Origin of the sequence: Colwellia sp. BRX10-1, from assembly GCF_014077545.1 — a bacterium.
In the GTDB taxonomy this organism is placed as follows: domain Bacteria; phylum Pseudomonadota; class Gammaproteobacteria; order Enterobacterales; family Alteromonadaceae; genus Colwellia_A.
This window is the reverse complement of the sequence record NZ_JACGWC010000002.1, coordinates 173015-230685: the sequence shown is the minus strand read 5'-3', so window position 1 is coordinate 230685 and position 57671 is coordinate 173015. Positions and strand designations below refer to the sequence as shown.

At 38.8% G+C, this 57671-nt stretch carries 46 protein-coding genes, 1 pseudogene and 1 riboswitch (1 of these 48 cut by a window edge); of the genes and pseudogenes, 23 read left to right on the top strand and 24 right to left on the bottom strand.

Features of this window, described 5'->3' with window-relative positions:
- Positions 1-65: 65 nt before the first annotated feature.
- Positions 66-3503, bottom strand: coding sequence for a PAS-domain containing protein (locus H4J75_RS03450; RefSeq protein WP_182214542.1), 3438 nt, complete (start codon positions 3501-3503; stop codon positions 66-68).
- A 184-nt stretch (positions 3504-3687) separates the two neighbouring features.
- Here H4J75_RS03450 and H4J75_RS03445 point away from each other — a divergent pair, with 184 nt between their 5' ends.
- Genes H4J75_RS03445 through H4J75_RS03435 form a run of 3 tightly spaced genes read left to right on the top strand, consistent with a single transcriptional unit; the run spans position 3688 to position 8650 of the window.
- Positions 3688-4410 carry a TetR/AcrR family transcriptional regulator gene (locus H4J75_RS03445; RefSeq protein ID WP_182221348.1) on the top strand — a complete coding sequence of 241 codons (723 nt, stop codon included), beginning with the start codon at positions 3688-3690 and terminating at the stop codon, positions 4408-4410.
- A 28-nt stretch (positions 4411-4438) separates the two neighbouring features.
- Positions 4439-5536 (top strand): efflux RND transporter periplasmic adaptor subunit, encoded by a 1098-nt coding sequence (locus H4J75_RS03440; protein WP_182214539.1) that lies wholly within the window; start codon positions 4439-4441, stop codon positions 5534-5536.
- A 6-nt stretch (positions 5537-5542) separates the two neighbouring features.
- Positions 5543-8650, top strand: coding sequence for an efflux RND transporter permease subunit (locus H4J75_RS03435; protein WP_259369262.1), 3108 nt, complete (start codon positions 5543-5545; stop codon positions 8648-8650).
- 92 nt (positions 8651-8742) lie between these two features.
- On the opposite strand, the gene H4J75_RS03430 is transcribed toward H4J75_RS03435, so the two are convergent.
- The 4 genes from H4J75_RS03430 to H4J75_RS03415 all read right to left on the bottom strand — a co-directional run bounded on the left by H4J75_RS03430 (position 8743) and on the right by H4J75_RS03415 (position 12295).
- A complete protein-coding gene (locus H4J75_RS03430) occupies positions 8743-9165 on the bottom strand; it encodes a VOC family protein (RefSeq protein ID WP_182221347.1) in 423 nt (140 codons plus the stop codon).
- 399 nt (positions 9166-9564) lie between these two features.
- Positions 9565-10005: a hypothetical protein gene (locus H4J75_RS03425; protein ID WP_182221346.1), complete on the bottom strand. Its 441-nt coding sequence runs from the start codon at positions 10003-10005 to the stop codon at positions 9565-9567.
- A 299-nt stretch (positions 10006-10304) separates the two neighbouring features.
- Positions 10305-12044, bottom strand: coding sequence for a sodium:solute symporter family protein (locus H4J75_RS03420; protein ID WP_070375431.1), 1740 nt, complete (start codon positions 12042-12044; stop codon positions 10305-10307).
- Positions 12044-12295, bottom strand: coding sequence for a DUF4212 domain-containing protein (locus H4J75_RS03415; protein WP_070375432.1), 252 nt, complete (start codon positions 12293-12295; stop codon positions 12044-12046). Before H4J75_RS03415 ends, H4J75_RS03420 begins: the two co-directional genes overlap by 1 nt.
- 314 nt (positions 12296-12609) lie before the next feature.
- Here H4J75_RS03415 and H4J75_RS03410 point away from each other — a divergent pair, with 314 nt between their 5' ends.
- A complete protein-coding gene (locus H4J75_RS03410) occupies positions 12610-14487 on the top strand; it encodes a putative nucleotidyltransferase substrate binding domain-containing protein (RefSeq protein ID WP_182221345.1) in 1878 nt (625 codons plus the stop codon).
- A gap of 8 nt (positions 14488-14495) precedes the next feature.
- Complete coding sequence (locus H4J75_RS03405) at positions 14496-15200, top strand: exonuclease domain-containing protein (protein WP_182214529.1); 705 nt, start codon at positions 14496-14498, stop codon at positions 15198-15200.
- A 143-nt stretch (positions 15201-15343) separates the two neighbouring features.
- Here the strand turns inward: H4J75_RS03405 and H4J75_RS03400 are convergent, their stop codons facing one another.
- From H4J75_RS03400 to H4J75_RS03385, 4 genes are all read right to left on the bottom strand, one after another.
- Positions 15344-15643, bottom strand: a complete 300-nt coding sequence (locus H4J75_RS03400; RefSeq protein ID WP_070375435.1) for a hypothetical protein — start codon at positions 15641-15643, stop codon at positions 15344-15346.
- A gap of 209 nt (positions 15644-15852) precedes the next feature.
- The gene (locus H4J75_RS03395) at positions 15853-16104 is read right to left on the bottom strand and encodes a YdcH family protein (RefSeq protein ID WP_070375436.1); all 252 of its coding nucleotides are present in this window, start codon (positions 16102-16104) and stop codon (positions 15853-15855) included.
- A 10-nt stretch (positions 16105-16114) separates the two neighbouring features.
- A complete protein-coding gene (locus H4J75_RS03390) occupies positions 16115-16429 on the bottom strand; it encodes a TraR/DksA C4-type zinc finger protein (protein ID WP_182214528.1) in 315 nt (104 codons plus the stop codon).
- A gap of 175 nt (positions 16430-16604) precedes the next feature.
- Complete coding sequence (locus H4J75_RS03385; RefSeq protein ID WP_182221344.1) at positions 16605-18893, bottom strand: DPP IV N-terminal domain-containing protein; 2289 nt, start codon at positions 18891-18893, stop codon at positions 16605-16607.
- A gap of 300 nt (positions 18894-19193) precedes the next feature.
- Here H4J75_RS03385 and H4J75_RS03380 point away from each other — a divergent pair, with 300 nt between their 5' ends.
- The gene (locus H4J75_RS03380; protein ID WP_070375439.1) at positions 19194-20240 is read left to right on the top strand and encodes a DcaP family trimeric outer membrane transporter; all 1047 of its coding nucleotides are present in this window, start codon (positions 19194-19196) and stop codon (positions 20238-20240) included.
- Positions 20241-21173: 933 nt separating this feature from the next.
- On the opposite strand, the gene H4J75_RS03375 is transcribed toward H4J75_RS03380, so the two are convergent.
- Together H4J75_RS03375 and yihA are read right to left on the bottom strand one after the other, a co-directional pair.
- Complete coding sequence (locus tag H4J75_RS03375; protein WP_182221343.1) at positions 21174-23522, bottom strand: Tex family protein; 2349 nt, start codon at positions 23520-23522, stop codon at positions 21174-21176.
- A gap of 198 nt (positions 23523-23720) precedes the next feature.
- Entirely contained in the window at positions 23721-24362 is a 642-nt protein-coding gene (gene yihA, locus H4J75_RS03370) for a ribosome biogenesis GTP-binding protein YihA/YsxC (protein WP_220465222.1), read from the bottom strand.
- A gap of 203 nt (positions 24363-24565) precedes the next feature.
- On the opposite strand from yihA, the pseudogene H4J75_RS20470 reads away from it, so the two are divergent.
- The 3 genes and pseudogenes from H4J75_RS20470 to H4J75_RS03360 form a co-directional block, all read left to right on the top strand.
- Positions 24566-25192 (top strand): annotated as a pseudogene (locus tag H4J75_RS20470) (c-type cytochrome); the annotation flags it as partial.
- A complete protein-coding gene (locus H4J75_RS20465) occupies positions 25187-25798 on the top strand; it encodes a c-type cytochrome (protein ID WP_197517696.1) in 612 nt (203 codons plus the stop codon). The pseudogene H4J75_RS20470 and the gene H4J75_RS20465, both read left to right, overlap by 6 nt.
- A gap of 197 nt (positions 25799-25995) precedes the next feature.
- A complete protein-coding gene (locus H4J75_RS03360; protein ID WP_070375442.1) occupies positions 25996-26619 on the top strand; it encodes a cytochrome c in 624 nt (207 codons plus the stop codon).
- A 4-nt stretch (positions 26620-26623) separates the two neighbouring features.
- Here the strand turns inward: H4J75_RS03360 and H4J75_RS03355 are convergent, their stop codons facing one another.
- Complete coding sequence (locus tag H4J75_RS03355; protein WP_182221342.1) at positions 26624-26773, bottom strand: hypothetical protein; 150 nt, start codon at positions 26771-26773, stop codon at positions 26624-26626.
- Between the two features lie 154 nt (positions 26774-26927).
- Here H4J75_RS03355 and H4J75_RS03350 point away from each other — a divergent pair, with 154 nt between their 5' ends.
- From H4J75_RS03350 to H4J75_RS03335, 4 genes are all read left to right on the top strand, one after another.
- On the top strand, positions 26928-27554 hold the full coding sequence (locus tag H4J75_RS03350; protein ID WP_182221341.1) for a paraquat-inducible protein A: 627 nt from the start codon (positions 26928-26930) through the stop codon (positions 27552-27554).
- Complete coding sequence (locus H4J75_RS03345; protein ID WP_182214519.1) at positions 27544-28215, top strand: paraquat-inducible protein A; 672 nt, start codon at positions 27544-27546, stop codon at positions 28213-28215. Before H4J75_RS03350 ends, H4J75_RS03345 begins: the two co-directional genes overlap by 11 nt.
- Entirely contained in the window at positions 28205-31225 is a 3021-nt protein-coding gene (locus H4J75_RS03340) for a PqiB family protein (RefSeq protein WP_182221340.1), read from the top strand. The genes H4J75_RS03345 and H4J75_RS03340 overlap by 11 nt, the downstream gene beginning before the upstream one ends.
- Positions 31226-31451: 226 nt before the next feature.
- Positions 31452-32999, top strand: coding sequence for a DUF418 domain-containing protein (locus H4J75_RS03335; protein ID WP_182214516.1), 1548 nt, complete (start codon positions 31452-31454; stop codon positions 32997-32999).
- A 16-nt stretch (positions 33000-33015) separates the two neighbouring features.
- Here H4J75_RS03335 and thiE read toward each other — a convergent pair whose 3' ends face one another.
- The 5 genes from thiE to thiC are packed head-to-tail and all read right to left on the bottom strand — an operon-like array spanning position 33016 to position 38805.
- A complete protein-coding gene (gene thiE, locus H4J75_RS03330) occupies positions 33016-34539 on the bottom strand; it encodes a thiamine phosphate synthase (RefSeq protein WP_182221339.1) in 1524 nt (507 codons plus the stop codon).
- Between the two features lie 56 nt (positions 34540-34595).
- Complete coding sequence (locus H4J75_RS03325; RefSeq protein ID WP_182214620.1) at positions 34596-35399, bottom strand: thiazole synthase; 804 nt, start codon at positions 35397-35399, stop codon at positions 34596-34598.
- A 2-nt stretch (positions 35400-35401) separates the two neighbouring features.
- Entirely contained in the window at positions 35402-35635 is a 234-nt protein-coding gene (thiS, locus tag H4J75_RS03320; RefSeq protein WP_182214512.1) for a sulfur carrier protein ThiS, read from the bottom strand.
- Positions 35625-36836 carry an FAD-dependent oxidoreductase gene (locus H4J75_RS03315; protein WP_220465221.1) on the bottom strand — a complete coding sequence of 404 codons (1212 nt, stop codon included), beginning with the start codon at positions 36834-36836 and terminating at the stop codon, positions 35625-35627. The genes thiS and H4J75_RS03315 overlap by 11 nt, the downstream gene beginning before the upstream one ends.
- Before the next feature lie 7 nt (positions 36837-36843).
- A complete protein-coding gene (gene thiC / locus H4J75_RS03310) occupies positions 36844-38805 on the bottom strand; it encodes a phosphomethylpyrimidine synthase ThiC (RefSeq protein WP_182221338.1) in 1962 nt (653 codons plus the stop codon).
- Positions 38806-38910: 105 nt separating this feature from the next.
- A riboswitch (TPP riboswitch) is annotated at positions 38911-39032 on the bottom strand.
- A 174-nt stretch (positions 39033-39206) separates the two neighbouring features.
- Here thiC and H4J75_RS03305 point away from each other — a divergent pair.
- Positions 39207-40883, top strand: coding sequence for a M1 family metallopeptidase (locus H4J75_RS03305; RefSeq protein ID WP_220465220.1), 1677 nt, complete (start codon positions 39207-39209; stop codon positions 40881-40883).
- A gap of 80 nt (positions 40884-40963) precedes the next feature.
- Here the strand turns inward: H4J75_RS03305 and H4J75_RS03300 are convergent, their stop codons facing one another.
- The gene (locus tag H4J75_RS03300; protein ID WP_182214509.1) at positions 40964-41473 is read right to left on the bottom strand and encodes an outer membrane beta-barrel protein; all 510 of its coding nucleotides are present in this window, start codon (positions 41471-41473) and stop codon (positions 40964-40966) included.
- A 154-nt stretch (positions 41474-41627) separates the two neighbouring features.
- On the opposite strand from H4J75_RS03300, the gene H4J75_RS03295 reads away from it, so the two are divergent.
- The 5 genes from H4J75_RS03295 to H4J75_RS03275 all read left to right on the top strand — a co-directional run bounded on the left by H4J75_RS03295 (position 41628) and on the right by H4J75_RS03275 (position 47020).
- Positions 41628-42569 carry a tetratricopeptide repeat protein gene (locus H4J75_RS03295; protein ID WP_182214507.1) on the top strand — a complete coding sequence of 314 codons (942 nt, stop codon included), beginning with the start codon at positions 41628-41630 and terminating at the stop codon, positions 42567-42569.
- Between the two features lie 194 nt (positions 42570-42763).
- Positions 42764-43912 (top strand): S-(hydroxymethyl)glutathione dehydrogenase/class III alcohol dehydrogenase, encoded by a 1149-nt coding sequence (locus H4J75_RS03290; protein ID WP_220465219.1) that lies wholly within the window; start codon positions 42764-42766, stop codon positions 43910-43912.
- A gap of 21 nt (positions 43913-43933) precedes the next feature.
- Positions 43934-44779: an S-formylglutathione hydrolase gene (gene fghA, locus H4J75_RS03285; RefSeq protein WP_182221337.1), complete on the top strand. Its 846-nt coding sequence runs from the start codon at positions 43934-43936 to the stop codon at positions 44777-44779.
- Complete coding sequence (locus tag H4J75_RS03280; RefSeq protein ID WP_182221336.1) at positions 44779-45351, top strand: HutD family protein; 573 nt, start codon at positions 44779-44781, stop codon at positions 45349-45351. Before fghA ends, H4J75_RS03280 begins: the two co-directional genes overlap by 1 nt.
- A 127-nt stretch (positions 45352-45478) precedes the next feature.
- Positions 45479-47020 carry a S10 family peptidase gene (locus H4J75_RS03275; protein WP_182221335.1) on the top strand — a complete coding sequence of 514 codons (1542 nt, stop codon included), beginning with the start codon at positions 45479-45481 and terminating at the stop codon, positions 47018-47020.
- A 63-nt stretch (positions 47021-47083) separates the two neighbouring features.
- Here H4J75_RS03275 and H4J75_RS03270 read toward each other — a convergent pair whose 3' ends face one another.
- Genes H4J75_RS03270 through H4J75_RS03255 form a run of 4 tightly spaced genes read right to left on the bottom strand, consistent with a single transcriptional unit; the run spans position 47084 to position 49262 of the window.
- Positions 47084-47671 carry a DUF4252 domain-containing protein gene (locus H4J75_RS03270; protein ID WP_182214501.1) on the bottom strand — a complete coding sequence of 196 codons (588 nt, stop codon included), beginning with the start codon at positions 47669-47671 and terminating at the stop codon, positions 47084-47086.
- A gap of 10 nt (positions 47672-47681) precedes the next feature.
- Positions 47682-48224 (bottom strand): DUF4252 domain-containing protein, encoded by a 543-nt coding sequence (locus H4J75_RS03265; RefSeq protein WP_182221334.1) that lies wholly within the window; start codon positions 48222-48224, stop codon positions 47682-47684.
- Positions 48221-48772: a hypothetical protein gene (locus H4J75_RS03260; RefSeq protein WP_182221333.1), complete on the bottom strand. Its 552-nt coding sequence runs from the start codon at positions 48770-48772 to the stop codon at positions 48221-48223. Before H4J75_RS03260 ends, H4J75_RS03265 begins: the two co-directional genes overlap by 4 nt.
- Positions 48765-49262, bottom strand: a complete 498-nt coding sequence (locus H4J75_RS03255) for an RNA polymerase sigma factor (RefSeq protein WP_182221332.1) — start codon at positions 49260-49262, stop codon at positions 48765-48767. The genes H4J75_RS03260 and H4J75_RS03255 overlap by 8 nt, the downstream gene beginning before the upstream one ends.
- Before the next feature lie 822 nt (positions 49263-50084).
- Between H4J75_RS03255 and H4J75_RS20370 the strand changes: the two genes are divergently transcribed.
- Positions 50085-50555, top strand: a complete 471-nt coding sequence (locus tag H4J75_RS20370) for a prepilin-type cleavage/methylation domain-containing protein (RefSeq protein ID WP_220465218.1) — start codon at positions 50085-50087, stop codon at positions 50553-50555.
- Between the two features lie 1296 nt (positions 50556-51851).
- Here the strand turns inward: H4J75_RS20370 and H4J75_RS03245 are convergent.
- Complete coding sequence (locus tag H4J75_RS03245; protein ID WP_259366365.1) at positions 51852-52619, bottom strand: haloacid dehalogenase type II; 768 nt, start codon at positions 52617-52619, stop codon at positions 51852-51854.
- 482 nt (positions 52620-53101) lie between these two features.
- On the opposite strand from H4J75_RS03245, the gene H4J75_RS03240 reads away from it, so the two are divergent.
- The gene (locus H4J75_RS03240) at positions 53102-54076 is read left to right on the top strand and encodes a transposase (RefSeq protein WP_182221331.1); all 975 of its coding nucleotides are present in this window, start codon (positions 53102-53104) and stop codon (positions 54074-54076) included.
- A gap of 274 nt (positions 54077-54350) precedes the next feature.
- Here H4J75_RS03240 and H4J75_RS03235 read toward each other — a convergent pair whose 3' ends face one another.
- Positions 54351-55277, bottom strand: a complete 927-nt coding sequence (locus tag H4J75_RS03235; protein ID WP_182221330.1) for a LysR family transcriptional regulator — start codon at positions 55275-55277, stop codon at positions 54351-54353.
- A gap of 115 nt (positions 55278-55392) precedes the next feature.
- On the opposite strand from H4J75_RS03235, the gene H4J75_RS03230 reads away from it, so the two are divergent.
- Together H4J75_RS03230 and H4J75_RS03225 are read left to right on the top strand one after the other, a co-directional pair.
- Positions 55393-56034 carry a LysE family translocator gene (locus tag H4J75_RS03230; protein ID WP_182221329.1) on the top strand — a complete coding sequence of 214 codons (642 nt, stop codon included), beginning with the start codon at positions 55393-55395 and terminating at the stop codon, positions 56032-56034.
- A 307-nt stretch (positions 56035-56341) separates the two neighbouring features.
- Positions 56342-57671 carry the 5' portion of a hypothetical protein gene (locus tag H4J75_RS03225; protein WP_182221328.1) on the top strand. It continues 923 nt past the right edge of the window, so 1330 of the gene's 2253 nt are visible here — the first part of the coding sequence; its start codon is at positions 56342-56344; its stop codon lies off the right edge, out of view.

The window sequence follows — 57671 nt, the reverse complement described above, 5'->3', positions numbered from 1 at the left end:
ACCCTCTAATTAATCACTCACAGCGGTTTGTAAAATCAATCATCAACAACCGTTGGTGATAACGATTACTCAGAATAATTATCTTGTAACTTCTTCGCTAGCAGTGCACTCATCATTGCGCGCAGCGCTGCTGGCTTAACCAGTTTTCTCATAAAGCCAACATCGGCTTTATGGGTTTTTTCTTCAATGTCACTATCGGTAGTCGCTGTAATTAATATTGCCGGAATATAATGATTACTGCTTGCACGTAGCGCTTTGATAAGGGTTAAGCCGTCTTGATTGTTATTAAGCTGGTAGTCGACTAATAAAATTTCAACTTCATTTTGATGCTGTGCAAATATTGCCATTGCCTGCTCAAAAGACTCAGCCGATAACACGTTACACTGCCAAGCACTGAGCAGTTCTGTCATGCCATTAAGTACATCAGGGTCGTTATCAATACACATTACCGTGACGTCTTTTAGACCTATTTTAGTGACTGGCTGCTCAATTTTAATATTAAATTGTCGATGTGCTTTGGTGATAGCGAGTGAGAACTTACACCCTTGCTGCTCTTTTGATGTTAACGACAGCGGGTGTCCTAATAATTGTGCAAAGCTTTGGGTAATATTCAGACCCAATCCTAAACCTCTGCTGGCATGACTTGGATTGTTTTCTAGTTGAGTAAATTGCTCGAAAACAATTTTTTGTTTTTCAAGCGGAATGCCTGGACCGTTGTCCAATACTTGCAGAATAACTTGCTGACCAACAGTTCGCGATCCTAATAAAATTTTCCCCGGACTGGCGTAGCGAAAGGCATTGCCAATTAAGTTCTGTAAAATACGGCGTAATAAATTACGGTCTGAAGTAATCCAAGCTTTACAAGAGACCACTTTAAATTCAACTTGATATTCAGCCGCCGTCGCTGAGAATTCTTGCGCCAAATCTTTAAATAAATCATTCACTGAAAATGTGGTGAGGTGGGTGGTGATATTACCGCTTTCAATACGTGCTATTTCAGCTAAGTCGGCCAGTAAGTCGTTAGCAACTTTTAAAGAATGATCGATGTTTTTGACTTGTCTTAATTGGCTTTCGCTTAAACTGCCTTGGCTACTCAAGGCTGAGGTAAATAATCTTGCAGCTTCCAATGGCTGCATTAAATCATGGCTGCAGGCTTTCAGATAGAGGCTTTTTTTAATATGTGCTTGTTCAGCCTTCTCACGAGCAGCATCTAAATCTTCATTGGTTTTTTCTAATTTTTTAGTACGTTCGGTAATAATGGCTTCTAAATCAACATTGGTATCTTTTAATACTCTTTCAGCATTTTTATAGGCGGTAACGTCAGAAAACAACATGACAAAGCCACCACCGGGTAAAGGGTTACCTTGAATTCTGATCACTTGGCCGTCAGGGTTTTCACGTTCAGAGCTGTGAGGGCTTCCGTTTCGTAAATACTCTAAACGTTTTTCAACTTGCCGACTAATTTCACCTTCGCCGCAAAGACCTCGCGTGGCGTTGTAACGAATAAGGTGCTTTATCGGGCAGCCTTTGTAAATTAACTCTTTAGGGTAAGAAAATAAATCAATATATTTATTGTTCCAAGCGACTAGTTTTAGCTCATTATCGACAATAGAAATACCATCACTGGCGTTTTCTATAGCGCTTTGTAATAAATTTTGACTGAATTTACGCTGCTGGCTCGAAGCATCTTCAACTAATACTGCAATTTCGTCTAGGGCAATATCGCGTCCATCTAAAGCCGAAGATAAGACTAAACGTGCTGAAGATGCCCCCATAACACTTGCCAGTGTGTTTTCAGTATGCAGTAATAACTGTTGATTATAATCTTGATGACTGACCTCTTTTTTCACGACACCTTGCTTAAAGTGTTTAAAACTAATTTTTGCTTTTCCCTCGCCAACAAAGCGCGAGACAAGCACTTCTAAATCACGTTCATCAATATGACGTTTTTTCTGTGAATTGAGTAGTTTAGGTGCTTGCCACTCTAAAAATAGCGATGCCTGTACCCGCTCTTGCACACTTTGGCGACTGACTTGTGATAATGCCCACATTACAAACATATTAACCGTTAAGCTAAGTAGGCTAACGGTGGTATTAGCCGATAATAAACCGCCGGTAAAAGGCTGCTCGTATAAGCCAAATTGTGGAATAAAATTAAGTAATAACCACATTGAAAAACCAATTAAAATACCCGCATATACTCCAGTTAAGCTTGCTCTTCGCCAGTAAAATGCCGCAACAAGTGCTGGGGTCAATTGCGCAAAAGCTCCAAAAGCAATTTCACCTAACGAGCTTAGCGTATCGGGTGAAGTCATCAAAAACACCCCGTAGCCCAGTAAAATAACTAAAAAAACGAGTGCTTTACGAATGTTAAGCAAGCGAATTCTAAATTCATCAAAATCGGTGTTTTTAGCTTTGCTAGCACGAAAAATATAAGGGAAAACTATTTCATTGCTCAACATCGTACTCAGTGCAATCGAAGAAATAATCACCATAGAGCTGGCAGCAGAAATAGCACCTAGAAAAGCAAACAGTGTTAACCAGGTTTGTTGTTGATGCCAAGGTAAAAATAAAACATAAGCATCTGAAGGGACACTATCACCCAAGAGCATTTGGCCCGCGATACCCAGTGGCGCAGCGAAAACCGCAAAAACTAATAAATAAAGCGGAAATATTTTTCGACTGAGTTTAGTATCTTTTGGGTCTTTAAGTTCAACGACCATGACTTGAAATTGTCGAGGTAAGGATAAAAATGCCGCCATAACAATAACTAACATCGCTAACATCGACATCATATTAGGAAAGTTAAGTTGCTGCTCTAACTGTAAACTTGCTCCTGACTTGTACCAAATGTCCATGGGCGAGTCGAAGACAAAAAAAGTCACAAAAATACCGACAGCAAGAAAGGCAAAAAGTTTGACTAACGATTCAAAAGCAATGGCAAGCATTACACCTGGGTGGCGCTCGGTAACATCGATGTGACGAATACCAAATATTACGGTGAAGCCAGCAAGTACTACGCTTGAAATAAGTCCAAAGCGCCAAGTCACTAACGTTTGTTCAGCTTGAAGTTGTTGAAAAGAATAGACAATAGCTTTTAATTGTAGAGCGATATAGGGCATGGTGCCGATTAAAGCGACGATGGTCACCATAATCGCTAGCTTGTGTGACTTGCCATAACGTGAGGCGAGTAAATCAGCGAGAGAAGTTAAGTTTAACTTTAAGCTAACACGCACAATACGTTGGATAAAAGGCCAAGCAAAAACAAATAATAAAATGGGTCCTAGATAGATAGGAATATGAGAAAGAAAGTTCGTTGAGGCCTGGCCCGTAGTGCCTAAAAAGCTCCACGACGTACAGTAAACGCCTAGTGTTAGCGCATAAATAATCCCCTGACTCTTACGAACAATTTTATGGCGGTATTTGTTTCCTAAATAGGCAATAAGAAAAAGCAGGCCAATATAACCAATACTCAATACCGACAATTGCCAATTAGGAAACATAATAAATCTCAATTTTTATTTTTATACTTCTACAATACCAAGCCTTTAAGCTAATTTATACAAAACTTGGTGGGTAATTAAGCGAAGTTTTTTAAGCCATTAACTTCAGGACATTGCATTTCAACAATATTGCGATATAATCGCGTTCGAATATCATTCGAACGAATAAGTTAAAGAGGTTGCTATGGCACCCGCACCAAAATTTAGCCTTGAAGAACAAGAGAAGTTAATTCTGTTTGCCGCGGTTACCGCAATAGAAAAAAGTAACTTATTAGATTTTTCAATGTCATCAATCGCCAAGTCTGCTGGCCTATCTATGGGGTCGGTCTATAAATTTGTGCAATGTAAAGAAGACTTGCTGATTGTCTTAGCAACAAAAATGTATCAAGAAAGGTATCGGGTTGTAAGTCAAGTGCTTGCACTGCCACTAACTACGCCAGAACGAATTATTGCTTTAAGCTTACTCGATTTCTCTAAAGTACAAATGTTTAGTTTTGATGATCAACTAGAAAGTATTGTTAATACACGCTCTATTATAAAGCGATGCTCACAACGCTGGCTTGATTATATGATTAATTGTAGTCGTGTCTGCGAGGATTCATTTAAAGTATTGTTGCAAACGGCAGTCGATACTAATGAACTACAGTCAGGCGTTAATGACATGGAGCAGATAAGTATTGGCGCATGGTCTTTAAATGTCGGTTATTTTCAAACGGTAAGATTACATCACAATAGAAACAGCAAACAAGATAGTGAAGCTCAAGAGGGTATCACTTCTTTATCAACAGACAATGTGCACATTCTTAATTTACAACGCTTTATCAATACCTTTGATTGGCGACAAAAAGTCAGTAAAGACGATATTGAAAAAGTAGCTCTACAGCTAACTACGTCAGAGCTTAGATAACAACATGAGAAATAATAAAGGAAATACTATGAAAATCCGTCAATGGATTCTGATTATTCTAATTTTAGTTGCAGTGGTCAGTAGCTTGTATTTTTATAAGTCATCATTACAAGCCCAAGCATCGCAGGGAGTCAATATGCCTGAGCCTTCAGCAACGGTTAATGCGACTGAAGCGGTTCGTGTCGATTATCAAGAAATGCTGAAAGTCAGTGGTGAAGTACAAGCCTTTAAATCATTATCATTAAATAATGAATTCGCTGGGCAAATTACCTTGTTAAATGCACAGTCAGGACGCCTGGTGAAAAAAGATCAGGTACTTATTGAAATTGACCATCGAGATGAAGACTCGAAGTTAATTGCCGCTCAAGCACAGCTTACCTTAGCGAAAAAGACCTACAGTCGCTATCTTGTCTTAAAGAAAAACAATGAAATTAGTGCAGAACTTGTTGATCAAGCTGAAGCTGAAGTTGCATTGGCTAAGTCTGATGTAGCCTTATTAGAAACGATGATCGCCAAGAAAAAACTGAGCGCACCTTTTGATGCAAAAGTGGCCATTCACAATCTTGAAATAGGACAATATTTAGATAAAAACAGTCAAGTATTGACCTTGATTGGTATTAACGAATTTACCTGGATTGATTTCTACTTACCACAAGTTTATCAAGAGCTCGGGGTGGGATCTGTTGTTAACGTTCAACCGATGAATCAGCTTAAGTCATATCAAGCGATGATTATTGCCATTGATCCACAATTAAAACGGACTTCACGTAGCTTGAAGTATCGCGCACAAATAAAGTCTTCATTATTAGCATTGAAGCCTAATACCTTAGTCAGTGTTTATTCACCCATTGCCGCCGAGGCTTCGCTAATATCAGTACCTGATATCGCCATAACACGAGATCCACTAGGAAGTTATGTTTTTATACTTGAAGCTGAGGGTGAAGGTGCTTATCGGGCTAAAAAAGTTAAAGTGACTTTGGGTGATCGCAATGATGACCGGGTAATGGTGTTGTCAGGCCTCAATGAAGGACAATTAATTGCTACAAAAGGTGCATTTAAATTGTTCCCACAAATGAAAGTTTACCTCGCTGAGTCTTTGTCAGCGAGCACTGCTGATAAGAAATAGCGAGTTATGATGAAAAAAACTTCAAATCCAATTTCACACAGTAAAGCATCGGTAATGGATATTTTTGTTCGCCGTCCTGTTGTCGCGTTAGTTTTGTCTATTATTATTTGTTTAGCGGGACTTTGGTCAATCAGTAAGATCCCCGTGTTGCAGTTTCCAAAGATAGAGAGTGCTTCGTTAGTTATTGATACCTATTACATTGGCGCTTCAGCTGAAGTGGTGCAAGGTTTTGTTACTGAACCGATAGAGCGAGCTGCCGCAACGGTGCCTGGTGTTGAGTATGTTGAGTCTAAAACGACTTCAGGCAGCAGTAAAGTTACCGCGTGGCTCAACTTAAATGAAAATAGTACCTTAGCATTAGCGGAGTTAACCGCACGTTTAAGCCAAATTCGCTATGAATTACCCACAGGTGCGCAAGACCCCATAGTCTCAGTGAGTCGTGCAGACCGTCCTTTTGCTGTCTTCTATCTGAATGTTAATGCTAATGGTAATGACTTATCAAAAGTCACTGATTACTTAACCCGACAAGTTAATCCGGTTTTAAACGCCATAGAAGGTGTGCAACGTGTTGGTATTGAAGGGGCAAGAACGCCAGCAATGCGCATCTGGTTGAATACCGAAGCGCTTGCAGTGTTTAACTTAAGTTCGACAGAGGTTTACCAAGCATTAGCAACCAATAACAGTATTGCAACTATGGGCTATGCTGAAAATAGCCGACAGCGCATTGATATTGTTGCTAACAGTCAATTAACGTCAGTGACTGAGTTTGAGCAATTAGTGGTGGCAAATATCGACGGTGCTACCATTCATTTAATTGATATTGCTCGTGTTGAAATAGCGGCAGAAGATTCCAGCGTTACGGCAAGGCTAAATGATAGTGACACGGTTTATATCTCAATTTGGCCCTTACCTGGCGCTAATGAAATTGATATTGGCGATAGTCTTTATAGTAAAATTGCCGAATTGAATAAAACATTACCTTTAGGTATGTCGATAGATTTTGCCTTCGACGGTACACTTTATATGCGTGATGCGTTAAGTGAAATTTTCATTACTTTAATGGAAACTGTTATTTTAGTCGGCTTGGTCGTTGTCTTATTAATGGGGTCATTTAGAAGTGCGATGGTACCACTTATTACTATACCTATATCTATACTTGGCGCGGTAGCAGCGATGTTATTTATGGGTTTCTCGCTTAACTTATTAACCGTGTTAGCGATTGTATTATCGGTAGGTTTGGTGGTTGATGATGCGATTGTGGTGGTGGAAAACGTTGCCCGTTTAATGCGTAAAGGTTATTCAAAATTTGACGCTGCTTTAGAAAGTTCACGTCAACTACTTGTTCCCATTATTTCGATGACCTTAACGTTAGCTGCGGTCTATGCTCCTATTGGATTTTTATCAGGGTTAACCGGGGTTTTATTTAAAGAATTTGCTTTTACCTTGGCTATTGCGGTCATTATTTCAGGGATTGTCGCGATTACTTTATCATCGGTGATGAGCGCACATATCTTGCCTAAAGGGGGTGAAGAGGGGTGGTTAACACGAAAAGTGAATAAACTCTTTGATAATATTCAACAGGCTTATGGCAAATTACTGCAACGTATTTTTAAGTGGCAAGGGCAGGTTTTTTTAATTGCGGCTGTGGTTTCTTTGCTTTCAGTGCCTTTTTATTTGCAATCAAAGAAAGAGCTAGCGCCTGTTGAAGATCAAGCGAGTGTTATGTTTGTCGTTATGTCACCACCTGACTCTTCATTAGCGTACAACGTTGCTCAAATGGGACCTGTGGTGGAGACCTTACAAGAGATTGAAGGTGGTTTAAAAGTTTGGCAATTACTCTTTACTTCTGGTGGATTTGGCGGCTTAGAGTTGGTCGGTGCTGACGATCGTAATTACTCTACACAAGAACTTATTCCAGAAATGTATGGCAAATTGGCGCAAATACCCGGTTTGAATATGTTACCTATATTACCCGGTTCATTGCCAACCGCGGGACAATTTGAAATTGAAATGGTAGTTAAATCTTCGGCATCCTACGCTGAAATGAAAAACTATGCTGATCAATTAGTGGGAGCAGCGTTTGCCAGCGGTGATTTTCTTTTTGCAGACAGTGATTTAAAAATAGATTTACCCCAAGTTGAGTTACAACTAGATCGCGAAAAAATTGCTGATATGGGGCTTAATGTTGCTGATATTAGTCAACAAATGGGCATTCTATTGTCGAGTAACTTCGTTAACCGTTTCGATGCTAACGGTAAGGCATATCGTGTTATTCCAATGGTTGATAATAATATTCGGGGTAAAACTGAAGAGATCTTAGCGTTAAATATTAAGATACCTTCGGGAGAATTAATCCCCGTTTCGGCTGTTGCTGATTTAACATGGAAAACCGTACCGCGTGAATTATCAACTTTTGCTCAGCAGGCTTCATTTAAAGTTTATGGTGGCGTTGCGCCAGGCGTTAATAAAGAACAAGCGCTGTCAACACTAGAAAATGCGGCGAGAAATATGCTACCTACAGGTTACAGTATTGACTATGCCGGAGAATCACGTCAGCTTCGCAAAGAAGGCAGTACCCTAGTGATGGTATTAGGTGTTTCATTATTGATTGTATTTTTAGTTTTAGCGGTACAATTTAATAGCTTTAGAGACCCGCTTGTGGTGCTTTTAGGTTGTGTACCCTTAGCGTTGTCGGGAGCATTACTTTTACCTTATATTGAGTTAACCACCATTAATATTTATTCACAAATTGGTTTGATCACCTTAATTGGTTTAATCGCTAAAAATGGTATTCTTATTGTCGAATTTGCGAATCATGCTCAAATAGCTGGCGCCGATAAATTAGCGGCGGTTACAGAGGCGGCAACGACACGTTTGCGACCGATATTAATGACGACCGCGGCAACTATTTTAGGACATTTTCCTTTAGTATTGGTGACGGGAGCTGGAGCAGAAGCGCGAAACAGTATCGGTATTATTTTAGTGGCGGGTATGTTTATTGGCACACTATTCACGCTGTTTGTTTTACCGAGTTTCTATTTGTTATTCGCCGAGCGTCGACAGGCTTCAGTCGAAAATAGACCCGAGATGGCTATCGCTAAAAGCGAAGCTTAGTCACGGCTGTTGTTGCTTAGTAAAAAAGGGCGTTACTTTATCAAGTAACGCCCTTTTTTTAGGCAACAAACGCAGTTAATACTTTAAGGGGATCACTCGTCGCCACTGTTTCGTTGTTGAGGAATATCACTAAAGTACTGGACAAACTCTACTTCAAAGCCATTGGGGTCAAGAAAATATAAATTAGCTCGGTGTGTATGCTCAACGCCTTCTTTATGCACATCAAAGCCCGCCTTTACTAGTCTATTTTTTATTGCTGTTAAATTATCAGTCACAAAAGCAAAATGGGCTAAACCTACTTGATGTCCCAATAAATCTCGATTTTCTCCAATACCGTTATCGTTGAAAGTAAGGTATTGATAGTCGTCACCAAAGTGTACCCAATTGCGATCTACGCCAGACCATTGTGAAATGCCCTCAGCTCTTATTTTCCAATGAGGAAAGGCTGCTTGGTAAAATGTCAATGTTTGTGGAATGTCGTTAACGACTAAATTTAAGTGTTCAATGTGCAGCATAAGTATCCTTGTTTACTAACAGTGAAGAAACGATGAAAACTCAGCTTAAGCTGAAGTAAAAGGTTATTTCTAATAAGCTTGAAATTATATTATGCCAATTAAGTCCTAATGGACAGGGTGAACACTGAAGAAGTGAATTTAATCATAGACAATCTTGCTAAGCGCTGGAGTGTAAAAGTATCGAGGTTACTTTTTTTATCAACAAATAATCTTCCTATAGTGGCTTAGCGTGATTAATTTGGGGGTGTAATAAGATGTCGTGGCGAATGATTGTTCAGATAATGAGTTGGCTTGGTGTTAGTCATGTTATCAGTGGTTGTTTTTATCAATGAATCGTTGTCATAAATACCATGACAACGATAAATTAACGACCTGCTACTTGTGGGGTTATCGGTGGTCTTAGTTAAGTGTTTGCGTATAAAACTCAGAAAAATATTTACCGCCCTTAATTTCAAGGATTAAACGTAATTTGTAGCTTTGGCCTTTATCTGCAACCAAACGACCAAGTGGTGTTTCGCGCTTCCAGTAATAAGGCGAGTCTTTCATGCCGAGTCGAAAGGACGTTGCTTGGTTTTCTTTATCGACGAGAAATAAAGTCGCGGTGTCGATAGGAAAAGTAGAATTAACGGTCGTTATACCCTTATCATCCATAACATTTACTTCAAATTCTCCTGATTTTAAAATACATTTTTGCTGACTAACGTCACAATGTCCAAAGGGAACTAATTCAAAAGCGCGCGCTTGACTAGCACTATTCTCTTCCCATAAATCAGCTAAGGCAAAGCCTAAAATGGTCAGGATAGGGGCAACGATAATAGCTGTTTTAGTGTGTTTGTTCATAAAGCTTCCTATGAGTATATGTTACTTCGTCATGCTGAATTTATTTCAGTTGTTTAACTTGAGATCTTGAAATGAATTTAGGATGACGCCGACTTAGCTAGTTAGGTTTTAGTTCTGCAGCCCACTGAGTCAGTTTAGTTTTAATCATAACGGCCATTTAGCCCGTTCGGTGTTAAGTATTATGTCTGCTTAAGCAGAAGAATTTACTCATTATATCGTAATAAGTAAATATAAAGCCCTATTTATACAAGTTAAATAGGGCTTTAGTATTATTAATCAAAAAGTTGTCGTAAGACTAATTAGTGATCATGTGCTGCTGAAACACCACCGTGCGGTGTACGGAAGTTTTCAACCATTTGTTGGATATGAGCGGGTGCTGGACCTGTTACTCTTAATACAGCGAAAGCAACTGCAAAGTTAACAGCAGCGCCGACTGCACCAAAGGCATTAGGAGAAATACCAAAGAACCAGTTAGGACCCATGTCACCTAGGAAAGAAGTGCCTGGGATAAACATAAAACCTTTGTGTTGGAACACGTATAACATAGTTACACCGATACCCGAACACATGCCCCAAACTGCTGCTGGACCACTCATCTTCTTAGCAAATATACCCATCATTAGTGCAGGGAATATTGACGATGCGGCTAAACCAAAGGCTAGCGCCACCGTTCCTGCGGCAAAGCCAGGCGGATTTAAACCAAGCCAACCAGCAACCATCACTGATATTGTCATAACAATTCGACCTGCGAGTAACTCATCTTTCTCTGACATGTCAGGTGTTAAAATACCTTTCAATAAATCGTGGGAGATAGAGGAGGATATCGCTAATAACAAACCAGCGGCAGTAGATAACGCAGCAGCTAAACCACCGGCGGCAACTAAAGCAATAACCCAGTTTGGTAAGTTTGCGATTGCTGGGTTAGCAAGTACCATAATGTCACGGTCAACTTTAACCATTTCATTCGTCGCTTTATCAGCAGTATATTGTATTTTGCCATCGCCATTCTTGTCTTCGTATTGTAAAAGACCAGTTTTTTCCCAATCTTTAAACCATTGTGGACGTTCAGCATACTCAAGGTTCTGACCGGCTACGGGTTCAATAGTGTTCATTAGGTTTAAACGAGCCATTGCGCCAACTGCCGGAGCAACTGTGTATAACAAGGCGATAAAGACTAATGCGTAACCTGCAGATTGACGTGCAGCTTTAACTGAAGGAACGGTAAAGAAGCGCATAATAACGTGAGGTAAACCGGCAGTACCTATCATCAGAGATAGAGTATATGCGAACATATTTACTGAGCCGCCCATGTTGTCAGTGGTGTACTCTTTAAAGCCTAATTCAGTAACAACTAAGTCTAATTTATCAAGTAAATAAACACCGCTACCGTCAGCCAACGTTGAGCCTAAGCCTAACTGTGGAATAGGGTTACCCGTTAACTGTAGTGAAATAAAGACTGCAGGAATGGTATAAGCAAAAATCAATACTATGTACTGAGCAATTTGCGTGTAAGTAATACCTTTCATACCACCCAATACGGCATAAACCCAAACAACGAACATACCGATGTAAAGACCTAAATCGTAATCAACTTCTAGGAAGCGAGAGAAAGCAACACCCACACCTTTCATTTGACCAATGATGTAAGTTAATGACGCTATGATTAAACAAACAACGGCAACAACACGTGCTGTTTTTGAGTAATAACGGTCAAAAATAAATTCAGGTACAGTGAACTTGCCGTGCTTACGTAAGTAAGGAGCAAGTAGCATGGCCAGTAGTACATAACCACCAGTCCAACCCATTAAGAAAACTGAGCCACCATAGCCAAGGAAAGAAATCATCCCTGCCATTGAAATAAATGACGCGGCACTCATCCAATCGGCACCAATTGCCATACCATTTTGTAATGGGGTAACACCACCACCAGCAACGTAAAAGTCACTAGTTGAACCGGCACGAGCCCACCAAGCAATACCAAAGTAAACGGCGAAAGAACCGAACACAGCAATGTATGTATAGAGTTTTAACTCATCCATTATGATTCCTCGACGTTATATTTTTTATCAAGATCGTTCATTTTTTTGGTGTACCAAAAAACTAAACCGACAAAAGTGTAAATTGAACCTTGCTGTGCAAACCAGAAACCTAGTTTGTAGCCACCGATACGTATTTCATTTAAAGGTTCTACTAATAGCAAACCGAACCCAAATGAAACGACGAACCAGATAACAAGACTTATAAATATTAGGCGCAGATTTTCTGACCAATATGTCTGTTTCTCTTCCATTATCCTCTCCTAGCAACTTAACTTATCTGGGTTTTAGCCCAGTTATTATGTGAAGCGTTTATTATTTTTTTACGCTTGATTTATCACCTGTTTTACCAATTAAGGCAGTAGTTACGTTTACTATTAATTCGGATCGCGATAAAACCAAAATCAAAATTCATAGTGAAATTTAACTATTATTGACACTAACAAGGTTTTTCGAATTGAGGTATTACACTTTAGTCTAGATTTTATACTTTAGGGTTGACGTAAGCGGGCTAAATACACTAAAAATAGCTATCTACTAAGTATGTTTTGTTAAAGGCTGAAAGAATATGGATCATGAACTCGCCGAGATTAGTGCTTTCCTTCAAGCGATTCCGCCATTCGACACCCTACCCGAATCGGTGACGTTACAATTAGTCAAAGAAATAAATATTTGCTACGTAAGGGCCAAGCAACCGTTACCACCTAATGGTATCGAGGAGGCGCGTCTTTATATCTTACGCAAAGGTGCTTTGGTTTATACCGACCATAATGGCCAGTTAGTGGGAAAATATACCGAAGGTGAAATTTGCAGTGTTTTTTGTCGACCCGCACAACGCAATGAAGTGGAGGTAAATACTGAAGAAGACACTTTACTGTACAGTCTTGATTATCAAACTTTGCTGTCTTTAGTTGCAGACTACCCACAAATAGACGCTTTTTTCATGCAAACAGCTGCAGAGCGTTTAAAAGGGAAAATGAGCAAGGTTAATGAAGACGCGATTATTAATTCTTCACTGATTAATAACCCCATTAGTCAATTTTATCATCAACCAGTATTAACCATTAAAAGTCATCAAAGCATACAAGAAGCGGCGCTAAAAATGACTGAAAAAGATATTTCTTGCCTAGTCGTCATCGATGATAAAGAAAGTGGTGTCGGTGCACCGGTTGGTATAGTAACCGATAAAGATATTCGTCGACGTTGTGTCGCTGAAGGGTTAAGTTTTACCCTGCCAGTCAGCGAGATTATGACCACAGATATGGCAACGTTACCCGAGCAAAGTAGCGCTTATGATGCGCTTATGTTGATGACTAGCAAGCGTATTCACCACCTTCCTATTACTGGCTTTAGTGATTCTGGAGAGTATGGCGAACTAGTGGCGATGGTAACTATCACGGACTTAATGAATAATGAAGGCCACAATGCCGTCAATATCACCAGTATTATTCGTAAAGCGGCGACCATTAACGATTTGATCCGTATCAGTAAATTAATACCAAAATTACAAATTCGTATGGCTAAACTCGGCACCAGCGCTGATCATATTGGTAAAAGTATTAGCGCGATAACGATGGCATTTACGATTCGAATTATTGAAATGTCAGAAAAAATCAATGGTAAAGCGCCAGTTCCCTATGCATGGGTAGCTTGTGGTTCTCAAGCAAGACAAGAGCAGCTTGCTCATTCTGACCAAGACAATGCTTTAATTATTTCTGATCAGGTACAACCTGAGCATGAAGCTTGGTTTGAAAACCTCGCCTCGTTTGTTTGTGATGGTCTTGCTGCCTGCGGTTTTATCTTGTGTCCTGGCGATATCATGGCTTCAAACCCTAAATGGCGACAACCACAAAAAATGTGGCATCAATATTTTGAGCAATGGGTGAATACTCCAAGCCCACAGGCGTTACTCAATGGTAGTGTCTTCTTTGATTTTGCTACAGTACATGGCGACGATTCTTTACTTAACGAAGTACGTAGCAAGCTGCTGGCAAAAACCAAAGGTAATAGCTTATTTCTCGCACACTTGTCTAGAAATGCTTTGATGCTGAGGCCACCACTGGGGTTTTTTCGGGATTTTGTGTTAATTTCTGATGGCGAGCATAAATCGAGTCTAGATATTAAGCACAATGGTATAGCGCCGATTGTTGATCTGGCAAGAATTTATGCGCTAGCCGAAGGGATCGCATCAGTGAACACTATAGAGCGCCTTAGAAAAGCAGCCGGAAGCCCTTCTATTTCTAAAGAGTCGGCGGCTAACTTAATTGATGCTTATGAATTTTTAGGCATATTGCGTTTAGAGCACCAAGCCAATTTACTACAAGCAGGTAAAGAGCCAAATAATTACTTGTCACCGAAAAAATTGTCTAAGCTCGAACGTGAACATTTAAAGGATGCTTTTAAAGTCATTAAAGCATTACAAGATAGCAGACAGTCAACGTACTAAGGTTAAATATGCTCAGCAATCAACCCTTGTTTTATTGGTTACTCGGTTATGAAGCTCAACGAAAACGTGCTTGGGCACGAGCGCCAGAAGGAGCCTTAAAAGACTTTCTTGCTGTTAGTTTTCCTGAACCTGATACGCCATTAAATGATATTGAAATTTTGTCGGTTGATTTTGAAACCACTGGCCTTCATGCCATTAACGATAAGTTACTAAGTGTTGGCTTTATTGGCATAAAACAGCAGCAAATATCATTAAAAGACAGCTACCATCAAATCATCAAAACGAAGGATGATCTTAGCGCAGATAACGTTATTATTCATCAAATAACTGATCAGCAAAAAGAACAAGGCGCGCCATTAAAAGAGGTGGTTGAAGCCTTACTCAAAGCTTTGGCTGGAAAAGTAATGTTGGTACATTTTGCTCGTATTGAAAGACAATTCTTGCAACAAGCTTGTTTGGAACTTTATGGCGTAGCGCCACCTTTTCCGATGATAGATACCCTAATGATAGCAAAGCGTCAACTTGATAAAAAGGATGTCGCTTACGACCCCTCAGAATTAAGATTGTCAACTTTGCGCCACGCTCATGGCTTGCCAAATCATTTTGCCCATAACGCTTTAAATGACGCTATAGCTACGGCAGAACTGTTAATGGTACAAGTCAGTGAAATGTCTGATAACAACTCACTTAAATTGCACGATTTATTATTGTAATTTCGGCTCAATGAACCCATAAAAACTAATGGCAAGTAAATCTGTTGAAGGCAAGCGTAATATTTTCAAGTTGAATATTACTTTTGAACAATACCCCTGACAACTTACTACCGCTCTTATTTGAAATGGCTTATGGTGACCGTTTAGGCTTTATCAACGGAGGTTGATGTAGACTTAGCATTGGCCTTGATTATTTCAATATCTACTTTATCAATTAGTAATAAAACGTCTGCTAATTTTTTTCTTAAATCAGCAGAGAGCTTGTTAGGGAAGCTACATTTTTTGGCGACAGAAAGTGATTCTCTGCGGATAACGATGTTAAGTAAATTCTGAATAGAGTCGGTATTTGATAGTGCTAATGCGGGGAGTGGTTTTTCAACTGCTTGATTAAAGGTATCGTACGCTTCTTGTAATGCTACTTTTGCTTGTTTTAGTCTAGCCATGTAACCACCTATTTTATTGTTATTAAGGGCCTATTGGTGTTTATCACGATTAATCAAAACACCTATGGCCCCTTCTACAATAAATAGATTTGAAACTTTGTCTAGTGTTATTCGTTAGTAATTAAACGATTGCAGTAGTGTTAACGTTATCATCTTGCCTTGAACCTATAGCTAACCTTAGTTTCATGCTCTTACTTGACGATAAAATTTTAGGTGGTTAATTTCGCTTTTTTGATGATGGTAAATAATTCATCTTTTAAATGTAAACGCTGCTTTTTTTGTTGATCGAGATATTCATCCGAAGTATTTTCAGCCCCTTGTTCAATGTGATGTACTTCTTGATCGAGCTCGTGATATTTTTTGAATAAGCGAGCAAAATGAGCATCATTCATTTTTAGGCTGCGTATTTCATCAGCAAATTCTGGAAACTCGTGGTGTAAATCATGTTTTTCTATTATCATTTTTTATCCCTTATGTTGCGCAATTAATACAAGTTGTTGTGTAAGGTAAAGCGTGTAATCTTTCGATGTTTATTAGGGTGTTACAGCTTGAACAAAAGCCATATTTTTTATTTTTTAGACGATTTAATGCGGCAATAACATACTTTAGTTCAGCTTTTGCTTGGTGATGAATTTCATCTAGCACTTCATCATTTTCGGTTTCGGTCGCTTGTTCAGCAAAGTCCTGTGAGCGACCTTGATGTAAATCAGCTTCAATAGCACTTATGCGATGCTCTAGCTGAGCTTTTTTCTCTGTTAAGGAGGTTAATATTTCTTGATGAGTCATGTCATTTTCCTTTAAATGATAAGGGCTATGACTTTATTTTATGGCAACGTTGGCTAATTGTTTTGATCTAGCGCAAGTGTAAGCGAATAATTGGCAAGCTAGGGCTGATAAAAATAATGTAATGCCAATAAAAAAGACGCAGTAAGCGTCTTTTTTATTGGGTTATAAAGCTGTTTTATTTAGAAAACTGAAACTCTTTGGGTGGCGTTGCTCCCATTAAATGTTCAACAAAATAATCCCAACGTTTGCGCATCATGTAAGGTTCACGCGCAAAACCGTGGCCGCGATTAGGTAACATCAACATATCAAAATCTTTGTTAGCCTTAATCAAAGCTTCAACGACAATCAAAGTATTGTAAGGTGGTACATTGGTATCGGTTGTACCGTGAGCGATCAATAATTTACCTTGCAAACTGTCAACCGATAACTGGTTTGCTTGGCTGTCGTAATTGCTAATGCCTTCTTCATCTATAACTTCAAGACCATGGTATTTTTCGCCCCATTCATCAGCATAGTTACGGTTATCATGATTACCTGCCTGTGATACAGCTACTTTGTAGAAATTTGGAAAAGTTAATAACGCGCGAGTTGATGCGAAACCACCGCCAGAATGACCCCAAATACCAACGCGTGTTACATCAATCCAATTATGACGCTTAGCTAACTGTTCAATGGCAGAAACTTGATCAGGAATACCACTGTCGCCCATGTTGCCATAATAAAATTCATGGAAAGCTTTTGAGCGACCCGGTGTACCCAAAGCATCAATTTCTATAACAATAAAACCTAACTCAGCAATTGCTTGGTTATCGCCACGAGAGCTACGAAAATGACGGCCACGAATACTACCTACTTGTGGACCTGGATATAAATAATTAACTACAGGGTAAGATTGGCTGGCGTCAAAATTTGTTGGCTTGTACATTAAACCATAAATATCATTTTCACCGTTTCTGTCTTTAACAATAAATTCAACCGGTGCTTGCCAGCCAGACGCTTTTAATTGGCTAATATCCATGGTTTCTATGGTCAATTCTTTGTTATTACTAACGGCACGTACTCGGCTTATTTCAGCGGTTGTTGGTGTTGCCGCGCGGTCTAAAAAGTGTGTGCCGGCTTTGTTTAACGTAATGCGATGGTGCTTTTTTTCGGGTGTTAATAAGGTTAACTCAGAGCCATCTTTGTTAACGCTGTAAAGATAATGGTAATAAGGGTCACTGCCTTCTTTGCCTGCGCCAGTGAAAATAAGCTTACCCGTTTGTTGATCAACATGGAGTAATTCGATAACCGTCCAGTCACCTTGGGTAATTTGTTGTTTAACTTTCCCCGTTGCTAAATCTATTAGGTATAAATGTCCCCAGTTACTGCGCTGAGAAAACCAAATAGCCTCATTACTTTTTTCTAAATACTGCCAACTAATGCCATCGACACCTGATTCAAAAAAGCTTTTTTGTGTTTCTGACATAACAAGCTTAACTTTACCGGTTTTAGCATCAGCAATTTTCAACGTGGCAGTTTTGTGATCGCGCGTAGAAGAAACAAAGGCAAATGTTTTACTATCGTCAGCCCAATCTATGTCTAATAGTTCGCCGTTACGTCCAGCGACATGGTCAGTGATTGTTGAACGGTGAGCATCGGGTGCCATATCAAGTGGCGTGACCTTTTTACTTTCAACGTCGATAACGACACGATGAATAGCAAATATATGTTCATCACCCGGTAAAGGATACTTCCAAACGTCAATTGTTGGATGGCCAACTGCGGTTGACACTATGCCCATGTCACCTACGTTGCGGCCATCATGCTTAAAGGTGGTTAATTTTTTTGAGTCAGGCGCCCAAGTCACTACGGGAGAATCACGACGAACCCAGCCAGCATTATTGGTTGCATAGCCAAAGTCTTTAATACCGTCAGTGGTGAGTTGGCTTTCTTTATCTGTTATTAAATCACGTAACCATAGATTATGATCGCGAATAAATACGGCACGTTTACCATCAGGTGATAAGTTTTCCGCACTTTTTTGGCTTAGTTCATCAAGCTGGCATAAATAATGAGTTAAATCACATTGGTAACTCTTTGCCTTTACTGAAAATTTGATGTTGTTTGCAGATATAAACTCTACTTGAGTGAAAGGGAACTTATCGTGATTTACTTCGCTATCAGTAATGCGAGCAAGTGATTCTGCTAATTTTTTATGATCGAATGCGAGAGATTTTTTTTGGCTATTAATATCAACTTTAAAAAATTTATCGCCGTCTTCAGTATGGCTGCGGTATACCAAAGTGTCATTGCTTGACCATAACGGGTAGTCAACAGTACCTGTTACTAACTTACTGGTATAGCTTGATAATTGTTGTTCAGCTTTTTTATAGTCGTCAACACTTAGTTGTTTTGCCGACAACAGGGTTGGTGTCAGTGCAGAAATAATTGCAACGCCACTGGCAAGAATAAGAGATTTTCTCATCTAAATTTACCTTTTTTCATTATTAGTTATTCACTCGAGGATAATACAAGCAAAGCTATGACCAGCCTAACATTTCCTAACCGCTTCAAGTGTAATTATCGTTAAATATACAATTTTATAAGATGAAAGAATCGTTATTAACAGGCAAAAAACATCCCCTTTAGACTTATGTCTAATTTCTAAATAGCGATTAACGTTTTAAGTTATATCCATAAAATAAAAATAAAACGATAAAAAGTAGCCAAAAGATCGTATCTGCAGTTTTTCTGAGGCTAATACACAACAAACGGGGATAGCAAAATGTTTAACAAGAAAAAGCTTCTATTAGCAACAGGATTATTCGCACTGGCTGGCACAGCAAATGCGGCTTACGAAATTAAATTAGACAACGACGATAGTATTACTTTCGGTGGTTACATCAAAGCCGACGCACGTTACATCGATGGTACTGTTGCAGCAACTGATTATTGGTATGGTAGTGGCACGGCACTAGACAATAGTATTTCTAATTTTGGTATTGCGGTAAATGAATCACGCATTAATACTAAATATAAACATGGTGATTTAACCGGTTTTATTGAAATGGATTTCTATGGAGACGCTGTTAGAGGAGGGGGTAATGAAATTATCTCAAATTCGTCAAACCCACGTATTCGTCATGCATTTATTAAATATAAAGATCTATTAATTGGTGACACTTGGTCAACTTTTGTTAACACCAGTGCACTTGCAGAAGCCGCTGATTTTGGTGGTCCATTGTTATCGGCAGCTTTTATTCGTCAAGGACAAGTTCGTTACACTATGGGTAACTTTCAGGTCTCTGTTGAAAATCCAGAATCATATGGTGGTGTCAGTGGCAATGATTCTATGCCTGATGTTATTGCTCGTTATAATTTTAAAGGCGATTGGGGTAATGTCGCTATTGCCGCGGTAGCCAAACGATTACAAACCGTTGGTGGTAATGAAGAATCAGCACTAGGTTATGGTATTTCAGGTCGCATTAATACTTTTGGCAAAGATGACTTTCGTTTTCAATTTCATGGTGGTGAAGTAGGTCGCTATATTGGCGTAACCGCATCAAAAGATTTAATTGGCGAAGAAGTTGAAGAAACAACCTCAATCAGCGTTGCATACCGCCATTTCTGGACCGAAGATTTACGAAGCACGGCCTTTTATGGTAACACCACTACAGAAGTTGCAGATTATGACCGTACACATTGGGGCGTAAATTTATTTAAAAATGTTACTCAGCAATTATCCTTTGGTGTTGAAGTGGGTAATTTTGAAATGGCAGATAAAAATGTTGATTCTGACTACTTACAATTTTCAGCAAAATACGTTTTATAAGTGTACCGTTACATAAAAGCAAAGAATTCACACGTTTTGCGTTAGTTGACCTCCTATTCTGAGGTTTTTTGGGGAAGCTTTTGCTTCCCCTTTTTTATGTACAGGATGTACGGTATAGCGAGGTGGCATGGATGCCAAAGAACGCATATGTACAGGATGTACGGTATAGCGAGGTGGCATGGATGCCAAAGAACGCATATACAGGATGTACGGTATAGCGAGGTGGCATGGATACCGAAGAACGCATATGTCATCCTAATACAAAAACAACCGTCCCAAAAACCGTCATCCTGAATTTATTTCAGGATCTAGTGTTATGAATATAGCAAGAAGCACAGATACTGAAACAAGTTCAGCATGACGGAGTCTTTAGCATAAATTTAACATAACCAAGTCTTTAGCATAAATTGAACATAACCAAGTCTTTAAAATAAAAAACCGTCATCCTGAATTTATTTCAGGATCTAGTGTTATGAATATGGCAAAAAGCAGAGATACTGAAACAAGTTCAGCATGACGGGGTATTTAGCATAAACTCAACATGAAGCAGTCTTTAAAATAAATTCAGTATGACGAGGTCTTTAGCATAAATTCAGCATGAAGCAGTCTTTAGAATAAATTCAGTATGACGAGGTCTTTAGCATAAATTCAACATGACCAAGCCTTTAAAATAAAAAACCGTCATCCTGAATTTATTTCAGGATCTAGTGATATGAATATAGCAAAAAGCACAGATACTGAAACAAGTTCAGCATGACGAAGTCTTTAGCATAAATTCAGCATGAAGCAGTCTTTAGAATAAATTCAGTATGACGAGGTCTTTAGCATAAATTGAACATAACCAAGTCTTTAAAATAAAAAACCGTCATCCTGAATTTATTTCAGGATCTAGTCGTTGATACTGATAACTTCAGTACCAACATCACCCCTCTACTACTTTTTAAACTTAGCAAAGGCATCAGCAAAAGCGTTACCCATAGCGGCATTTTCACTCTTTTTAGCGGGTGGCTTTGTATTACGTTGCGGGTTTGGCTTAGCCGTTTTGGGTGTGGTATTTTGTGAACGAGGCTGAGGCTTATTCGTCTGTTGGTTTTGTTCTGGCTTGGTGGTCACTGTTTCATCTAAACGCATAGATAAGCTAATGCGTTTTCTAGCCGCATCAACTTCCATTACTTTTACTTTAACAATATCACCTGCTTTCACAATTTCACGTGGGTCGCTAACAAATTTGTCAGTAAGTGATGAAATATGTACTAAGCCATCTTGATGAACACCTAAATCGACAAAGGCACCAAAATTGGCAACGTTTGAAATAACACCTTCAAGTACCATGCCGACAGTTAAGTCATTAATGGTATTTACACCTTCTTTAAACTGTGCGGCTTTAAAAACAGGTCGAGGATCTCGGCCGGGCTTTTCTAGCTCACTAATAATATCTTTAAGCGTTAATTCGCCAATATTAATATCGTTGAGATCTGTGATATTAATTTTACTTAATTGTTCACTATTACCGATTAAATCACTAATGTTGCTATTAAGATGGGCAATGATCTTTTCAATAACTGGGTAGCTTTCTGGATGAACACCTGAATTGTCTAGTGGATTTTTACCACCTGAAATACGTAAAAATCCCGCTGCCTGTTCAAAGGCTTTAGGACCCAAACGCGCTACTTTCTTGAGTTCTTTTCTGTCATCAAAACGACCATGTTCGTCGCGATAAGCAACGACGTTATCAGCCATCGTTTTATTTAATCCTGAAACTCGTGTTAATAACGCAGCCGAAGCACTATTTAAATCAACACCGACATTATTTACACAATCTTCTATAACATTGTCGAGGGTTTTACTTAGCTGGCTCTGACTTACGTCATGTTGATATTGACCAACGCCAATCGCTTTAGGGTCAATTTTCACTAGTTCAGCTAATGGATCTTGTAAACGCCGTGCAATCGAAACCGCGCCACGAATGGAGACGTCTAAATCTGGAAATTCTTTTGCGGCAAACTCTGAAGCAGAATAAACAGAAGCACCTGCCTCACTGACCATCACTTTTTGTGGCTTATTTGCTTCTAATGCCTGAATAACCTCTGCCGCGAGTTTGTCACTTTCACGTGAGCCAGTACCATTACCTATCGCGAGTAATTCAACTTTGTGTTGTTGGCATAAATTGACTAAGGTTCGTACTGATTTTTCCCAATGATTCTGTGGTGCGTGTGGGAAAATTGTCGCGGTTTGTAATAATTTACCGGTAGCATCAACAATCGCTAATTTACAACCCGTTCGCATACCTGGGTCTAAGCCTAGTGTCGTTTTTGCACCAGCGGGCGCAGCCATTAATAAATCACTTAAATTGGTGGCAAAAACTTTTATCGCCCCATTTTCTGCTTGTTCACGTAAATTACCCAATAGTTCAGTTTCTAAGCTTAGGCTTAATTTTATTTTCCATGCCCAGCGTACCACTTTAGTGATAAATTCTGCACCAGCTTGTCCGGTTAAACGCTGATTGTAGTGCTCACAAATAATTTGTTCGGCACTTGAGTACTGACTATCTTCTTGGTTTGGGTCTACGTTAATACTGAGTTGTAATATTTTTTCATTGCGACCACGCAACATCGCTAAAGCACGATGTGAGGGAACATTTTTTAATAATTCTGAGTGCTCGAAATAGTCGCGATATTTAGCGCCTTCTTGCTGCTTGCCCTTAGCGACAACACTGGTTAAATGCGCTTGCTTTAATAAATGCTTACGCAGCTTTTGTAATAAATTGGCGTCTTGAGCAAAACGTTCAATGAGGATATAAATAGCGCCCTCAAGGACTGATTTTTCATCGCTAAAACCGGCATCATTATTGATAAAAGCTTTTGCTTCAATTTCTGGCGTTAACGCCCAGTTATTATAAAGGTTATTGGCAAGCGGTTCTAAACCCGACTCTATGGCTATTTGGCCTTTAGTGCGACGCTTAGGTTTAAACGGTAAATATAAATCTTCTAAACGGGTTTTGTTGTCTGCGGCTTGTAATTCTTTTTCTAATGCTGGCGTTAATTTATCTTGTTGGGTGATGCTGGTAATAATGACTTTTCGACGATCTTCAAGCTCACGTAAATAACTTAAACGTTGATCAATGTGGCGCAGATGATTATCGTCTAACCCTTGAGTTACCTCTTTACGGTAACGCGCAATAAAAGGTACAGTTGCGCCGTCATCAAGCAAGTTAATTGCTGAAGTTATCTGAGCGGTTTTAACGTTAAGTTCTGTTGCGATGAGTTCAGCAATGGTAGCCATTAATTGACGAGCCTTTTTGAAAGAATAAGTTTTAAAGCACTATGTTGCCATGGTTTGATAGCAGCATCAATTTGCTTGTTAGGTTTGTGGGTGAAGATTAATGATTGAAAAATGAATGTTTTGTTTATCGCGTTTTTCGTATGAAAAACATTAGCCAAGTTAGACCTTAGTAAGGTCACTTGGCATTAAATGGCGATGCTAAAACTCTTCACTTTCGGGAAGGTCTGTTGGTAAATCGGCAGACAACCACTTACAAATTAGGTCATTTGCTGTTTCTAACCCCGTATATTTTAATGATGAAAAAGCTTGTACGGTAATATCTGCATTTAACGATGCTAAGGCTTTTTTAACCTGAAGCACTTCAGCACTTCTTTTACCTTGTGAAAGCTTGTCGCATTTTGTTAATAACGCCAATATCGGTAAATCACTGTCCGCGGCCCATTGGATTAAGTCCATATCAAGATCTTTTAACGGATGACGAATATCCATTAAAATAACTAGGCCTTTTAAACAATCACGTTTTTCTAAATATTCGCCAAGTGCTTTTTGCCATTTTTTCTTCATTTCAATCGGCACTTTGGCAAAGCCGTAACCGGGTAAGTCAACCAAACGTCTGTTAGGTGCGACTTCAAAAATGTTAATAAGCTGCGTTCGACCCGGTGTTTTACTGACACGAGCTAAACCACGTTGGTTAGTTAAGGTATTTAGTGCGCTTGATTTACCCGCATTTGAACGTCCCGCAAAGGCCACTTCTATACCGTTGTCTTCAGGCAAGCGACGAATATCCGGCGCACTTAAAGTGAAAGTGGCTTTACTTAAATGAATAACAGGTGATGACAAAATGGTGTCCAATAACAAATAAAAAAAGCATTATATCTTTTTTTTCTCGTGAAACAGTAAAAAGTGTCATTTTTTAAGCTTAATTTTTACTATGCTTATTACACCGTGATGATATTAGTGTAAAATATGACTAGTTTTTTATATTCATCCGTTTATTTTTTAGTGAATACTTAATCAATAGTAATAGAGCAGAGAGCCATTCAATGAATAAAATTATTTTTTCGTTAATTCTTGCCGTAACGAGTATTAATGTCGCGTTCGCAGCAACCGGAAGTGTTGATGCAGGTAAAAGTAAAGCAGCTATGTGTAGTGCTTGTCATGGTGCTAATGGGATTGGCGCAAGTGATGCGTTTCCTAACTTAGCGGGTCAGCATGCTGCCTATATTGTTAAACAACTACAAGCCTTTAAAAGTGGTACACGTGTCAACGCTATGATGGGACCAATGGCTGCTGGCTTATCCGATCAAGATATGGCTGATATCGGTGCTTACTTCTCAAGTTTAGATAGAAGTGGCGCTACCGTATCAGTTGAACTTGCTAGCATGCATTCAGCTCCGGCTGCTGTAGTAGAAACTGTTGCTTATGTTGGCAATGCTAGTGCAGGTAAAAGCCTTTACGAATTAGGTGATGCTTCACGTAATATTGCTAGCTGTATCGGCTGCCATGGTAAAGAGGGCAATAGTCAGGTACTAATCAACCCTAATTTAGCCAACCAACATGCCCAGTATATCGAAAAGCAATTATATGCTTTTAAAGATAAAACGCGCATTAACTATGCAATGAATCAATTTGCTGGTGCGATGACCGATGAAGATATTGCCGATATGGGCGCCTATTTTGCTGATACCAAGGCCGTTGCTCATGTAAAACCTAAGCGTGTTACTAAGGTTGCGATTATTACCGAAGAAGCGATTGCCGGAAAAGCAAAGTCAGCAATGTGTAGTGCTTGTCACGGTGCGGACGGTAATAGTTTAGTGCCTATGTATCCAAAATTAGCAGGACAACATGCGGAATATACAGCTAAACAACTAAAAGAGTTTAAATCTGGTGTGCGTGAAAATGCGGTAATGGCAGGTATGGCTGCAGCCTTGTCTGAACAAGACATGGCTGAATTAGGCGCATATTTTGCTAGTCAAAAACCGACGCCAGGTAATGGCAAGGGCTCTGAACTAGGGCGCAAATTATACTTTGGTGGAGACCCAGCTCGTGGTATTACCGCTTGTATCGCTTGTCATGGCGCAACGGGTAAAGGTGTTGCAAAAGCTGGTTTCCCTGTTGTTGCTAATCAAAGTGTTGAATACTTAACTGCACAGTTAATGAGTTTTAAAACCGGTGAACGCAATAATGATCGTAATGGCATGATGGGAAATATAGCTAAACGTTTGAAGAAAAATGACATTGATGCATTAGCGCAATACATGTCTTCAATGAAATAAAGCACGGTTAAAAGAATATTTTTAAAAAAGCAGCTTAATAAGCTGCTTTTTTATGCCTGCTAAGTGATCAATAAATTAGTCCGATGGGTATAACTTGTGTAAACTGTTTGATATTGAAGACTGCAGTGCCTAAGGTAATAACCTTACCAATCATTGCTAGCCACATTTAATTATCTACATATATAGAGAGCTCATTGATGAAAAGAATACTACTAAGCTTGGTTTTATTAGGAACAAGTGCACTAAATATCAGCTATGCTGCCCAAGGTAATGTTGATGCCGGTAAAACAAAATCTGCAATGTGTGGAGCATGTCACGGTGTTGATGGTAATAGCTTAGTACCTATGTATCCTAGTCTGGCTGGACAAGGTAGTAGCTATATCGCGAAACAACTAGCTGACTTTAAAACGGGGCTAACTTCGGGCGGAAAAGAAGGTCGTGTTAATGCAATTATGGGTGGTATGGCCATGGCATTGAGCGAACAAGATATGCTTGATTTAGGCGCTTATTATAGTGCACAACCTGCAAAATATGCGGGTGGAGCAACCAGTGACGTTGGCAAAAAGCTATATTTTGGTGGTGATATAGAGCGTGGAATTACCGCTTGTATTGCTTGTCATGGCGCTGATGCAAAAGGCATGTCACAAGCTGGTTTCCCAGCTCTGGGCGGACAAAATGCAATGTACTTAACTGCTCAGTTGGAAAGTTTTCGTTCGGGAGCTCGCAACAATGACAAAAATGGCATGATGCGAAATATTGCTATGAAGCTAGAAGATGCAGATATTGCCGCCTTAGTGCAATACATGTCGACGATAAAATAGTCGCTTATAGCGAGTTCTGAACATTGTCTTTATTTGCCATCCATGGCACTAAGACATACCGTTCATCCTGAACATCGTCTTTATTTGCCATCCATGGCACCAAGACATACCGTTCATCCTGAACATCGTCTTTATTTGCCATCCATGGCACCAAGACATACCGTTCATCCTGAACATAAAGCAGCTTAATAAGCTGCTTTTTTATTGGCTATGATAGGTTAATGTCGTACACTAAAATAGATATTATTAGTTGGTAATTTGTTGATTTTAAAGGTAAGGGTAATTATCTTGATGGAACTGGGTCTTTAGTGAAAAATCATTCAGTTGTTAATAATATGATTGCTTGTCATCAATGCGATTCGTTATTACCTATGCCGTATTTATTAGAAGGACAAAATGCTTTATGTGGTTGTTGTGGCGCGATGTTGTTTTCAAAGAAGAGGGATGCGATTAATCGAACCCTTGCTGTCGCCATTGCAGGGTTATTGTTTTTTTTACCCGCGGCATTATTACCTATTATTGGCATCGGCGCCGCAGGTCTTTACAACGATGCCTCTCTGGTTGACTGTATTACGCTTTTAATTGATAGTCGCAATTACGTACTCGCCTTTGCTATTTTTATGTTTACCATTGCTATCCCTGTAGTGAGGCTGATCACGGCCTTATATATTTCATGGTGCATAAAGTTTCAAAAAATTAAACCTTCGTTGCTAGTGTTTTTTCGCTCTTATCATGTTTTAGATACTTGGACGATGCTCCACGTTTTTTTACTTGGTGTTGTTGTTTCTATGTATAAACTTTCTTCACTGGCTGATATGACGATTGATGGTGGGTTAATTAGCCTAATATTCCTGTTGTTATGTTCAACATTGGTGTCGGTGACAATAGATCAGCACAATATATGGCATGAGCTGGAGAAATCTCTTGAGCAATAAAGCCCTTGCCGCAGGTTTAGGCAGTTGCCCAAAGTGTCATAAGCTCAATGTTATGCATAGCGAGCGACAAGTCTGTTCACGCTGTTTAACGCTATTTTCTGCTCGAAAACCTAAAAGTATTGAATACACGTTAGCTTGGACCATTGCCGCGTTAGTGATGTTTATTCCGGCTAATATTTATCCTATGATGGTGTTTTACACTTTCGGCAACCCCGAAGCATCAACCATTTTGGAGGGGATCGCCATTTTTATTCAAATGGGGATGTTGCCGGTAGCGATCATCATTTTTATTGCTAGCTTTGTTATACCCTTAGGGAAAATTATTGGGCTATTTACCTTGATGTACAACACCAAAAGAAAAACACAATTGTCGTTAAAACAACAAGGAAAGTTATATCATATTGTCGAATTTTTAGGACCATGGTCAATGCTCGATGTATTCGTGGTGACGGTCATGGCTGCGGTCGTTAATTTAGGCTTTTTATCTAGTATTGAACCAGCAGTTGGTATTACCTACTTTACTTTAATGGTAATTTTTACCATTTTTGCCGCGGAAAGCTTTGATCCGCGACTATTATGGGATAACTATCAGAAGCATAATCATCAGTCACTTTCTGAAAAAACATATAACAAAACGGATGTCCCTCATCATGACAAATAAAACTATTCTTGCCGAATCAAAAGCTATTATTAAAAGTCGAGAAGGTATTTCTGCTGTCTGGTTAGTGCCTATTATTGCGTTGTTATTTGGTGCTTGGCTAATTATAAAAGCTGTTTCTGACCGAGGCACGTTTATCACCGTTCAGTTTGAAAGTGCAAGTGGTATTGTGGTTGGTAAAACTCAAGTTCGCTATAAAGGACTTACCACAGGTATTGTTCGTGACGTTGAAGTATCTGAAGACTTACAGAGTGTTATTGTCGAAATTGAAATGATTTCAAGCTCAAAAAAAATGTTGACCGATAAAACACGTTTTTGGTACGTGACTGCCGACGTTTCATTTCAAGGTATTACCGGATTAGACACTTTGTTATCAGGGAGTTACATAAATGTGATACCTGATATAGAAGAAGAAGGTAAAGCAAGGAGTCACTTTATTGCCTTAAGTGAAGAACCGGTATTAGATCAAGCAACGCCAGGTTTACATGTATCATTAACTACAAAAACTTTGGGTTCATTAGGCAAGAAATCGCCGGTTTTATTTAAACAAATTACCGTCGGTTATGTCGCTGGATTTAACTATGAGGCAACTTCTGATCTGATCAATATTAACCTTTTTATTGAACCTGAGTACGCTAACTTAGTAAAAGAAAACTCGCGTTTTTGGAATACCAGTGGCGTAACAGTATCAGGCTCATTAACTAGTGGTGTTACTGTTCATACCGATTCACTGGCATCTGTTGTTGCTGGAGGTGTGGCTTTTGGAAACTCTGATTATGAAGCTGTTATGGGACCAGCTATCAACGGCCAAAATTTCACCTTATATTCTGATTATGAAACCGCCAATATGGGCCATGAAATTCAGTTAATGTTAAACTGGAATTCAGGTATAGATCGCGATGCAGCGATTATGTATCAAGGGTTAACATTAGGAAAGATTACCGACTTTACTCGTATTGATCCCGAAGAAAGGATCATCGAAGCCAGTGCTATTATCAATCCTCGTATCATTCCCTATTTAACCAGTGGTTCGCAGTTTTTTGTTATAGCGCCAAATCTGGACTTAGGCGGCGTTACAAATTTACATACATTAATGCTAGGCGCTCACATTGGTATTCGTCCATCAGTTGATGGTAAACCGTTAAATAAATTTAACGTATATAATCAAGAGCCTGCCTACCAATATAGTGAGCCTGGGTTACATTTAGTGTTAAAAGCACAAGATGTTGGCTCTTTAACCACAAGCTCTAATATTTATTATAAACAGCAGAAAGTAGGTACTATTCAGGCAATTGAAAATATTGGCCCTAATGAATTTTTAGTACACATTTTCATTGAACCTAAATACAAAAGCTTTGTTTCTAGTGATAGTCACTTTTGGAACGCCAGTGGTTTGCATATTTCAGGTGGCTTACAAAATTTTGATATACAAGCACAATCTATTCAGTCGATGTTAGCGGGCGGTATTGCTTTTGACTTAGGTGATAATAATGAAAAATCAGCACCTAAGAATGGTGATAGCTTTCAGCTGTTTATTGATAAAAACGTGGCTAAACAACGTTCAACATTTAACCTTTATACGAATAGTGCCCATGGTTTAAGTAACAAAACCCGTATCATGCTAAGAGGTGAAGAAATTGGTTCTGTTCATAAAGTCATTCGCCAGCAAGACCAAGTTACCCTTCAGGTTGGGGTCTTAACTGATTACGAATATATTCTCCGAGAAAACAGTCAGTTTTGGCTCGTTAATGCCGACTTATCCTTGTCAGGAATGACAAATACCGATGCTTTATTTGGCGGGGCGTATATCAGCGTTAACGTTGGAGAAGGTGAAAAAGCCCATGATTTTATTGTCACTGACTTACCACCGGCAAAACACTTATCATCACAAGGACTACAACTTTCGCTAAAATCAGAGCAAGGGAATGTCGTTAATCCAGGCAGTCCGATTAGCTTTAGAGGCATAGCTGTAGGACAAGTGGATAATGTTTCTCTCGATACTACAGGTAATAACGTTGAAATAAATATTACCGTTGATGAAGAATACCGACATTTAATTTCTAATTTTACCCGTTTCTACAACGCCAGTGGTGTAACTATAAGCGGTGGTCTAGGGAATTTTATTGTTAAAACAGAATCTGCTGATGCGATATTAAAGGGGGGGATCAGTTTTATAAACCCAGAAATAAAGCCTGAGCAAGACACCGTTGAAGAGGGAGAGAAATTTACCTTATTTGATAATGTTGAGTATGCAAAATTAGCGGGCGTTGCCATAGAAATTCATTTTAGTGATGTAGAGGGCTTGAAAAATAATTTAAAAATAAAATATCAAGATCAACAAGTTGGCTTAGTTTCTCGGATCAAATTTGATCAGCAAGGATTTGGCGCAACCGTTTATGCTTTTCTAAATGACAGTGGCCGAAAGTTCGCGGTTGCAGACTCAAAATTTTGGTTTGCTAAACCAGAGCTTGCTCTTGTGGGCTCAGTAAATGTTGGCGCTATTCTAGAGGGGGGCTTTATTGGATTAATGCCAGGTAAGGGAGAAATAAGTCATCGCTTTGAGGCCAAAGCCATTATGCCTGTAACAACGACGCTTCCTTCAGGGTTAAATCTTTCATTAAGTGCAAAAAACTTAGGTTCAGTAAGAACTGGCAATCCTGTGCTCTATCGACAAGTTAAAGTTGGTCGGGTAATTGGTGTCGACTTATCACCTACTGCCGACACCGTTAATATCTATATTAATATTTATCCGCGTTATGCGCCTTTAGTAAGTCAAAGCAGTCGGTTTTGGAATACCAGCGGTATTCGTATTGATGCGGGGCTTTTTTCAGGGATCAATATAGACTCAGAATCTATAGAAACACTGCTTGCCGGTGGTATAGCTTTTGCGACACCTGAAGTTGACGTTAATGAAACTTTTCAGCCAGCAGAGCAAGGACAACTATTTAAGTTAGCACGAGATGTTGATGACGATTGGCATAAGTGGCAACCTAAAATTGAATTGTCGCAATAAGAACAAGAGATACCCCCTTAACTTTGTTCAATACACTGTTGGCGATAGCGTTAAGGAAAAGCCGTAAATTTGGTCTAAAGTTACAATTTGTTGTCTATTTATTAATAACTATAATAATAAAGTTCATACAACTCGTTAAAAACCAATAGGTAACGAATTGGCATGACTCATGCTATTAAGCATGCAAACAATATTAACTCATTATAATAATACAGTGGAAAAACCTATGGAAAATGAATTCCCCGGCACTAATAAAGAGCTAACACCGCTCACAAACTCTAATCGTATTCAAGTAATGGACTTACTTCGTGGTTTTGCCTTAATTGGCATTATTATGATGAATATCGAATGGTTTAATCGCCCTGTTAGCGCATTACTGAGCTTTGATTATAGTCTTACTGGCTTCGATTGGGCATCAAGTTGGTTAGTTAAAGTGTTTGTAGAAGGCAAATTTTATAAGTTGTTTTCAATACTTTTTGGTATGGGTTTTGCCATCATGCTCGTTAGGGCGCAAGAGGCAGATCGTAAATTTGGCGCATGGTTTACCCGACGTATGTTGGCATTATTTGTTTTTGGTATGGCGCATTTAATTTTTCTTTGGGGTGGAGATATTATTCACGACTATGCGGTAGGAGGTTTGCTTTTACTGGGGTTTGTTTTACTTTTACGCATTAAAAAATTAGCGCGATTTAATACCCCCGCTACGTTTGCAAAAGTGGGTTTCTCACTATTATTGATGCCGTTATTGGTTTCAATGTTTGCCGCTCTTTATTTTGGTGTTACCCGTGACAACACCGTAATAACCAACGATTGGCAACAGGAAGTCAGCATTAATCAGCAGCTTAATGTTTTACTGCAACAAGAAAAAGATAATCCAAAAGAAATATGGGTTAGTAAAGATACCGAGATTGAAGACGAAAGTACCTTAATAGCAGCGAGTGCGGCAGTCATCGATAGTGATGTTGAAGCATTAGAAGAAAAAGAAGAAGCTGTAGAAGTCGATGAAGATAGCATGACCGACGAAGAGCTTATTATTTATAAAGCTCAACAACGTTTTGAACGAAAACAAAGCCGTGCGCAAGATGAAGCAAAAGAAACAGCAGCTTTTACGCAAACTAGCTATATTGAAGCGACTAAGTACCGAGCTAAAAGCGCCGTTGAAGCTTTAGGTAACACGCCAACCTTTGCCTTCTTTGTTTGTTTACCTCTTTTCATGGTGGGCTATTGGTTAGTCGCTAGTGGCAGAATGAAAAACCCACAACAACACCAAAGTTTCTTCAGTGTTATGTGCTGGGGCGGATTGAGCATTGGCCTACTGTTAAGTATTGCTGGAACTTTTATTAGTCTACACCCAGTGACAAAAAGTGCTATCGAAGTGAGAGCGGGCGGACAAACTATTTTTTATTATGGGCAGTTTGTTCTCTGTGCCGGTTATATTGGCTTGTTTGTAAAATTAGCCAGCAAAGCTTGGTTTATCAAAGGTTTTTCATGGTTGGCACCGTTAGGAAAAATGGCGCTTACTAATTACATCGGTCATTCTATAATCTTAACGACAATATTTTATGGCTATGCTGGTGGTATGTTTGGCCAAATAGCCCGCGGACAACAAATGCTTATTGTCGTCGCGGTGATTTTTGCCCAAGTTGTTTTTTGTACACTATGGTTGAAATTCTTTAGATTTGGCCCGTTAGAATGGTTATGGCGCTCAATTACGTACCTGAAATGGCAACCACTACGCTTAGAAAAAAAACTTGATACAAGTATAGCTTCTTAGGTTTTACTGGGAAAAATTACTGCATAATATGCTGGAATTGTTTAACTGCGATTTCAGCATTTTCACTTTCAGTGATCGCGGTAACAACCGCTATACTGTCAACACCCGTCTGCCAAACACGTTCTGCTCGTTGATGATTAATACCGCCAATGGCTACAACCGGAATATTGCTGGCTAATTTCAATAGCTGTTGTAAGTTATCTACCCCTTGAATTTGTCCGCTCATATTTTTAGTTTTAGTGGGAAATATAGCGCCAATCGCTAAATAAGAGGGTTGTAATTGTTGTGCTAATAAAAATTCATAACAACCATGAGTACTAATACCTAAGTGTAAACCTGACTGATGAATCTTAGTTAAATTAGCGTTTTGTAAATCTTCTTGGCCGATATGCACACCGTAAGCGCGATGCTTTATTGCTAATTGCCAATAATCATTAATAAACAAGCGCGTTTTATACGGCTGACTAATGGCTATGGCTGCAATGATTAGTTTTTCAAGCTCGATGTCCGTCTTATTTTTCAACCGCAGTTGAATAATGTTTAAGCCTAATGGCAATAAACGTTTTAACCAATAAAGTGAGTCAACCACAGGGTAAAGCCCAAGCTTATTATCTGATAGTGCCAACGATGGAAAAGGCGGTAACTGCTGATATTTCTTGACTAGGTTGGATGATATTCTGGGGAAAAAGTCAGCACTATTAGGCCAATGGGTTTGTTCAAATGCACCATAATAATCGGTTTTTTTCATGCTAGCAGTTACCGATTTAGCTAAACCCTGATTAATAAATGCTTTGGTTAAGGTAAAGGCATCACGTAATAAATAGCCGTGTGCTAAAAAAGCCGCTAATGCGCTAGCAAAGGAGCATCCACCACCATGACTGTAAGAAGTATTTATTCGTGGTGAAGAGAGTTGATAACTTATCGATGATTGCTCAACGTGATGTAAACAATAGTCATCACTGACTTGTAAACCATCATTGTCTAACACGGCACTGTGCCCACCTTTTACGATGACGCTGGCGACGCCTAATTCGGCAATTTTTATTGCCAGCTCAACGGGGTTAAGTATCAATAAGTTTGATAATTGTTGCGCTTCCATCAGATTGGGGGTAATAACATCAATATAGCGGAGCAATAGGGTTAAATCTTCTCGCTGTAGTGTCGAAAAACTACCACCGACGCTCGCTTGGCCAACGGGATCAAAAACGACACTTATTTTTGGGTAGTTAGCTTTAAAGCCCGCTAATAATTCGGTTAACCATGTGACTTGTTCAAGATTGGCTATTAAGCCAATCTTAATGACACTGGGTGGTTTATCACTAATTAATACCTTAGCTTGTTGTTGTAATGTCTCGCTAGCGACCGGATTTATCGAGACAAGGCGGTTAGCGTTTTGTACGGTATTCGCGGTGATCAAATGACAAACTTCAACACCCAAGGCATGACCAGTTTTTATATCGGCGGCAATGCCCGCACCACCAGAGCAATCGCTGCCAGAAATCGTCCATACAATCGGTTTTTCTTTAACACTTTCTGTCATAGCTTTATCCTTGTTGCCTTATTGCCTTATTGCCTTATTGACGCCAAAAAGCTGCCTTATTGATGCCAAAAAGGTGTATCTAGGGTTGGGGTTGATGGGTGAGCGGTTTGTCGTTGCTGCATTACACCCGCCATGTATCCTTGCTCGCCAGCGACAATGGCTTGTGCGAAGGCTTTTGCCATCAGTACCGGACTATCTGCCAAGGCAATTGCTGAATTTAATAATACGGCGTCGTAACCCATTTCCATAGCTAGACAAGCATCTGAGGGTTTACCAATACCCGCATCTAAAATGAGAGTTGCATCTGGAAGCCGCGAACGAATTGTTGCTAAATTATAAGGGTTCATTAGACCCTTACCTGTGCCTATTGGCGATGCCCAAGGCATGATCACCTGACAACCTAAGTCATATAAACGCTGACACACCACTAGATCGTCGGTGCAATAAGGTAGCACTTTAAAACCCTCATTTACCAACTGTTCACTGGCCTTTAATAGCTCGATAGGGTCTGGTTGTAAATTATAGTCATCACCGATAACTTCCAATTTTATCCAATCCGTTTGAAAAATTTCGCGGCTCATTTTTGCTAGGGTTACCGCTTCTTTAGCTGTTTTACAGCCCGCCGTATTGGGTAATAAAAATCCCTGAGTCTCTTTAACAACCTCTTGAATATACTGCCAAATTTTTGCGCCTGACTGTTGCGCAGGGTTTTGGCGTTTTAACGACAAGGTGACAATTTTTGAGCCACTGGCTAATATCGCTTTTTTCATGATCTGTGGCGAAGGATAAAGTGCGCTACCAATTAATAAACGACTATTAACCGCTTGTCCGTATATCATTAGTTCGGTTGAAAATGTCATCATTAACCTCCCTGAATAGGAAACAGTACATCTATACTATCCTCTTGATTAATTGTGGTTTTTTGATAGTCAGCTTTACCAATAAAGTCACCATTAAGGGCTACGGCAAAACTTTGTTTTTGCTGCTCTGGCGTTAAATAATGCAGTAATGCCATTGATATATTGGGGGTTATACTGGCAATGGTGATTACTTGTCCATTGATAAAATAGGTTGTTATAGCTGCTTTAGTATTCATTGATGGCTAACCACTTATGATAAGGAGATTCTGTTAATGAGCGACACTCGAAAAAATGCGCAACGGTAAACTCTAACTGCTTTAACACAACCGGCGCAATAAGGTAGCCGTGGCGAAACAGTCCATTGACCTGGATAAGCCGATTTTGCAGTGATATTTTAGCTTGGTTATCACTAAAAGCAGGTCTTAACTGGCTAATATGTTGATGAATATTGGCTTCAGCAAATCCAGCATGGACACTATAAGCCGCGCTGAGTAATTCCATTGAAGAACGTACCGTCATTGGCGCGCAGTCTTCACTTTCGATTTCAGTTGCTCCCACGACATAAAAGCCGTTAGTTTTAGGGGCTATATATAATTGATAGCGAGGGTGCATTAAACGAATAGGCCGGGTAATATTGACTTCAGGGGCAAATAACTGAAATATCTCACCTCGTACTCCTCGTAAATCTTTTAAGGGGGCTGCGGTGTTTTCGCCTGCACTGTTGCGTGCGCCTGCACCGCGACAGTCAATTGCTAAATCAGCAGCAATAATATGCTTTGACGTGTTAGTTTGCCTATTGCCTTTGTTGCCTAGTGGGCTATCCTCATGGTAAGTGACTAAACAGCTCGATTTTTGCTGTTCAATGTTAACGACAGGTGCACTTTCTAACCAAGTAACGCTACTTTTTTCTAGCTGCTTTTGCAGGGCTTTTAGTAATTTACGATTACCTATTTGCCCTTCTTCAGGTAAAAACAACCCATGATTAAAGCGATGAGCTAATTCAGGCTCAAGGGCAAGTATTTGTTGGCGATTCAGTTGCTGTAGCTGATGTTGCGGATAATGACTTTTGATATAAGCCATGAAACGCTGATAATCGCCTTGGTCTTGTTCATGGCTAACCATTAAGGTGCCTGCTTGTTGAAAATAAGTGTAACTGTCCAATTTAGCAAGAATCTCAGGCCAAAGCGCTAATGACTCAAAGCCCATTTCAACAATATTACGATCGCTATGCATAGCTTCACCTAGCGGCGTTAATAAACCGGCAGCAGCATAAGCGGCACTTTGGTGGCCCTGTTTATTATCTTTATCAACCAAAGTCACTTGATGACCTTGATTAACCAAAGACAATGCCATTAAACGACCCACTAATCCTGCGCCAATAACAACGATATTGGCACAGATTTGAGTAGGTTTAGGGAACTGCTGAGAAATAGTCATCGGCTGACTATTTCACCTGATGGTAAATTTCACTACCGGTCGCTTTAAATTCCGCCGACTTTTCAGCCATGCCTTGTGCAATATCGGTTGGCGTTGCATCTAAAACAATGACTTCGTCAAGTAACTGTATTTCTATTTTATTGCTGGCTTCAAGACCCGCGGCATAATCACGTACTTCCTGAGATATTTTCATCGAACAGAATTTTGGCCCACACATAGAGCAGAAGTGGGCAACTTTACCCGATTCTTGTGGCAAGGTTTCATCGTGATAAGCCTTGGCTCTTTCAGGGTCTAAACCGATATTAAATTGATCGTACCAACGAAATTCAAAGCGCGCTTTGCTCATGGCATTATCGCGAATTTGCGCCCCCGGATGACCTTTTGCTAAATCTCCGGCATGGGCTGCAATTTTATAGGTCATTAAACCTTCTTTAACATCTTCTTTATTGGGTAAGCCTAAATGTTCTTTAGGAGTAACATAACAAAGCATGGCACAACCGTACCAACCAATATTAGCGGCGCCAATACCCGAAGTAATATGGTCATAACCCGGTGCAATATCAGTCGTTAACGGACCTAACGTATAAAAAGGTGCTTCACCACAATGTTTAAGTTGCTCGTCCATATTTGCTTTGATCATATGCAGTGGCACATGCCCGGGGCCTTCAATAATCGTTTGTACATCATGCTGCCAAGCAATTTTAGTTAATTCGCCTAAGGTATGTAATTCGGCAAATTGTGCTTCATCGTTGGCATCAGCAACCGAGCCCGGGCGTAAACCGTCGCCGAGTGAAAACGAGACATCGTATTGCTTTAATATTTCACAAATATCTTCAAAGTGGGTGTATAAAAAATTTTCTTTATGATGCGCTAAGCACCACTTCGCCATAATTGAACCACCACGTGAGACAATACCGGTGACACGCTTAGCGGTCATTGGAACATAGCGTAATAATACACCGGCATGAATGGTAAAATAATCAACACCTTGCTCGGCTTGTTCGATAAGGGTATCGCGGAAAATTTCCCAGGTTAAATCTTCCGCCACGCCATTTACTTTTTCTAGCGCTTGATAGATAGGCACCGTACCAATGGGCACTGGCGAGTTGCGCATGATCCATTCGCGGGTTTCATGAATATTACGACCCGTTGATAAATCCATTACCGTGTCTGCGCCCCACTTGGTCGACCAAACCAGTTTTTCTACTTCTTCTTCAATGGAAGAGGTCACCGCCGAATTACCAATATTGGCATTTACTTTAATTAAAAAGTTACGACCAATAATCATCGGCTCACATTCTGGGTGGTTAATGTTTACCGGAATAATTGCTCGGCCACGCGCGACTTCATCACGGACAAACTCTGCGGTAATTTGCGCTGGAATACTGGCGCCAAATGACTGACCTTTATGTTGTAGTAGTAAGGTTTTATCTTTGACCTCTTCACGTTTTAAATTTTCACGAATGGCAATATATTCCATTTCAGGGGTAATGATCCCTTGGCGAGCATAGTGCATTTGGGTAACGTTTTGACCTTTTTTAGCGACACGCATTTTAGGTAAGTGTTCAAAGCGTATTGCGTCAACACCATCGTCAGCTAAACGTTGTTGAGCATAAGTAGAGCTATTTGATGTTAAGAGCTCAACATCACCACGACTATCAATCCAACTTTCACGCAGGCGAGGAATACCTTTGTGTACGTCTATCTCGACACTTTCATCGGTATAAAAACCTGAGGTATCGTAGACGCAAAGAGGTTCATTTTTTTCGTAGGTTGGCTTATCTTTATTACCCGCTAATAAAGTATCAGACAAGGTGATTTCGCGCATACCTACCTTGATATCGTGAATTTTACCTTGCACATAAACTTTTTTAGAATTTGGGAATGATTGATCAGAAACGTTTTTTAAGAATGTTTCAGCTTGTTCGCGACGTTCTCTGCGAGTGAGTTTGTTAGCTGGTTTGGTCATTTTTTTGCCTTTTAATAATATGCATTTCGTTATAAATGCACGAATAAAAAAGACGAAGTGTAGAGTGAGGAAAAAATAAAAAAGTGACGAATTAATCCCTTAACTCTTTTATTTTACCTTGTTCCCTTACGCAGATATTAATCTGATCAGGTTCTACGGATCCCGCTTTCGCGATCTCAGCTTTGAATATTTCTTTAGAAATAATCTCAGCACTCCGACAAGTAATTGTGGTGATTCTATCGTATTAGTTTCAAAATACGCAATCATAATGTTGTATTTGGTTATAATTAATTTTTAGATAACGATGTGAGTCGTTGACAGATCTTACCCTTTTTAGGGTTCACAATTTATATTACACAATGCTAGTATATTGTATACGAGAGAGTGTTAGGACAATAACAATGATAAAAAAACGGATAACGACTTCACTTGCTGGCTTAGTTTGCGCTATGGTTTTTGCTGGGCATGTTAGCGCGAGTAATTGGCAACAAGAAAGTGGCAAAGTAACGCACCAAGAAAAATTACGGGGTACTATTACACCAGAAAGAAAGTGGTGGGATTTAATTCATTATCATCTTAATGTAAAAGTTGACCCTGAAACTAAGCTTTTTTCAGGTGAAAACACCATGACTTATAAGGTGTTAGCTAAAGGTGAACGTTTACAAATAGAACTACAGGCGCCAATGAAGCTTGAGAAAGTACACCAAAATGGTAAAGCGCTTGAAGTAGAGCAAGATGGCTATTCTTATTTTATTACCCCAGCCAGTAAGCAAGAAATAGGCTCGGAGCAGAAGATAACTATGTACTTCTCTGGACAGCCCGTTACCGCAAAAAACGCCCCATGGGATGGCGGTATTACTTGGAAGAAAGACAGTAATGGCCTCGACTTTATTGCCACTTCAAATCAAGGCATTGGCTCTAGTATTTGGTGGCCAAATAAAGATCATCCTGCCGACGAGCCCAACAATGGTGTGTTAATCAGCGTTGAAGTGCCAGAACATTTAATGGATGTGTCTAATGGTCGATTAATTAAAGTTGAACACAATAAAATTGATAAAACAAAAATTTATCATTGGCAAGTTGTGAATCCTATTAATAATTATGGGGTCAATATTAACATTGGTGACTATGTTCATTTTGGTGAAAAGTATCAAGGTGAAAAAGGTCAGCTTGATATGGACTACTATGTTTTACGGGAAAACTTAGCGAAAGCAAGAAAACAGTTTAAAGAAGCAAAACGAACCATTGAAGCGTTCGAGCATTGGTTTGGTCCTTATCCGTTTTATGAAGACAGTTATAAACTGGTGGAAGCACCATATTTGGGGATGGAGCATCAAAGTTCGGTGACTTATGGTAATGGTTATCAAAATGGTTATTTAGGGCGTGATAGAAGTAGTACTGGCCCAGGATTATTATTTGATTTTATTATTGTTCATGAGTCAGGTCACGAGTGGTTTGCCAATAACATCACCAATAAAGATGTTGCTGATATGTGGATCCATGAGAGCTTTACTAACTACTCAGAAAGTCTATTTTTAGAGTATCATTTCACTAAAGAGCAAGCCTTTGAATACGTTCGTGGTCAACGGATGAATATTGGTAATCAATCCCCTATTATTGGCGAATATAATGCTAATCGCGGTGGTTCTGGTGATATGTACGATAAAGGTGGCAATATGCTGCATACCATTCGCCAAGTGATTAATAATGATAGAAAATGGCGAGAAATACTCCGTGGACTAGGTAAAGTTTTTTATCATCAAACAGTGACTACCCAAGATATTGAAAACTACATTAGCACACAATCAGGTATCGACTTAAGTAAGGTATTTGATCAATATTTACGTGATATACGTATTCCCACTTTCGAATATTTTATCAAAGATAAAGTGATGAAAATTCGTTGGGGTAACGTGGTTAAGGGTTTTGATATGCCGTTACGCGTCACTATTGCCGGTAAAACACAGTGGCTGGCACCAACAGCAACTTGGACTACTGTTGAACTTGAGCAGGAAAATCCAAATATAGCCGTTGATGCTAACTTTTATATTTCGACACTCAGTGTTTTAGGTCATTAGTTTTAAAAGTTAACGGTATAAAATTAAAAAGGAGAGCTTATTGCTCTCCTTATACGTCAACGGTCAGTTAAATATTGCGCTTAAAAAGCGTATTTAAAACCAACAGAAAGTAATTTAGTACCGTCATACGTTTCATAAGAGGCTTCAACGCTCACTTTTTTATTGAGGCTATAACCAACACCAGCGCCGAAACCAAACTCCCATGAATCATCAGACGCCGATTCGCCACGGTAGCTTGCTTTGAGGTCTAAGTTTGCATAAGACGGCATCACATAAACATATGCGCGATTGTTGAAGTCGTATTGACCACGCAAAGACAAAGCGAGTAAGCTTTCTACTTCAATTTTAGCACCGTAAAGTGAGTCGTCACCAACACCAGAACCGAGACGAAGTTCAGGCATCAAGTAAAAATTTTTCGCTGAATTTTCAATTTTATATGCCACTGAGCCATAGATAAAGTTCAAAGAAATATCGTCGCCATCAGAGCTATCAGATAACTGACCGAATCCACCGCCCACTTGCCAATCAGCAGCTACGGCTGTTAGGGAAAGACTGAAAAGAGTGAGTGCAATAGCGGTTTTCTTAAACATAATAAATCCTTTATTTTATTTGGGTTAACTTTAGGTTAAATTAAGGTGAAGATTTCGCGCAGAGCTTAACACCAAGATATTTTTTGTTCAATAATCTTTAATAAATTATAGTCTGGCACTTGGCAATTAATAACATCAGTGGCAATATCTAACGATGAATAAACATTTTTTTATCTCTTCAAAACTTTATTTACTTGGACTTATAGCACTATTATTGTGGGTTTTTTGCTTACCGGTTGCAAAAAGTTATGCAATGAAAAGTGAGAGCACAGCAAAGCTATGTCAGCGCTCGCCATCATCATGCCTAGAAAAAGTTAATATTGAATTAACCCAAGTACAGCCGAAAAGCCGCATCTGGTTTAGCTTAATGCAATTCAAATTATCCTCGCTATTTATTTTGCAACACAGTGATGAGCTTTACCAAGAAACAAAGCGTTGGATAAACGATGAAGACCTACCGATCCCTTTTCAAGTCACTCTTTATATGTATTATGCTAAGTGTTTACTTAGTCATGGCGACTTAGTAGAAGGGAAGCGTTATATTTATAAAGCAAAAGCACAATTAGCAATAATGAATGAAGTTTATCCATCTCCAATTAAACTTATTGAAATTGCTAACTTACAAATGTTTATTGGTGAGTTACCTGAAGCCTATGAGTCACTTAATGCTTTAAAAGAAAAATATAAAAACAGTCATAATCCGCAGTTTATGATGGATCTTTTTGGTCATTTAGGGCACGTCGCTAGGCAACTTGAATTGTATGATGAAGCGCTTGCTCACTGGTATGCAACCGTTCCTTGGAGTTATAAATATGGCAATGAACAACAAATAGCGACAGTACATTTTAATTTAGCGCAAGCACAACAACACGCTGAACAATTCTCATTGGCTGAAAAAAGTTATTTAGCCGCAATTAAGCATGCTGACATTGCTTTAGATGTTGTGAAAGCCTCTCATGCAAAATTGTACTTAGCCGAAATAAAGTTGCTGGGCGGTGATAAAGAACAAGCCGAGGAGCTATTACTGGCCATTAACGAAGAACTCTTAGCGCCAAACCTGCTATTAAAGCTTAATGACCTTAAGGGTGAATTATAAAACCTTTAAGAGGGAGTCGATAACAAAGCATACTGCAAAAAGGTTTGATAAATCCTTATGGTGAATATCTCGCCATCATAGTAAAGCCCAATTTATTAATCGGGTTAACATAATTTTATCCATTTCAATAGGCTGTTATTCCTGATATTTATCCACTATCATTGTCTTTAAAGAATGTAATCAGGTCAATTCATATGTCAGCAGTTACGCAAAAACTAAACACCATCAAATCTAAAGCTGCAATTGCTTGGGGGCCAAATAAACCCTTAACAATTGAAGAAATTGATGTAGAACTTCCCAAAAAAGGCGAGGTTCTCGTTAAAATCATCGCTTCAGGCGTTTGTCATACAGATGCTTTCACGCTTTCAGGCGAAGACCCTGAAGGAATATTTCCAGTCATTTTAGGGCATGAAGGTGGCGGAATTGTTGAACAAATAGGTGAGGGTGTCACCAGTGTTGCGGTTGGCGATCATGTCATTCCTTTATACACACCTGAGTGTGGTGAGTGTAAATTCTGTAAATCGGGTAAAACCAACCTGTGTCAAAAAATTCGCGAAACCCAAGGTAAAGGCTTAATGCCTGATGGCACCTCGAGATTTTCATTAAACGGCAAAGCTATATTTCACTATATGGGCTGTTCTACTTTCTCTGAATATACTGTTTTACCTGAAATATCTTTAGCGAAAGTTAACCCTAAAGCACCGCTTGAAGAAGTGTGTTTATTGGGTTGCGGAGTAACTACCGGCATGGGCGCAGTCATGAATACGGCGAAAGTTGAAGTAGGTGATACCGTGGCTATTTTTGGTTTAGGTGGTATTGGTTTGTCGGCTATTATTGGCGCTGCTATGGCGAAAGCAAGCCGTATTATTGCGATTGATATCAACGAAAGTAAATTTGAGTTAGCCAAAAAGCTGGGTGCAACAGACTGTATTAATCCCAAAGATTACGATAAACCTATTCAAGACGTTATTGTTGAATTAACCGATGGTGGTGTTGACTACTCTTTTGAATGTATCGGTAATGTTAATGTGATGCGTTCGGCCTTAGAGTGTTGTCATAAAGGCTGGGGTGAGTCTATTATTATTGGTGTTGCTGGCGCAGGACAAGAGATTTCAACTCGCCCATTTCAACTGGTTACTGGTCGAGTATGGCGTGGTACTGCCTTTGGTGGGGTGAAAGGTCGTAGTGAGTTACCTGAGTATGTTGAACGCTATCTTGCCGGTGAATTTGCTTTAAACGACTTTATTACCCATACCATGTCGTTAGAAAAAATTAATGAGGCCTTTGAATTAATGCACGAAGGTAAGAGTATTCGTAGTGTTATTCATTTTAACCATTCGTAAGTACCTAAAAGGTTGAAGATCATGTTAGAAAAAATTAGCAGTAATAAAATGTTTGGTGGCGTTCAAGAGCATTTTCAACATCATGCTGAAAGTCTAAAATGTCCGATGCGTTTCGCTATTTATTTACCTGAGGGTGCCAGCAAGCATTCACCAGTGCCGGTTTTATATTGGCTTTCAGGACTGACCTGTACCGATGAAAACTTTGTACAGAAATCAGGAGGACAGCGCATGGCATCGGCACTCGGTATAGCCATTGTTTGTCCTGATACCAGCCCGCGCGGGGATGATGTTGCCGATGATGAAAACCAGTCTTACGATCTAGGGTTAGGTGCGGGTTTCTATATAAATGCCACCGAGAAACCTTGGTCTACTCATTATAAAATGTATGATTATATTGTTAATGAATTGCCAGCGTTAATTGCAGAAAACTTTCCTGTATCGAGTAAAAAATCAATCAGTGGTCATTCAATGGGTGGGCATGGCGCGTTAACGATAGCGCTAAAAAATCCTGATAAATATTGTTCGGTATCTGCTTTTAGCCCCATAGCTAATCCAATTAATAGCCCTTGGGGACAAAAAGCGTTTAGCGCTTATTTAGGTGATGATAAAGCTTTATGGCAGCAACATGATGCAAGCGTGTTGATGAAAGCAAGTACACAGCATATACCGGCATTGGTTGATCAAGGTTTAGCCGATGACTTTTTGCAAGAGCAACTTCAGCCAGAATCATTGATTTCAGCGGCGCTGAGTAATAACTACCCACTAATACTTAACCAACATCAGGGATATGATCACAGTTACTTTTTCATCGCCAGTTTTATTGAAAGTCACTTATGTTTCCATGCGAAACACTTGGGGCAATCTTAATGTTTACAGTTATTTCACCTGAACATTTTAAGACTATCCCATGGAAAAATGGCCAAGGTGAAACTATTGAATTGGCGATTAATGACGGCGGTACTTTAGCTGACTTTATTTGGCGCTTGAGTATGGCGAATGTTGTTGAAGATGGGGTCTTTTCTGATTTTTCAGGTTATCAGCGTAATCTCATTCTCATTGCCGGTAAGGGCATTAATTTACAATACGATAACCGTAAAACTGATCAGTTGAATAATATCCTCGATGTCGCCAATTTTGATGGGGGTTGTCGAACCGTTGGACATTTACCTGCAGGTGAAATTACCGATTTTAATATTATTACCGATAAAGAAAAGTGCTCGGCCGTTGTGGAAACCTTGCTAGCTCAACAAACAGTTGAACTTAAAGCTGCAGACTTATGCTTTGTTTACAGTTTATCGGGTGCATTCCAGTTAACGTCATACCAAAATCACCAAATAATAAAGGCAGGGCATTTATTGAAATTGAATACCCTTAAAGCAGGGGAGATGACGATTACAGGACAAAAGCTGATCGTGGTTTACTTAACGCAAAATACCTAGGCAAAATATAGTGACAGCAGGTGTTTATCGCTGAAAATAGTCATTTAAACTTTTATTTCAGCGATAATGTTTTTTCTGTTTTAGAGTATGGAGATATTAATAAAAATTCAATGCACAGGACGTTAAAATGAAAGCACACCATTTAGTCAAAGTATTCGCCTTGTTGCTGATATTCTCACCGTTTGCTAATGCTGAGAATACTGCTGACAATAGCCGCAAGTTACCTATCGACGAAAGCTCAACCACAAAACATAGTACTAAGGTTAATGGTAAGAAATTCGACTACACTGCCACTACAGGTACTCAACCCGTATGGGACAGTGAGGGTAACCCAACCGCCAGTTTGTTTTATACCTATTACCAACGCAGCGATGTTAAGAATAAAAGCGCACGACCTTTATTAATTTCTTTTAACGGCGGCCCAGGTTCAGCATCTGTTTGGATGCATGTTGCCTACACCGGCCCACGTGTTTTAAATGTTGATGACGAAGGATATCCATTGCAGCCTTACGGTGTTAAGACCAATGACTATTCAATTTTAGATGTTGCCGATATTGTTTTTGTTAACCCAGTTAATACGGGTTATTCACGAGTTTTACCCGACAAAGAGGGCAAGATGCCTTCGAAAGAACAACAAAAATCGATGTTTTTTGGTGTCAATGCCGACATCAAATATCTAGCAGATTGGGTCAATACTTTTGTGACCCGGAATGAGCGCTGGCGTTCACCAAAATATTTAATCGGTGAAAGTTATGGTACTACCCGTGTTTCAGGTTTAGCTTTAGAACTACAATCACGTCAGTGGATGTATTTAAATGGTGTGATTCTCGTGTCGCCAACCGATATTGGTATTAAGCGTGACGGACCAGTAAAGGCCGCAAATCGCCTACCTTATTTTGCAGCTGCTGCCTGGTATCACCAAGCACTAAAGAGCGATTTACAGCAAAAAGACTTATTGGATATTTTGCCTGAAGTTGAAAAGTTTACTATTGAGCAATACATACCTGCACTCGCTAAAGGTGGCTTTATTAGCCCAGCAGAAAAACAGGCGATAGCTGAAAAAGTCTCTTATTATTCAGGACTTTCGGTCACTGAAGTATTACGCAGTAATTTAGATATTAGCGCTTCCTATTTTTGGAAAGAACTATTACGTGACCGTGAGCAAACAATTGGTCGTTTAGATTCACGTTACTTAGGTATTGACGAGAAAACAACCGGTTCACGTCCTGACTACAATGCGGAATTAACGTCATGGCTGCACAGTTTCACGCCCGCCATTAATTACTATTTACGCGAAGAGTTAAACTATAAAACAGACATTAAATATAATATGTTCGGTGATGTACATCCGTGGGATCGCACTAACAATAATACCGGTAAAAACTTACGTTTAGCGATGGCACAAAACCCTTATTTAAATGTCATGTTCCAAGCCGGTTACTACGATGGTGCGACTAACTATTTTGATGCTAAGTACACTATGTGGCAGTTAGATCAAAGTGGTAAAATGCAAGACCGCTTGTCTTTTAAAGGCTACCGCAGTGGTCATATGATGTACCTTCGCTATGAAGATTTAAAAGCGGCGAATGATGATATTCGTCAATTTATTAAAGCGTCTTTACCTGATAATAAACAAGCCGCTAAATACAAAGCTGCTTCGCCACGATAAATTATCTTAGCACTTAAAAGCAAGCCGATTAAGTTATCATTTATAACTTAATCGGCTAATATGTTATTCCTCTTCATCTACTTCTTTAAATCTTTTTGCCACATCATTTTTCTTATAAACCTGCTCCATAATAGGTTCAAAAGAGTTAGGGTGGATATTACCAATAATATTGACAAATACCGCCTCATTATCTGAAAGTGACAGTACAACTAAACCATCAATTACTTCACCGTTTGACTTGATGAACATCAGTGAGTAATCAGTTGATTCATCATCATTCATTCTTACTACATGTTGCCAACCATCGGCACGTAAATTAGCTTGAGTTTCAATGAAATTATCTTTAAACAACTCACTGTTTTTTTCAACGTTATAAACACTTATACGAACACCATCTACGTCATCCAATAAAGCATCAATTTCAGGGTCTTCATCGGCATCAATAACCCAACGTGCTGTGCCAATGGCTAATGGACCTAAAGACAAATTTATTTCGCTGTCAGCTTGCCACCAATAAGGTGATTCAATATCGGCATAGCCAGCATGACTGTGAAGTCCCCCTGCGGTAATGCCGCACCCGGTTAAGAAAAAGCTTGCTGCAATTGCTAATAGCAAGGTCACTTTCTTTAAAAAATAGTGAGATAGTTTCATGGTTTACTCGTTATTTTAAGTCAATATCAATGTTAAGTGATTTGGTTACTTTATTAATTTGTGCCGGGTCTATTTCACCAACAATGTTAATAAATACCGCTTCTCGGCCGTCCTTATCACTTTTATTGTTAATAACCATAACCACTAAACCATCCATAAGGTCATCTGTGATTTTGGTGAATACTCGTACCTTTTCATCTTCTTCATTGACCGAGACAATAGGTAACCAGTTTTTAGATTGAATATCTTTGCTGACCTTTGCGATTAAATCTATTGCCGGTTGATCGCTACCTTTCATATTATAGATTTGTACACGAACGGCTTTTAATTTGCTGATTAACTCTGATGCTTCTGGATCAGACAGATTAATTTTGCTAATAAAACCTAACATGGTTTTATTTAAATTAACCATCACTTTAGGTTCACCATAAACTGAGTTAAGACTGGCAAAGTCTACATAACCTCGTTCTTTGGTAATGTCGTCGGCAGAAGCTGAACTGCTCATTAATAATGATGAACTAAAGAAAATAAGTGCTGATAATAATTTTTTCATGATGTTTCCTTAAAATGATTAAGTGGTTTAAATAAACCTTGGTTCAATGGTTGTTGTATATTTTCGTCAAATGTTTGCTTTATTTGCTCTGTTGATATTTTTTTAGCGAATGATATATATTGCAAAGCGATTGCTAACTCTTGCTCAGCATGTTGTATTTCTGCCAGTGATGGATGTTTATTTATAGGATCACTTAGTATATTGGTGTTGAGTAAAGCAACAGCGGTAACGGTTGCGGCTAGCGCACTAAGTTTTTTCCAGCTAGGTGTAAAGTAACCAAAAATCACATGACTGCTTTTTTCAGTTTTGCTAATGCCCTGTAACTTGTTTTTCAAATCGGCTGATAAAGGCTGCAAACCTATGTCATTTAAATGTTTTTCAATATGTAACGCTGTTTCCAACTCAGCAATTTGTTGGTTACTAAGTTGTTCATTAGTTGATTCACTGCTCTCGGACAATACTCTTGCTAGCACACGGGTGTCAGCTGAAAGGTCATTGTTCGCTAAAAAATCATCTAATGGTTTCTGCCATGATTCTTTATTATTCATGGGTATACCCCTTTAAATTATTTCGCAATTCACGTCGTGCACGATGTAAATAGACTTTTACTTGGCTGGTGGTTAAGTTAAGTGATTTCGCCGCAATACTTTGGCTGTTTTGTTGTACATCACATAACATAATCAACGAACTATAGGGTTCTTTTAAACAAGCAATCGCCTCACTTAACCAATGACTTAATTGTTGGTGCTGTAAATTCCCTGCCGGTTCTTCATGTTTTTGTGTCACTTGATGCTCTTCTTCAACTTGGCTGAATTCCTTACGCTTACGCAATTTATCAATACAAGCATTACGGGTTACCGTAGATAGCCAAGCCGATACTTTTTCAATATCTACTTGTTGGATGTTATTCCATAAACGCGTAAAAACATCTTGTGTAATATCTTCCGCTTCATGTTTATCACGTAAAATATACAAAGCTAACGAATAGATTCGTTGCTGATGTTGTTCGAGTATTTTATTAAATTTATTTCCTTTCATAGTTATAATTACGCACTACTTTGCGAAAGGTTACAAATTAAGTATTTTATTTTTAATTTATTCTAAAAAGAATCGTTAAAGTGATTGGTATGATAAATAGGTCACTATAACTAATAGGGCGAAATTACTGGTGATACAGAGGTTAATCACCTTGTTATAGCTAAGTATGAGTCTATGGATAAAATAAGATTAAGTAGAAAACTTTTATGAATAAGGTTAATCGAGTCGATTAAAGCCAACTTTTAGTGATGGCCATTATAATTACGACAGGTGTTTTTTATATTTTATTGAATTTTAGACATAAAAAAACCGATGAAAACAAGTTCATCGGCTGGATAGCTTTGGGGAAGCTAAAATATAAAATTATTACAACAGGTGCTCACTAAAAGAGAACAAAATCATTATAGAGTAACAACTCTATAAGTGTAAAGTAAAAAGTGAAGTAATTACTCAGTTTTTTGTTTTTTTCGGTTTTTGATACTTTTAAACTGGTTAATATCGTCGGGAATGAGAATGTTCTCGGTAGTCTCATATAGGGTCAAATTCTCATGTGACTACGCATAATGTTTGATACTACCAATCACCAAATGAGATTGGCTTTTAATGCTCAATCTGGCATGAATAACTAAATACGAATAAATCAACAAATGCTTGATCTACCTAATGCTAAATGTATTATGGTTTTTATATACTACCTCGTTGTTTTTAAATAAAAATGTACAAACGTACTTAGTACTTCGAAAATAACGTATTAAGCCAAATATGCAGAGATAGATATAGATTTCTAATCGAACAAAGGAACAAGGTTTTACCTTAATTGAGTTGGTAGTAGTAATTGTAATTTTGGGGATCTTAGCTGTTACTGCTGCACCAAAATTTATAGATATTAGTTCAGATGCTAACAAGGCTGTACTAGAATCTATGGGAGGGACTCTTATCTCAAGCTCCAAGCTAGTGTATGGAAAGTCGATAGTTCAGGGGATACAAAACCAAGCTTTAACAAACATTGATATTGATGGTGATGGGAATGATGATATTGAGATTAAGTATGGTTACCCTAGTGGCAATAGAACAACGGGAATAGCTAATGCAGTGAATCTTGGAGAAGACTGGGCATATGGTGATACTTTCGGTGGAGGGTCTTTCTATTTAACTCGTTCGTCTTTAGTTGGATTCAGTGGTATTACTAATAATAATATACCTATCACAGGAACCAAATGCTATTTGACCTACAAGGCACCAACAGTAATTGACCTATTACCAACAATTACATATACAACGAACGATTGTTAACAGAAATAATCAACAATTAACAAGCTGTCTAACTAAGTCAGAAAGGCTTCTGTTAGTGATCAGTTGTCGTTAAAATCCGCCACTAGAGCATGTCAACTAAGCGGACAAAATGATCATATTCTTATCTCACTAAGTGCCCCATAGTGAGATAGAAAACCCGTAAAGGCATAATATGTCTAACATCTACTTCAGGCTCTGAACCGCCCTTAATAACTCAAAAGCTTAATGTTAACAAAGATACGGTAGCTGGCGTTAGCCTTGGCTTCTCTAACGACAAGTAATCCAAAAAATCGGTCATTAGTTTAATTGGTAAATTATGCGTTTAATCAAGTAGAGTCAATAAAAAACCGACGATAATATAACTTATCGACGGTTTTATTTTAAAGGAACTTTATTAGGGATTGGGTGCCCATCCCCTAGACATCGGCATTAAATAATATAGCTTACATAAATCATTCATTCGATCGTGCCTTATCAAATATGATACTGGTAAGATTTTAGTCTGCATAAATCACTGGTAAATGACGAGCTGTTTCGTAAGTTATTCTTTTGTAAGGGATCACTATAACCAATACTGTAGGGTATTGGTCAAAGTAAGTATTAAGGGAGAGGGATACGCTGTAATAGATATTTTAGAGAGATATCTTTGATTTTTTAAATGTAATTTTATAGCAATTGTTACATTGATATTTAAATTCATTTCTATGGTTGAAATGTTTTTCTGTCCAACTTCGCTGGACCCTCATAACAGGTAATTCATTCTCGCAAAATTTACATTTATTCATAATTAATCCTTTAATTTATTATATGTGTGTCGATGGTAAACACTGAAATGACCAAAAAACATCAAAACTTGTAGCGTGGAATGAGTAGGATTGAAACCTTATTACCACTTTGCTCAACTAACCATGAAGTTGAGCGAAGTGCACTAAATCCATTTAGGCGAAAACTGTGCAACCAAAAATACAAAATATTCTATGCCGCTGAAGATACCATAAAAACGAATAAAAATGAATAAAAACAAGTACAAAGACCTCCTATCTTACAAGTTAACCAACCAATGTAACGAGGTGGTTAATTCAGTGTTATTATTAATAATAAAATGATGGGTCGAGGTAAGCTTTTCGAGGGGGTCACCTTTGAATGATCAACGTAATCCTCTGCTTCGCCAATATTATCGAAGTGGTAGAGCAAAAATTAACAAAAAAATTAAGAAGAAAAATTAACAAGACACTCATCTTTAATTATTTAAGAAGTACCATCAAATAACCTAGGGTACTTCTTATTGATGAAAACCTAAAAGCCTAAAATTTTATTAGCTAGTTGAAGTAAATCTGGCGCACTGTAATCCGCTTTTTCGACTAACTCGAACTGAAACATACCTGGACGTTCTATAAATCCGGTTTGCATTCCAGCTTTAGCTGCTCCAGCAACATCCCAACCATGTGCAGCAATCAACATCGCGTCACCAGCCTCAACATTCATTTGCTTTAAAGCCCACTCGTAAACACGTAAATCAGGCTTAAAAATTTGTAATTCTTGGACTGTTAATGCGCCATCAAAATATTCGGTTAATTTAGCGTTCTTAAGTTGACTGGCAATACCTGCATCTGACGAATTAGTGAGAGTGACCAATTTTATGCCACTATCTTTAAATTTCTTTAAACCAGCAATAACATCAAGGTGTGGTTGTAAGTCTCTAAATGGCGTTTTAATTGCTAAGGTTGCTTCTTCTTTTGTCAAAAAAATATCATTTTGCTTTGCAACTAGTTGTAATGCAGCAATGCCTATTTCGCCAAAGTGATGGTAATCATTAATTGCATTAGTGACTAAAGAATAGTGGAACATAGTAGTAAACCAACTAGCTACTAAATCATCTCGTCCTTTTAAGGCAACTGTCACAGACTTAGCCACATTACCTAAATCAAGTAGGGTTTCATTCACATCAAAAAAGATAACGCTAGGTAAGGTACTGTGCATCTTATGAAATGTCTCTACCTCTTTCGCGATAGAGGTTATAGACAAAAATACAGAAAATAATAATACGTAAAGTTTTAATTTCATTTAAACACCTGTTAAATAATATAACCGTAACTATATGGATTACATCCATATAGTAAATAGACAGCGAGTAATTATTCATTTGAACCTTGTCATTGTTTTGCTAAAAAATAATAGGGCCATTAAAAACTTGCTATATTGTGATTTCGATGGGTATAGGCAACTATGACCATAGAAGACTTCAAAAATTTTTATACTGTGAGCAGGGCTCACAAACTTATCCATTATCCTCATCAGAACTCATTGAGTTATAGATAAAACTCAAAATTAATATACGTTAGGCTAATAAGACCGTAATGAATTTTTTTATTTCATATATAAAAAATTAAATTTAAAACAATGTATTGAAAGTTATTTTGTTAGTTTCGGAGTTAATGAGGTCTATGGCTATCTAACAAAAAATCAACAGACACTCATCCTAAATTGAACAAGTTTTCCCTTTGTACTACGCTAAAGTAATCAAGCTACTTTATCTTAGGTGAGTTATGGCCACGCCAAGGAAGCAACAAATCAGTTTAGTAGACACGCCCTATTATCATTGTGTGGCGCGTTGTGTTCGACGCGCTTTCTTATGTGGTGAAGATACCTTTTCAGGTCAAAGCTTTGAGCACCGGCGAGGTTGGGTAGAAGACAAACTGCATTTTCTGACGCAAGTCTTTGCGATTGAGGTTTGTGCCTATGCGGTGATGAGTAATCACTATCATGTGGTGTTATTTATTGATGAAGAAAAAGCGAAGCAGTGGACAATGACTGACGTACTTGTGCGTTGGCACCGCATACACAAAGGCACGTTACTGACCAAACAATATTGCAACGGTGACCGCTTAGCTCAACCCTTACTTGATGAGGTTAATGCAACCGCTGAGGTCTATCGAAAGCGCCTGATGAAAATCAGTTGGTTTATGGGGTATATCAATGAAAGTATTGCAAGAGCGGCTAACCAAGAAGATAACTGCACCGGTAGATTTTGGGAAGGACGCTTTAAATCCCAAGCGTTATTAGATGAAGCAGCGTTAGCGTCTTGTATGGCCTATGTTGATTTAAACCCTATTCGAGCCAATATCGCAAAGACACCAGAAAGTTCAGCCCACACGAGCATAAAACGTCGTTGTAAAGAGGCAAAAAAGGGCCAACAGCCCAAGACCCTGCTCCCCTTTATTGGTAACCCCAGGAAAAACATGCCAAAGGGCCTACCTTTTGAACTCGCCGACTATCTTCAATTAATTACGTTAACTGGCCGCTGTATTAGCGGAGATAAACGGGGTTTTATCGAACAAAAACAACCTGAGATACTCAAGCGATTGAATATCTCAGCGGACAACTGGTTAATCATCACCACCGAATTTAGAACACAATTTCATGGTGCTATCGGCCACGAAGATGTGCTGAGTGACTACTGCGAGCATCAGCAATTAAAGCGACGACATAACTTAAGCCATTGCAATAAACTCTTTGCTTGAAAACATTAAAACAGGTGTGAATTATAAAGCCATGATTTTGGAGAAATAGCCTTGCCAAGAAATTATTATTTTGGGAGCAAATTGACTACATCTTTCTTTAACACACGAATATATTGTTAAATATCTCTTATAGCTGAGGACTCCATAAATGTTGAAGTTTATTTGTCATCTATTTAGCTTTTTAACATGAGTGTCATGTTAATTACTTTTAAGTGAGTGTCCTAAATTAATGCTATTTTTTAAGTGAGTGTCTCTAAATTGATGGTTTAATGCGTCACGAGTGGGGCTGTATTTCTTGTAATTTTTGCTTCATAAAATCGATAAAAATTCGGTTCTTATTGGGTAAATATTTACTTTGTACATACTGCAAACAAATATCACCTTGGTAATTACCTTGTAACCGCCAATCTTCCAAAAGTGGAATTAGCTTGCCACTGCTAATGCCCTGTTGTGCGATATAATCAGGCAGAGAGCCAATACCAAAGCCCTGTTCAATAGCGTCTCGACGCATTTCACTGTGGTTAAGTAAATATGAACCAGTGACTTGTACGCTTGTTTGTTGATTTTTTTGACTAAATCGCCACCGGCTATCTGACATATTTTCACCTAAGCAAAGGCAGGGTAAATTTTTTAAATCGTCGGGGTGTGTTGGTAGCGGATGGTTAGCTAGAAAATCAGGACTGGCACATAACACTTGTTCACTGCGACCAATTTTAACGTTGACCAAAGCTTCAATCGGGTTGTCATTGATATGAATTAAGAAATCAACACCGTCATGAATAGGATCTAAAATCCGGTCAGTTACTTTTAAATGCAATTGAATATCAGGGTAGCACTTTAAAAACTCGACAAAGAGTGGCCGCAATACTCGATTGGCAAGTGATTTTGGTGCCGCCACCCTCAACAATCCACTAACCGTTGATGTTGTCGAGCTACTGGCATTAACGGCTTGCTCTGCTGACTCTATCATTTGTTTACAATAATTAAAGGTTAATGTTCCTGACTCTGTTAACGCTAGTTGCCGTGTAGTGCGTTGTAATAGTTTTATGCCTAAAGCATCTTCTAATCGGCTAATTTGGCGACTTACCGCTGAGGGTGTTACCCCAAGTTTTATAGCCGCTTTACTAAAGTTGCCCTGCTCAACGACAGTTACCAAAATAGCCATGTCAGACAATAAGGGGATTAGTTTATTTGTGTCCATCAAGCACAAGTCCTTTTACAAATAGGTGTATTGTTTTAAATTTCTCATAGATTAACATAGCTGCACAGTAACAAGTGAGTTGCTATGAGACTATTTTAAATGATGAGAGAGAAATATGGAGTTGTTAATAAGTACTTACATGACAGAAATTATTGCGGTAAGCACCATCGCTATTTTTATGGCTATGTTGCCTGGTGCTGATTTTGTCATGGTGACTCGCACGAGTATCTATAATGGCCGTTTATCGGGGTTATATATGAGTTTAGGTATGTGTTTATCAGTTTGTATACATGCTAGCTATTCGATTGCAGGATTAGCGGTTGTGATTGCAAACTCCGCCTGGTTATTTGCGACAATCAAATATTTAGGAGCGGCTTACCTTATTTATATTGCCTGGCAGTTATTAACAACACGTGATCTGTTAAATAATGATCACAACAATCAAACAGCAGCAATGTCGCCTTTTAACGCGATGCGTCGAGGCTTTACCTGCAACATATTAAATCCGAAAACATCTATCTTCTTCTTAAGTATTTTTACGCAAGTTGTTTCTGTAGATACTCCGCTAATAATGCAAGTAAGTTATGGGATAATTATTATGTTGGCTCATTTTATTTGGTACAGCGGTGTGGCGTTATTGTTATCACACCCTAATATAATGCCTCGTTTCAATCGTCACAAACAAAAAATAGATAAAGTCGCAGGATTCATATTGATGATAATTGCTATAAAGCTCATTTTAATGAACGCTGTTTAAGCAATAATTTCTCTGGCATTTATTTAGGTTTGCCAACTTATATCAGCCTTCCAGTTATTTGCCCTTAGCCCTCACTTTACGTTTTAATGATTTAGCTAAGGCTATTACACCCTCGATAATGGCTTTGGCAGTGGAGAATGTGCATACAATGTATTTGATAACTATTTACACTTTGCAGGCGTTCTTTTTGTGTAATATTTTATATTAAGCAAATTGGCTTATTAAACCTCTTAAGTTTGATTTAAGTCATTAATAGCATTACATTGATTATACATGGCTAAAAAATAAACATATTTATGGATTAAATGTGGCTGAATCTTTGATATCAGAACTGAAAAGGCGAAATGTTTTCAAGGTTGGGATTGCCTACCTTGTTCTTGCTTGGGTTGTTGTTCAAATCACGTCAATTGCTGTTCCGGCATTACACTTGCCTAATTGGATAAATACTGCGGTATTTTTTTTTGGTCTTATTGGTTTTCCTTTTGCTCTTTTTTTTGCTTGGGCGTTTGAAATAACCCCCGACGGTATCAAGCTTGAATCCGCCATATCATCTGGAGATTCTACTGCTGCTCTTACGGGTCGTAAATTAGATTTTATCATTATTGGCCTTATGGCAATTGCCTTGATTTACTTTATTTATGAGAGTCGTTTTCAATCACCAACGGCTTTAGTCTTGCCAACAGAACAAGCTGAAGTTATTGCCCAAGTTTCCATCAAAGTTAATGCAAATAATCCATTAATATCAGAGCCAAAGGGTACCTCGATTGCTGTACTTCCTTTTGTAAATATGTCTTCTGATAAAGAACAAGAATACTTTTCCGATGGTATTTCAGAAGAAATATTAAATGTATTAGCAAAAATACCGAAACTACAAGTAACCTCTCGTTCTTCGGCGTTTGCCTATAAAGATACCAAGATTAATATTTCGGAAGTTGCTAAAATTTTAGGTGTGAAAAACGTACTCGAAGGCAGTGTGAGAAAGTCGGGTGTAAGAGTGCGCATAACCGCTCAGCTCATCAATGCTGAGACAGATAAACACTTGTGGTCTGAGTCATATGATCGCGAGCTTGATGACATCTTTCAAGTACAAGATGAAATATCAGCAGAAATTGTCGATGCACTGAAGGAAACCTTAGGCATATCATTAGTTAAGACAGTATCTTCTGCGCAAACTATCAACCCTAAAGCTTATGATTTATATCTGCAAGGCCTAAGGGGACTTCATACCTATACCTTTGAAAGTTTAGATAATGCCGCTGCTGCTCTTGAGTTAGCAACAGACATTGCCCCCGAATTTTTGATGGCGCGCATTAAGCTGGCAGAAACATATGCTCGTCAAATTATTACGGGTAGTCGCTTTGATTGGCTAATACTTGATAAGGCAGAAGCGCTAATTAAAGAAGTACTTAGCATTAATCCAAACTCTGCTGAAGCTTATTTTGTTCGGTCATTAATTATAAAAACAGATCGTAAGTTACGTAATCAGTATGCAAAAGAAGCTTATCGGCTAAATCCTAATAATGTCGATATCATCATAAGGCATGCACAATCAAATGGTGCTGAAATGGGAGAAGATAACGCCAGGGCTTTATTTGAAAGGGCTCAAAAAGTTGACCCACTTAATGCTGATTTACCGT

What these genes read in the sequence shown, in the direction of transcription:
- H4J75_RS03450 (WP_182214542.1), bottom strand. Translation starts at nt 3,503, where the DNA reads ATGTTTCCTAATTGGCAATTGTCGGTATTGAGTATTGGTTATATTGGC.
- H4J75_RS03445 (WP_182221348.1), top strand. Translation starts at nt 3,688, where the DNA reads ATGGCACCCGCACCAAAATTTAGCCTTGAAGAACAAGAGAAGTTAATT.
- H4J75_RS03440 (WP_182214539.1), top strand. Translation starts at nt 4,439, where the DNA reads ATGAAAATCCGTCAATGGATTCTGATTATTCTAATTTTAGTTGCAGTG.
- H4J75_RS03435 (WP_259369262.1), top strand. Translation starts at nt 5,543, where the DNA reads ATGATGAAAAAAACTTCAAATCCAATTTCACACAGTAAAGCATCGGTA.
- H4J75_RS03430 (WP_182221347.1), bottom strand. Translation starts at nt 9,165, where the DNA reads ATGCTGCACATTGAACACTTAAATTTAGTCGTTAACGACATTCCACAA.
- H4J75_RS03425 (WP_182221346.1), bottom strand. Translation starts at nt 10,005, where the DNA reads ATGAACAAACACACTAAAACAGCTATTATCGTTGCCCCTATCCTGACC.
- H4J75_RS03420 (WP_070375431.1), bottom strand. Translation starts at nt 12,044, where the DNA reads ATGGATGAGTTAAAACTCTATACATACATTGCTGTGTTCGGTTCTTTC.
- H4J75_RS03415 (WP_070375432.1), bottom strand. Translation starts at nt 12,295, where the DNA reads ATGGAAGAGAAACAGACATATTGGTCAGAAAATCTGCGCCTAATATTT.
- H4J75_RS03410 (WP_182221345.1), top strand. Translation starts at nt 12,610, where the DNA reads ATGGATCATGAACTCGCCGAGATTAGTGCTTTCCTTCAAGCGATTCCG.
- H4J75_RS03405 (WP_182214529.1), top strand. Translation starts at nt 14,496, where the DNA reads ATGCTCAGCAATCAACCCTTGTTTTATTGGTTACTCGGTTATGAAGCT.
- H4J75_RS03400 (WP_070375435.1), bottom strand. Translation starts at nt 15,643, where the DNA reads ATGGCTAGACTAAAACAAGCAAAAGTAGCATTACAAGAAGCGTACGAT.
- H4J75_RS03395 (WP_070375436.1), bottom strand. Translation starts at nt 16,104, where the DNA reads ATGATAATAGAAAAACATGATTTACACCACGAGTTTCCAGAATTTGCT.
- H4J75_RS03390 (WP_182214528.1), bottom strand. Translation starts at nt 16,429, where the DNA reads ATGACTCATCAAGAAATATTAACCTCCTTAACAGAGAAAAAAGCTCAG.
- H4J75_RS03385 (WP_182221344.1), bottom strand. Translation starts at nt 18,893, where the DNA reads ATGAGAAAATCTCTTATTCTTGCCAGTGGCGTTGCAATTATTTCTGCA.
- H4J75_RS03380 (WP_070375439.1), top strand. Translation starts at nt 19,194, where the DNA reads ATGTTTAACAAGAAAAAGCTTCTATTAGCAACAGGATTATTCGCACTG.
- H4J75_RS03375 (WP_182221343.1), bottom strand. Translation starts at nt 23,522, where the DNA reads ATGGCTACCATTGCTGAACTCATCGCAACAGAACTTAACGTTAAAACC.
- H4J75_RS20465 (WP_197517696.1), top strand. Translation starts at nt 25,187, where the DNA reads ATGGGCGCCTATTTTGCTGATACCAAGGCCGTTGCTCATGTAAAACCT.
- H4J75_RS03360 (WP_070375442.1), top strand. Translation starts at nt 25,996, where the DNA reads ATGAAAAGAATACTACTAAGCTTGGTTTTATTAGGAACAAGTGCACTA.
- H4J75_RS03340 (WP_182221340.1), top strand. Translation starts at nt 28,205, where the DNA reads ATGACAAATAAAACTATTCTTGCCGAATCAAAAGCTATTATTAAAAGT.
- H4J75_RS03335 (WP_182214516.1), top strand. Translation starts at nt 31,452, where the DNA reads ATGGAAAATGAATTCCCCGGCACTAATAAAGAGCTAACACCGCTCACA.
- thiE (WP_182221339.1), bottom strand. Translation starts at nt 34,539, where the DNA reads ATGACAGAAAGTGTTAAAGAAAAACCGATTGTATGGACGATTTCTGGC.
- H4J75_RS03325 (WP_182214620.1), bottom strand. Translation starts at nt 35,399, where the DNA reads ATGACATTTTCAACCGAACTAATGATATACGGACAAGCGGTTAATAGT.
- thiS (WP_182214512.1), bottom strand. Translation starts at nt 35,635, where the DNA reads ATGAATACTAAAGCAGCTATAACAACCTATTTTATCAATGGACAAGTA.
- H4J75_RS03315 (WP_220465221.1), bottom strand. Translation starts at nt 36,836, where the DNA reads ATGACTATTTCTCAGCAGTTCCCTAAACCTACTCAAATCTGTGCCAAT.
- thiC (WP_182221338.1), bottom strand. Translation starts at nt 38,805, where the DNA reads ATGACCAAACCAGCTAACAAACTCACTCGCAGAGAACGTCGCGAACAA.
- H4J75_RS03305 (WP_220465220.1), top strand. Translation starts at nt 39,207, where the DNA reads ATGATAAAAAAACGGATAACGACTTCACTTGCTGGCTTAGTTTGCGCT.
- H4J75_RS03300 (WP_182214509.1), bottom strand. Translation starts at nt 41,473, where the DNA reads ATGTTTAAGAAAACCGCTATTGCACTCACTCTTTTCAGTCTTTCCCTA.
- H4J75_RS03295 (WP_182214507.1), top strand. Translation starts at nt 41,628, where the DNA reads ATGAATAAACATTTTTTTATCTCTTCAAAACTTTATTTACTTGGACTT.
- H4J75_RS03290 (WP_220465219.1), top strand. Translation starts at nt 42,764, where the DNA reads ATGTCAGCAGTTACGCAAAAACTAAACACCATCAAATCTAAAGCTGCA.
- fghA (WP_182221337.1), top strand. Translation starts at nt 43,934, where the DNA reads ATGTTAGAAAAAATTAGCAGTAATAAAATGTTTGGTGGCGTTCAAGAG.
- H4J75_RS03280 (WP_182221336.1), top strand. Translation starts at nt 44,779, where the DNA reads ATGTTTACAGTTATTTCACCTGAACATTTTAAGACTATCCCATGGAAA.
- H4J75_RS03275 (WP_182221335.1), top strand. Translation starts at nt 45,479, where the DNA reads ATGAAAGCACACCATTTAGTCAAAGTATTCGCCTTGTTGCTGATATTC.
- H4J75_RS03270 (WP_182214501.1), bottom strand. Translation starts at nt 47,671, where the DNA reads ATGAAACTATCTCACTATTTTTTAAAGAAAGTGACCTTGCTATTAGCA.
- H4J75_RS03265 (WP_182221334.1), bottom strand. Translation starts at nt 48,224, where the DNA reads ATGAAAAAATTATTATCAGCACTTATTTTCTTTAGTTCATCATTATTA.
- H4J75_RS03260 (WP_182221333.1), bottom strand. Translation starts at nt 48,772, where the DNA reads ATGAATAATAAAGAATCATGGCAGAAACCATTAGATGATTTTTTAGCG.
- H4J75_RS03255 (WP_182221332.1), bottom strand. Translation starts at nt 49,262, where the DNA reads ATGAAAGGAAATAAATTTAATAAAATACTCGAACAACATCAGCAACGA.
- H4J75_RS03245 (WP_259366365.1), bottom strand. Translation starts at nt 52,619, where the DNA reads ATGAAATTAAAACTTTACGTATTATTATTTTCTGTATTTTTGTCTATA.
- H4J75_RS03240 (WP_182221331.1), top strand. Translation starts at nt 53,102, where the DNA reads ATGGCCACGCCAAGGAAGCAACAAATCAGTTTAGTAGACACGCCCTAT.
- H4J75_RS03235 (WP_182221330.1), bottom strand. Translation starts at nt 55,277, where the DNA reads ATGGACACAAATAAACTAATCCCCTTATTGTCTGACATGGCTATTTTG.
- H4J75_RS03230 (WP_182221329.1), top strand. Translation starts at nt 55,393, where the DNA reads ATGGAGTTGTTAATAAGTACTTACATGACAGAAATTATTGCGGTAAGC.